Annotated in this window: 57 protein-coding genes and 1 pseudogene; 27 read left to right on the plus strand and 31 right to left on the minus strand. The window is 71.4% G+C overall.

From position 1 onward, the window contains the following. Positions 1–137: 137 nt before the first annotated feature. The gene (locus tag AB0I04_RS48235; RefSeq protein ID WP_360901212.1) at positions 138–749 is read right to left on the minus strand and encodes an XRE family transcriptional regulator; all 612 of its coding nucleotides are present in this window, start codon (positions 747–749) and stop codon (positions 138–140) included. A gap of 133 nt (positions 750–882) precedes the next feature. On the opposite strand from AB0I04_RS48235, the gene AB0I04_RS48240 reads away from it, so the two are divergent. The 4 genes from AB0I04_RS48240 to AB0I04_RS48255 are packed head-to-tail and all read left to right on the plus strand — an operon-like array spanning position 883 to position 2,875. Further along, on the plus strand, positions 883–1,407 hold the full coding sequence (locus tag AB0I04_RS48240) for a GNAT family N-acetyltransferase (RefSeq protein WP_360901215.1): 525 nt from the start codon (positions 883–885) through the stop codon (positions 1,405–1,407). Positions 1,408–1,444: 37 nt separating this feature from the next. Beyond that, positions 1,445–2,074, plus strand: coding sequence for an alpha-ketoglutarate-dependent dioxygenase AlkB (locus AB0I04_RS48245; RefSeq protein WP_360901218.1), 630 nt, complete (start codon positions 1,445–1,447; stop codon positions 2,072–2,074). A gap of 30 nt (positions 2,075–2,104) precedes the next feature. Further along, positions 2,105–2,392 carry a hypothetical protein gene (locus AB0I04_RS48250; protein ID WP_360901221.1) on the plus strand — a complete coding sequence of 96 codons (288 nt, stop codon included), beginning with the start codon at positions 2,105–2,107 and terminating at the stop codon, positions 2,390–2,392. 51 nt (positions 2,393–2,443) lie between these two features. After that, on the plus strand, positions 2,444–2,875 hold the full coding sequence (locus AB0I04_RS48255; RefSeq protein WP_360901224.1) for a DUF1232 domain-containing protein: 432 nt from the start codon (positions 2,444–2,446) through the stop codon (positions 2,873–2,875). A 112-nt stretch (positions 2,876–2,987) separates the two neighbouring features. Here the strand turns inward: AB0I04_RS48255 and AB0I04_RS48260 are convergent, their stop codons facing one another. Further along, positions 2,988–4,028, minus strand: coding sequence for an AraC family transcriptional regulator (locus AB0I04_RS48260; RefSeq protein ID WP_360901227.1), 1,041 nt, complete (start codon positions 4,026–4,028; stop codon positions 2,988–2,990). 155 nt (positions 4,029–4,183) lie between these two features. On the opposite strand from AB0I04_RS48260, the gene AB0I04_RS48265 reads away from it, so the two are divergent. Next, positions 4,184–5,224, plus strand: coding sequence for a saccharopine dehydrogenase NADP-binding domain-containing protein (locus tag AB0I04_RS48265; protein ID WP_360901230.1), 1,041 nt, complete (start codon positions 4,184–4,186; stop codon positions 5,222–5,224). Between the two features lie 3 nt (positions 5,225–5,227). On the opposite strand, the gene AB0I04_RS48270 is transcribed toward AB0I04_RS48265, so the two are convergent. From AB0I04_RS48270 to AB0I04_RS48285, 4 genes are all read right to left on the minus strand, one after another. After that, positions 5,228–5,992, minus strand: coding sequence for a metallophosphoesterase (locus AB0I04_RS48270; protein ID WP_360901233.1), 765 nt, complete (start codon positions 5,990–5,992; stop codon positions 5,228–5,230). 115 nt (positions 5,993–6,107) lie between these two features. Continuing rightward, a complete protein-coding gene (locus AB0I04_RS48275; protein ID WP_360901236.1) occupies positions 6,108–7,094 on the minus strand; it encodes a hypothetical protein in 987 nt (328 codons plus the stop codon). Between the two features lie 11 nt (positions 7,095–7,105). Next, a complete protein-coding gene (locus tag AB0I04_RS48280; protein WP_360901239.1) occupies positions 7,106–8,122 on the minus strand; it encodes a pectinesterase family protein in 1,017 nt (338 codons plus the stop codon). Between the two features lie 116 nt (positions 8,123–8,238). Next, on the minus strand, positions 8,239–8,766 hold the full coding sequence (locus AB0I04_RS48285; RefSeq protein WP_360901242.1) for a MarR family winged helix-turn-helix transcriptional regulator: 528 nt from the start codon (positions 8,764–8,766) through the stop codon (positions 8,239–8,241). 49 nt (positions 8,767–8,815) lie between these two features. Here AB0I04_RS48285 and AB0I04_RS48290 point away from each other — a divergent pair, with 49 nt between their 5' ends. Together AB0I04_RS48290 and AB0I04_RS48295 are read left to right on the plus strand one after the other, a co-directional pair. Continuing rightward, entirely contained in the window at positions 8,816–9,256 is a 441-nt protein-coding gene (locus AB0I04_RS48290; RefSeq protein WP_360901245.1) for a MarR family transcriptional regulator, read from the plus strand. Positions 9,257–9,340: 84 nt separating this feature from the next. Beyond that, positions 9,341–10,327, plus strand: coding sequence for an NAD-dependent epimerase/dehydratase family protein (locus AB0I04_RS48295; protein ID WP_360901248.1), 987 nt, complete (start codon positions 9,341–9,343; stop codon positions 10,325–10,327). Between the two features lie 187 nt (positions 10,328–10,514). Here AB0I04_RS48295 and AB0I04_RS48300 read toward each other — a convergent pair whose 3' ends face one another. Further along, positions 10,515–11,354 carry a hypothetical protein gene (locus AB0I04_RS48300; RefSeq protein WP_360901251.1) on the minus strand — a complete coding sequence of 280 codons (840 nt, stop codon included), beginning with the start codon at positions 11,352–11,354 and terminating at the stop codon, positions 10,515–10,517. A 168-nt stretch (positions 11,355–11,522) separates the two neighbouring features. Between AB0I04_RS48300 and AB0I04_RS48305 the strand changes: the two genes are divergently transcribed. Beyond that, positions 11,523–13,088 (plus strand): carboxylesterase family protein, encoded by a 1,566-nt coding sequence (locus AB0I04_RS48305; RefSeq protein ID WP_360901254.1) that lies wholly within the window; start codon positions 11,523–11,525, stop codon positions 13,086–13,088. 101 nt (positions 13,089–13,189) lie between these two features. Here the strand turns inward: AB0I04_RS48305 and AB0I04_RS48310 are convergent, their stop codons facing one another. Genes AB0I04_RS48310 through AB0I04_RS48320 form a run of 3 tightly spaced genes read right to left on the minus strand, consistent with a single transcriptional unit; the run spans position 13,190 to position 16,466 of the window. Then, positions 13,190–14,317: a HAMP domain-containing sensor histidine kinase gene (locus AB0I04_RS48310; protein WP_360901257.1), complete on the minus strand. Its 1,128-nt coding sequence runs from the start codon at positions 14,315–14,317 to the stop codon at positions 13,190–13,192. Next, on the minus strand, positions 14,314–15,012 hold the full coding sequence (locus AB0I04_RS48315; RefSeq protein WP_360901260.1) for a response regulator transcription factor: 699 nt from the start codon (positions 15,010–15,012) through the stop codon (positions 14,314–14,316). The genes AB0I04_RS48310 and AB0I04_RS48315 overlap by 4 nt, the downstream gene beginning before the upstream one ends. Beyond that, positions 15,006–16,466, minus strand: coding sequence for a hypothetical protein (locus tag AB0I04_RS48320; RefSeq protein WP_360901263.1), 1,461 nt, complete (start codon positions 16,464–16,466; stop codon positions 15,006–15,008). Before AB0I04_RS48320 ends, AB0I04_RS48315 begins: the two co-directional genes overlap by 7 nt. Before the next feature lie 196 nt (positions 16,467–16,662). On the opposite strand from AB0I04_RS48320, the gene AB0I04_RS48325 reads away from it, so the two are divergent. Genes AB0I04_RS48325 through AB0I04_RS48345 form a run of 5 tightly spaced genes read left to right on the plus strand, consistent with a single transcriptional unit; the run spans position 16,663 to position 20,450 of the window. Then, positions 16,663–17,397 (plus strand): glycosyltransferase family 2 protein, encoded by a 735-nt coding sequence (locus AB0I04_RS48325; protein WP_360901266.1) that lies wholly within the window; start codon positions 16,663–16,665, stop codon positions 17,395–17,397. Then, entirely contained in the window at positions 17,394–18,170 is a 777-nt protein-coding gene (locus AB0I04_RS48330) for a TIGR04282 family arsenosugar biosynthesis glycosyltransferase (RefSeq protein ID WP_360901269.1), read from the plus strand. The genes AB0I04_RS48325 and AB0I04_RS48330 overlap by 4 nt, the downstream gene beginning before the upstream one ends. Beyond that, positions 18,167–18,781 (plus strand): SAM-dependent methyltransferase, encoded by a 615-nt coding sequence (locus tag AB0I04_RS48335; RefSeq protein WP_360901272.1) that lies wholly within the window; start codon positions 18,167–18,169, stop codon positions 18,779–18,781. Before AB0I04_RS48330 ends, AB0I04_RS48335 begins: the two co-directional genes overlap by 4 nt. Continuing rightward, the gene (locus AB0I04_RS48340) at positions 18,751–20,037 is read left to right on the plus strand and encodes a molybdopterin-dependent oxidoreductase (protein WP_360901275.1); all 1,287 of its coding nucleotides are present in this window, start codon (positions 18,751–18,753) and stop codon (positions 20,035–20,037) included. Before AB0I04_RS48335 ends, AB0I04_RS48340 begins: the two co-directional genes overlap by 31 nt. Further along, the gene (locus AB0I04_RS48345) at positions 20,034–20,450 is read left to right on the plus strand and encodes a hypothetical protein (RefSeq protein WP_360901278.1); all 417 of its coding nucleotides are present in this window, start codon (positions 20,034–20,036) and stop codon (positions 20,448–20,450) included. The genes AB0I04_RS48340 and AB0I04_RS48345 overlap by 4 nt, the downstream gene beginning before the upstream one ends. Here the strand turns inward: AB0I04_RS48345 and AB0I04_RS48350 are convergent. Next, the gene (locus AB0I04_RS48350) at positions 20,419–21,138 is read right to left on the minus strand and encodes an SDR family oxidoreductase (RefSeq protein WP_360901281.1); all 720 of its coding nucleotides are present in this window, start codon (positions 21,136–21,138) and stop codon (positions 20,419–20,421) included. The two genes, AB0I04_RS48345 and AB0I04_RS48350, sit on opposite strands and share 32 nt — an antisense overlap. 124 nt (positions 21,139–21,262) lie before the next feature. Here AB0I04_RS48350 and AB0I04_RS48355 point away from each other — a divergent pair, with 124 nt between their 5' ends. Next, entirely contained in the window at positions 21,263–22,183 is a 921-nt protein-coding gene (locus tag AB0I04_RS48355) for a LysR substrate-binding domain-containing protein (RefSeq protein WP_360901284.1), read from the plus strand. 147 nt (positions 22,184–22,330) lie between these two features. Here the strand turns inward: AB0I04_RS48355 and AB0I04_RS48360 are convergent, their stop codons facing one another. The 3 genes from AB0I04_RS48360 to AB0I04_RS48370 form a co-directional block, all read right to left on the minus strand. Beyond that, on the minus strand, positions 22,331–22,570 hold the full coding sequence (locus AB0I04_RS48360) for a hypothetical protein (RefSeq protein WP_360901287.1): 240 nt from the start codon (positions 22,568–22,570) through the stop codon (positions 22,331–22,333). Between the two features lie 14 nt (positions 22,571–22,584). Further along, positions 22,585–23,727 (minus strand): inorganic phosphate transporter, encoded by a 1,143-nt coding sequence (locus tag AB0I04_RS48365; protein WP_360901290.1) that lies wholly within the window; start codon positions 23,725–23,727, stop codon positions 22,585–22,587. A gap of 157 nt (positions 23,728–23,884) precedes the next feature. Then, entirely contained in the window at positions 23,885–24,523 is a 639-nt protein-coding gene (locus AB0I04_RS48370; protein ID WP_360901293.1) for an MBL fold metallo-hydrolase, read from the minus strand. Positions 24,524–24,605: 82 nt separating this feature from the next. Between AB0I04_RS48370 and AB0I04_RS48375 the strand changes: the two genes are divergently transcribed. Then, positions 24,606–25,028, plus strand: a complete 423-nt coding sequence (locus AB0I04_RS48375) for a MarR family transcriptional regulator (protein WP_360901296.1) — start codon at positions 24,606–24,608, stop codon at positions 25,026–25,028. Positions 25,029–25,279: 251 nt separating this feature from the next. Here AB0I04_RS48375 and AB0I04_RS48380 read toward each other — a convergent pair whose 3' ends face one another. Further along, entirely contained in the window at positions 25,280–26,329 is a 1,050-nt protein-coding gene (locus AB0I04_RS48380; RefSeq protein WP_360901299.1) for a hypothetical protein, read from the minus strand. A 213-nt stretch (positions 26,330–26,542) separates the two neighbouring features. Further along, positions 26,543–28,693, minus strand: coding sequence for a hypothetical protein (locus tag AB0I04_RS48385; protein WP_360901302.1), 2,151 nt, complete (start codon positions 28,691–28,693; stop codon positions 26,543–26,545). A gap of 223 nt (positions 28,694–28,916) precedes the next feature. Here AB0I04_RS48385 and AB0I04_RS48390 point away from each other — a divergent pair, with 223 nt between their 5' ends. Next, complete coding sequence (locus AB0I04_RS48390) at positions 28,917–29,252, plus strand: STAS domain-containing protein (RefSeq protein WP_360901305.1); 336 nt, start codon at positions 28,917–28,919, stop codon at positions 29,250–29,252. Positions 29,253–29,630: 378 nt separating this feature from the next. Here the strand turns inward: AB0I04_RS48390 and AB0I04_RS48395 are convergent, their stop codons facing one another. The 3 genes from AB0I04_RS48395 to AB0I04_RS48405 form a co-directional block, all read right to left on the minus strand. Then, entirely contained in the window at positions 29,631–30,425 is a 795-nt protein-coding gene (locus AB0I04_RS48395) for a transglycosylase family protein (RefSeq protein WP_360901307.1), read from the minus strand. Positions 30,426–30,730: 305 nt separating this feature from the next. After that, positions 30,731–31,948, minus strand: a complete 1,218-nt coding sequence (locus tag AB0I04_RS48400) for an ATP-binding protein (protein ID WP_360901310.1) — start codon at positions 31,946–31,948, stop codon at positions 30,731–30,733. 209 nt (positions 31,949–32,157) lie between these two features. Then, complete coding sequence (locus AB0I04_RS48405) at positions 32,158–32,946, minus strand: CHAP domain-containing protein (RefSeq protein WP_360901312.1); 789 nt, start codon at positions 32,944–32,946, stop codon at positions 32,158–32,160. Between the two features lie 181 nt (positions 32,947–33,127). Here AB0I04_RS48405 and AB0I04_RS48410 point away from each other — a divergent pair, with 181 nt between their 5' ends. The 4 genes from AB0I04_RS48410 (at position 33,128) to AB0I04_RS48425 (ending at position 37,045) form a co-directional block, all read left to right on the plus strand. Continuing rightward, positions 33,128–33,778: a response regulator transcription factor gene (locus AB0I04_RS48410; RefSeq protein ID WP_360901314.1), complete on the plus strand. Its 651-nt coding sequence runs from the start codon at positions 33,128–33,130 to the stop codon at positions 33,776–33,778. A 186-nt stretch (positions 33,779–33,964) separates the two neighbouring features. Further along, positions 33,965–34,504, plus strand: a complete 540-nt coding sequence (locus AB0I04_RS48415; RefSeq protein ID WP_360901317.1) for a hypothetical protein — start codon at positions 33,965–33,967, stop codon at positions 34,502–34,504. Further along, positions 34,498–35,571 carry a GH25 family lysozyme gene (locus AB0I04_RS48420; RefSeq protein ID WP_360901320.1) on the plus strand — a complete coding sequence of 358 codons (1,074 nt, stop codon included), beginning with the start codon at positions 34,498–34,500 and terminating at the stop codon, positions 35,569–35,571. Before AB0I04_RS48415 ends, AB0I04_RS48420 begins: the two co-directional genes overlap by 7 nt. Positions 35,572–35,710: 139 nt before the next feature. Further along, complete coding sequence (locus AB0I04_RS48425; protein WP_360901323.1) at positions 35,711–37,045, plus strand: HD-GYP domain-containing protein; 1,335 nt, start codon at positions 35,711–35,713, stop codon at positions 37,043–37,045. 329 nt (positions 37,046–37,374) lie between these two features. Here the strand turns inward: AB0I04_RS48425 and AB0I04_RS48430 are convergent, their stop codons facing one another. The 3 genes from AB0I04_RS48430 to AB0I04_RS48440 all read right to left on the minus strand — a co-directional run bounded on the left by AB0I04_RS48430 (position 37,375) and on the right by AB0I04_RS48440 (position 39,515). After that, positions 37,375–37,803 carry an Ohr family peroxiredoxin gene (locus AB0I04_RS48430; protein WP_360901326.1) on the minus strand — a complete coding sequence of 143 codons (429 nt, stop codon included), beginning with the start codon at positions 37,801–37,803 and terminating at the stop codon, positions 37,375–37,377. Positions 37,804–37,952: 149 nt separating this feature from the next. Further along, positions 37,953–39,176, minus strand: coding sequence for a YbfB/YjiJ family MFS transporter (locus AB0I04_RS48435; protein ID WP_360901329.1), 1,224 nt, complete (start codon positions 39,174–39,176; stop codon positions 37,953–37,955). Between the two features lie 39 nt (positions 39,177–39,215). After that, a complete protein-coding gene (locus AB0I04_RS48440; protein WP_360901332.1) occupies positions 39,216–39,515 on the minus strand; it encodes a muconolactone Delta-isomerase family protein in 300 nt (99 codons plus the stop codon). Between the two features lie 155 nt (positions 39,516–39,670). Between AB0I04_RS48440 and AB0I04_RS48445 the strand changes: the two genes are divergently transcribed. Continuing rightward, positions 39,671–40,585, plus strand: coding sequence for a LysR family transcriptional regulator (locus AB0I04_RS48445; protein ID WP_360901335.1), 915 nt, complete (start codon positions 39,671–39,673; stop codon positions 40,583–40,585). A 98-nt stretch (positions 40,586–40,683) separates the two neighbouring features. Here the strand turns inward: AB0I04_RS48445 and AB0I04_RS48450 are convergent, their stop codons facing one another. Beyond that, positions 40,684–41,721 (minus strand): alpha/beta hydrolase, encoded by a 1,038-nt coding sequence (locus tag AB0I04_RS48450; protein ID WP_360901338.1) that lies wholly within the window; start codon positions 41,719–41,721, stop codon positions 40,684–40,686. Positions 41,722–41,891: 170 nt separating this feature from the next. On the opposite strand from AB0I04_RS48450, the gene AB0I04_RS48455 reads away from it, so the two are divergent. The 3 genes from AB0I04_RS48455 (at position 41,892) to AB0I04_RS48465 (ending at position 45,193) form a co-directional block, all read left to right on the plus strand. Further along, entirely contained in the window at positions 41,892–42,461 is a 570-nt protein-coding gene (locus tag AB0I04_RS48455; RefSeq protein WP_360901341.1) for a CGNR zinc finger domain-containing protein, read from the plus strand. Between the two features lie 290 nt (positions 42,462–42,751). After that, a complete protein-coding gene (locus tag AB0I04_RS48460; protein WP_360901344.1) occupies positions 42,752–44,176 on the plus strand; it encodes a protein kinase in 1,425 nt (474 codons plus the stop codon). Positions 44,177–44,275: 99 nt separating this feature from the next. After that, positions 44,276–45,193: a phosphorothioated DNA-binding restriction endonuclease gene (locus AB0I04_RS48465; RefSeq protein WP_360901347.1), complete on the plus strand. Its 918-nt coding sequence runs from the start codon at positions 44,276–44,278 to the stop codon at positions 45,191–45,193. A 163-nt stretch (positions 45,194–45,356) separates the two neighbouring features. Here the strand turns inward: AB0I04_RS48465 and AB0I04_RS48470 are convergent, their stop codons facing one another. Beyond that, complete coding sequence (locus AB0I04_RS48470; protein WP_360901350.1) at positions 45,357–45,941, minus strand: TIGR03086 family metal-binding protein; 585 nt, start codon at positions 45,939–45,941, stop codon at positions 45,357–45,359. An 84-nt stretch (positions 45,942–46,025) separates the two neighbouring features. Here AB0I04_RS48470 and AB0I04_RS48475 point away from each other — a divergent pair, with 84 nt between their 5' ends. Further along, positions 46,026–46,691, plus strand: a complete 666-nt coding sequence (locus AB0I04_RS48475; protein ID WP_360901353.1) for a helix-turn-helix domain-containing protein — start codon at positions 46,026–46,028, stop codon at positions 46,689–46,691. Positions 46,692–46,708: 17 nt separating this feature from the next. Here AB0I04_RS48475 and AB0I04_RS48480 read toward each other — a convergent pair. Continuing rightward, positions 46,709–47,972: pseudogene (locus AB0I04_RS48480) on the minus strand (DUF6596 domain-containing protein). Next, the gene (locus tag AB0I04_RS48485) at positions 47,969–48,388 is read right to left on the minus strand and encodes a YciI family protein (protein ID WP_360901356.1); all 420 of its coding nucleotides are present in this window, start codon (positions 48,386–48,388) and stop codon (positions 47,969–47,971) included. The pseudogene AB0I04_RS48480 and the gene AB0I04_RS48485 overlap by 4 nt, the downstream one beginning before the upstream one ends. Positions 48,389–48,604: 216 nt before the next feature. Between AB0I04_RS48485 and AB0I04_RS48490 the strand changes: the two genes are divergently transcribed. Next, positions 48,605–48,931, plus strand: coding sequence for a hypothetical protein (locus AB0I04_RS48490; protein ID WP_360901359.1), 327 nt, complete (start codon positions 48,605–48,607; stop codon positions 48,929–48,931). 60 nt (positions 48,932–48,991) lie between these two features. On the opposite strand, the gene AB0I04_RS48495 is transcribed toward AB0I04_RS48490, so the two are convergent. After that, positions 48,992–49,681, minus strand: coding sequence for a haloacid dehalogenase type II (locus tag AB0I04_RS48495; protein ID WP_360901362.1), 690 nt, complete (start codon positions 49,679–49,681; stop codon positions 48,992–48,994). Between the two features lie 118 nt (positions 49,682–49,799). Here AB0I04_RS48495 and AB0I04_RS48500 point away from each other — a divergent pair, with 118 nt between their 5' ends. Further along, complete coding sequence (locus tag AB0I04_RS48500) at positions 49,800–50,396, plus strand: CGNR zinc finger domain-containing protein (protein ID WP_360901364.1); 597 nt, start codon at positions 49,800–49,802, stop codon at positions 50,394–50,396. Between the two features lie 228 nt (positions 50,397–50,624). Here AB0I04_RS48500 and AB0I04_RS48505 read toward each other — a convergent pair whose 3' ends face one another. The 4 genes from AB0I04_RS48505 to AB0I04_RS48520 form a co-directional block, all read right to left on the minus strand. Continuing rightward, complete coding sequence (locus AB0I04_RS48505) at positions 50,625–51,269, minus strand: dihydrofolate reductase family protein (protein ID WP_360901367.1); 645 nt, start codon at positions 51,267–51,269, stop codon at positions 50,625–50,627. Positions 51,270–51,471: 202 nt separating this feature from the next. Further along, the gene (locus AB0I04_RS48510) at positions 51,472–52,752 is read right to left on the minus strand and encodes a cytochrome P450 (RefSeq protein ID WP_360901370.1); all 1,281 of its coding nucleotides are present in this window, start codon (positions 52,750–52,752) and stop codon (positions 51,472–51,474) included. 59 nt (positions 52,753–52,811) lie between these two features. Further along, positions 52,812–53,393 carry a hypothetical protein gene (locus AB0I04_RS48515; RefSeq protein WP_360901373.1) on the minus strand — a complete coding sequence of 194 codons (582 nt, stop codon included), beginning with the start codon at positions 53,391–53,393 and terminating at the stop codon, positions 52,812–52,814. A gap of 291 nt (positions 53,394–53,684) precedes the next feature. Beyond that, entirely contained in the window at positions 53,685–54,086 is a 402-nt protein-coding gene (locus AB0I04_RS48520; RefSeq protein WP_360901376.1) for a hypothetical protein, read from the minus strand. Between the last annotated feature and the right edge of the window lie 245 nt (positions 54,087–54,331).

Raw genomic sequence — 54,331 nt, forward strand, 5'->3', positions numbered from 1 at the left:
CCGTCATCACCATCGACAGACACGGCCACCACACCTTCGACCTCTACTTCACCCCACCCGGCCAGCACGAACGCCTCGTCGACCGCGTCATCTACGCCCGAAAGATCAAATGAGCACGGAGCCATCAGTCAGCGCGGTCAGAACAGCGAGGGCGTGAGCATCCACAGCAGCTCGGCGTCCTCGTCCGCCGACGGGTTGCGCCAGCTTCGCTCCTCCCTGCCGGTGAAGGTCAGAGAGTCCCCGGCCCTCAGGCGGAACACCTCGCCGTCGAGGGTGATCTCGAACTCCCCCTTCGTGACGTGGATGAACTGGGCGTCGGAGCGGGTGCGATAGGGCGGGTCCCCGTCCCCTTCGCTGTTCCCGCCCGGCGCCACCGTCGACCGGATGACCTGGATGGTCCGGTTCGCGCGGGGCGTGAGCAGGAAGTCCTGGACCCCGCTTCCGCCGAAGTGCAGCGCGGGCCGGCGATCGGCCGGCACCAGCCCGGACTCTCCGTCGTCGAACAGCTCCCCCACCCGGACACCGAGCACCTCACAGATCCGCAGGAGCGAGGCGACCGAAACGTTGGCCCGGTCCCGCTCGACCTGGGAGAGGAATCCCTTGGTCAGCCCGGTGGCCTGGGCGAGCTGTTCGATCGTCAGCTCCCGCTGCCGTCGCGCGCGCCGCAGCCGGTCTCCGATCCGCGGCCGGGAGCCGGCGCCCGGCCCGGACTCACGGTCGTCGCGCGGATCGGCTCCGTCGGTCATCATCGGCCCCAACCTCCGGAGATTCATGTTGGCAAACTTAGTTTTCTCATAGAATACTGGCCTGGTTCTGAGACGCCATGCTCTCGCAGCCGATGGCACCCCCACAGCGCAAGACCACTCGGAAAAGGACGAAGACGTGCTGAAATCGACCCCCGCCCCCGAGGTCCGGATCGAGCCGTGGGCCGAGGGCGACCTCGAGCTGCTCCGGCGGATCAACGCGCCGGAGATGACGGAGCACCTCGGCGGACCGGAGACCGAGGAGCAGGTCCTCCGCCGCCACCAGCGCTACCTGGAGCCGGGAGACGAGGGGTCCGGTGGAATGTTCCGCGTCGTCGTGCTCCCGGAGGGCACGGCCGTCGGCAGCATCGGGTACTGGGAGCGCGAGTGGCGGGACGAGACCGTCTACGAGACGGGCTGGGGCATCCTGCCGGAGTTCGGCGGCCAGGGGCTCGCGACCGCCGCGGGCCGTCTCGTCGTCGAGCGCGCCCGCGCCGAGCGGCGGCACCGGTTCCTGCACGCGTACCCGTCCGTCGACCATCCCGCGTCCAACGCGATCTGCCGGAAGCTCGGCTTCACCCTGCTCGGCCCCTGCGACTTCGAGTACCCGCCGGGGCACCCGATGCGCTGCAACGACTGGCGCCTGGACCTTCGAGCCGAATGATCGAACACGCGTTTGAACGGATGCGTAGACTCGTCCTATGACAGAGGCTTTCCAGGCGTCGCTGCTCGACTACGACGACGAGATCGGCTTCGGTCCGCTCGGCTCGTCGGTGCACCGCACCGTCCTCGACCGTGGGGCCTGGATCGACGTACGCCGGGGCTGGGTGACCGGGGCTGACACGCTCTTCGAGCGGCTCCGCGACACCGTCCCGTGGCACGCCGAACGGCGGCACATGTACGACCGCGTCGTCGACGTACCCCGCCTGCTGAAGTTCTACGAAGAAGGCGAGCCGCTGCCCGACCCGGCGCTCGACGAGGCGAAGCGCGCACTCGACGCGCGCTACACCGCCGAACTCGGCGAGCCGTTCCGCACCGCCGGACTGTGCTTCTACCGCGACGGCCGCGACAGCGTCGCCTGGCACGGCGACACGATCGGGCGCGGCAGCACGCACGACACCATGGTGGCGATCATCTCGGTCGGCGCGCCCCGCGCGCTGACGCTCCGCCCTCGTGGCGGCGGCACGACCCTGCGGTACGACCTCGGTCACGGTGACCTCATCGTCATGGGCGGCAGCTGCCAGCGCACGTGGGAGCACGCCGTCCCAAAAACCGCCCGGCCCTGCGGGCCCCGCATCAGCATCCAGTTCCGCCCGCGCGGCGTCCGCTGACGCCCGGCCCGCCACGGCACGGCACGTACGGTGCCCGGTGGCTGCGGCACGGCGCCGACGCCCGTACGGCGGCTGCGGCGCGGCATCGACGCCCGCCCCGGCGCCCGGCGACAGCGGGGCAGCGCCGACACCCGTCCGGCGGCTGCGGCGGCGCGGCATCGACGCCCGAACAGCGCCCGGCGACAGCGGCGTGGCGCCGACGCCCGCCCCGGCGTCCTGCTGACCGCCCCGTGGCACCGATACTCACCGTGCGGCGTCTCACTGACGGCATGCGGCGCCGACGCCCGTACGGTGGTCGTCGGCGTGCGCTGCGAATAGGTGGGCGAAAGCGGGAGATACTCGCGGTGTCCGCGACCCCTCGGAGGAGCAATGGCCTGGCTGGGCGCTCTCGCCCTCTTCGTCGGCGCGATCCTGACGTTCGCCGTCGGCGGTGACGTCGGGACTCTCGACGTTCGCACGGTCGGCATCGTCGGTATGGCCGTCGGCGGCGTCCTGCTCGTCGTCGGCATCGTGCGGCTGCGCCGTACCCCCCGGCCGACGGGAGCACGGTCTTCCTCCGGGGTGGTCCGGGACGGCATGCAGGCGCGGGTGCAGGAGCAGATGTACCGGACGAGCAAAGGCAAGATCATCGCGATGATCGCCGTCGTCATCTACATCCTCTCCCCCGTCGACCTGATCCCGGACGTGTTCCTGCCCGTCGGCATCATCGACGACGGCACGGCGTTCGCGTGGCTGCTGTTCGCGATCGGCCAGGAGGTCACCCGGAAGCGCCGCAGCGCCCTGGCGGCCCGTGAGCGATGACCGCGCGCCGGACGAGCCCACGGCACCCGAGACGCCGCAGCACGTCGCCGGCCCGTGAACGATCACAGGGCACCCGATGAACCCGCGGCACCCGAAATGCCATAGCGCCTCGTCAGCCCGTGAGCGATGACCGCGCGTCCGGTGAACCCGCGCGGTACCGGCCGGGGGCGGTCGTGAACTCCCGCTTGAACGCCCTGGCGAAGGCGAACTCCGAGGTGTAGCCGGTGCGTTCCGCCACGGAGCGCAGCGGCAGGTCGGTGTCGCGGAGGAGCCGCGCCGCGATCGTCATCCGCCACCACGTGAGGTAGGCCAGCGGCGGCGAGCCGACCATGGCCGTGAAGCGCCGAGCGAAGGCCGCCCGCGACAGCCCGGCCTCGGCGGCGAGCGACTCGACCGTCCACGGCCGGGCGGGGTCCTCGTGGACGGCGCGCAGCGCGCCCGCGACGGCCGGGTCGCGTAGCGCGGCGCCCCAGCCGGCCGTCACCTCATCGGGCTGGTCCTCGTAGTAGGCGCGAAGGATGTACAGCAGGAGCAGGTCCAGCAGCCCGGACAGCGCGGCGTCCCCGCCGGGACGGGGACGGGCGCCGATCTCATGGCCGAGCAGGTCGATCGCGGCGCGCAGCGCGGGATGCCGGCCGACGCGGGCGGGCAGGTGAACGACGTCGGGCAGTTCCGTCAGCAGCGGATGGGCCCGCGAGTGGTCGAGGCGGTACGCGCCGCACAGCATCTCGGTCCGGACGCCCGATCCACCGCTCGCGGTCCGGACGCCCGATCCGTCAACCGCGGTCCGGACGCCCGACCCGTCAACCGCGGTCCGCGCGCCGGAACCGTCGCCCGCGTCGACGCCCAGGGAGAGGCCGTCGCCGCCGAGCGGCAGGTCGTCGTACGTTAGGCGGACGTCGGCCAGGCGCCGTGACGGGGTGTCGGCGATCCCGTGGCCGAGCTCGCGCGGCAGGAAGACCACGTCGCCGACGTTCAGCGCGACGGGCTCGCCGCGGGCCGGGATCAGCCAGCAGGAGCCCTGCAGCATCACGTGGAACCCGGCGCCCTCCTGCGGCTGGAACCTGATCCCCCACGGGGCGCACAGCCGGGTTCGCGACGAGTGCGGCCGGCCCGTACGCATCACCGCGACCGCGTCGCTCAGCACGTCCATGCACCAACCGTACGGCCTACGACGGCCGAGCGAGACGATCGGACATGGAGCGCGGACGAACGGGCATGGGATCGGCCGCTCGCGATTCCTACGGTGATTACCGGGTGAGGTCGCGGACGTGCCGCGATCCGCCCGAGACCTTCAGGGAGAACGAGATGAGGATCGCCGTCTACGGGGCCAGCGGATTCACCGGTCGGCTCGCGGTCGCCGAGGTACACCGCCGGGGCATGACGCCCGTCCTGGTCGGCCGGAACGAGGAACGCCTGCGCAAAGCCGCCGTGGAGGCCGGAGGTGGGGACGTCCGCGTCGCGGGCCTGGATGACCCCGCGGCATTGGCCGACGCGTTCGGCGACTGCGACGCGGTGGTCAACTGCGCGGGGCCGTTCACGTCACGGGGCGAACCCGTGGTGCGCGCCGCCATCGCGGCGGGCCGGCACTATGTCGACACCACCGGCGAGCAGCGGTACATCGACCGGATCCTGTCGACGTACGACGCCGACGCCGAACGCGCCGGAGTCGCGGTCGTTCCCGCACTCGCCGACGACGGCGGCCCCGGCGACCTGATCGCGCACCTGACGGCCGAGCGGGTCTCGCCGGTCGAGGAACTGCTCATCGCGGACATGCGGCGTCCCGGTGGGGCCTCGCGCGGGACCGCGCGAACGATGGCGGAGGTGTTCGCCGAAGGGCCGGTCGACTACGTCGACGGCGCCTGGGTCCCGGCCGACGATGCCGCGCCCGCGTCGCTCGTCGTACCCGGCGCGGACGAGGAGGTGCCGGTCACGCCGTTCCCGCTGCCGGGGGTCGCCACCGTGCCGCGCCACGTGCGGGCGCGCCGCGTCCGGAGTGTCGTGGCGGCCGAGGTGGCCGCGATGTTCCTGGCGCTGACGCCGGACGTCGTGGAGAGCATCCCGGAGACACCGGACGAGGAGGCCCGCATTGCCGCCCGGTGGCTCATGGTCGCCCAGGCCGAGGACGGCCGGGGCGGCCGGGCGCGTGGCTGGGTCACCGGCCCCGACCCGTACGGGCTCACCGCGGTGATCGCCGTGGAAGGGGCGCGGCGGCTCGCCTCCGGCGAGGGCCGGGCCTCCGGCGAGAGGCGGTCGGGGGCGCTGACCCCGGCGCAGGCGTTCGACCCGGAGGACTTCCTCGGCTTCCTCGCCCCGTACGACGTCACCTGGCAGGTCACCGGCGCCTGATGGTCAGGCGACGACCACCCGGTAGTGGGTGGTCAGCCGCCCCTCGTCGTCCAGGACGTGGAAGGCGAGCGCGGGAGGGAGGTCGTGGTCAACGAGGCCGTCCGTGCCCGTACCCCACGTGCCGGTCTCCCAGGGCAGCCGGACGGTGGAGACGACCCCGGGCGCGACCAGCAGCGGCCGGCCCGCGAACGTCGTCGCCGCCGGGGTGTGGGCGTGGCCGCACAGGACGGCGACGACGTTCGGGTGACGGGCGATGAGCCCGGCGAGCCGGTCCTCGCCGAACTGCCGGATCGCGTCGACGTACGGGGCGTGCAGGACGACGGGCGGGTGATGGAAGACCACGAACACCGGCGTTCCGGGCGGCGTGTCGGCGAGCACCCCCTCCAGCCAGGTCAGGGTCTCCTCGTCGAGACGGCCGTCGTCCCGCCCCGGGATCGAGGAGTCGCACATCGCGAACACCGCCCCCGCAACGCGATGCGCCTGGTTGATGGGCCCGGGGCCGGCCGGCGCGTCGAGCAGCACCTGCCGGTACGGGGCGCGGACGTCATGGTTGCCCGGGCAGGTCAGCACCGGGTGCCGCGAAGCCAGGACCGTGCGCGCCTCCTCGTACTCGGTGGCCAGGCCGTGGTCGGCGATGTCCCCGGTGACCAGCACGGCGTCGAGGTCGTACGGCAGCCGGTCGAGGTAGGCCATGACGGCCTCCGTACGCGCGGCGGCGCGCGCCGAGCCGTCGAGGTGGGTGTCGCTGAGGTGCGCGAAGACGATCACAAGGCGACGGTACGGGGGCGCGCGGGAGGCGGGTAAGCGCCACTGCGTGCCGAGAAACGGAAGCCACTTCGCCGCCGCCGTTGCCCGCTGGCGACGACGGCGGCGAGGAGCGGGGTCAGCCGGTGCTAGTCGTGTAGGTCACCGGGGTGTACGCCGGGCCGCAGGAGTTCGGGCAGGACGACGGGAGGGAGAAGGAGTAGACGCGGCCTCCGCCGACCAGCGTGTCGGAGGCGTCCAGGACGCGGATCCGGAAGTCGCGGCCGGCCGTCGCGGTCCCGCCGATGACGTACGCCTGACCCATGTCACTGTCCATCGTCGCGTTCTTCCAGGTGCTCCCGTCGTAGTACTGCACGCCGTGGATCCCGTTCGGCAGGTGCGAGACGGCGATGACCGGCCACCAGACCTGCGCGCCCTGCAGGAACCCGATCTTGATGTCGCCGCTGTAGCCGGGCGCGGAGACGAACTGCCAGCTGATGTGCCGGTTGTTCCAGTGGTTCGGGTACATGTCGCCGACCGGTGCGCCGTTCTTGGCGAACCGGTTCAGCGACGCCTGCGCGAGGTCGAGGTGGTACGGATCGTCGCGGCACCAGGCGTTGCCGTCGGCGCAGCTGTCTCCGACCAGCATCGTCAGCGTCGCGCCGTTGTAGGCGTCGGCGACCCATGAGCCGTTCCGGCAGAACGCCTGGTTCGGCGCTCCGTCGTTGACGCCCGTGCAGTAGTCGCCGATCGTGACCTGGACGTACCGGCCGCAGTTCTGGCCGTTGGCGAAGATCCCCATGCGGGCCGCGTCCGACGCCGCGATCGGGCGGGGATAGCCGTTGTAGTCGTGCGGGGTGTTGAAGACGTTGAGCGCGACGAAGTCCTGGATGTCGAGGTTCGCCTGCGGCAGCCCGCACCCGCCGTACGGAGAGCCGAGCCCGGTGAACCAGGTCGCGTTGCCGGTCACCGGCGACGTCGGGGGCGGCACCGTCGCCGCCCGGACGGTCCCGCCGGGGGCGGCCGGACGGGCCGCGGCGGGCGATCCGGCCGCCACCGGGGACGCGCAGGCGAGCAGCAGCGCGCTCAGGGCGGGCAGCCACCTGCGCAGTCGGGGTCTCGGCATCTCAGCCTCCGTCAGTAGACCGGGTTCCAGCCATCGGAACCGGCCAGGTAGCGGGCGGGCGTGTAGGAGGGCGCCTGGGAGGCGCTCAGCTGCGGCCGGTTGGAGTTGACGGCCGCACCGGCGCCCGTGTTCGCGTACTCGGAGAAGCGCGCGTCCTTCCACGAGAACCCGGACATGTCCGTCCAGGGGTCGCTGCGGATGTGCGCGCCGAGCGTGCACTCGCGGAACAGGACCTGCCCCACCGCGTTGGCGTCGTTGGACGGGTGCCAGGGGCGGCCGAGGTAGACCGACTTGGCGGGGGCGTTGCTCGTCAGCGTCGACTTGTAGAACAGGAAGCCGTAGGGGTTGGCCTTGTTCGTGGCCGCCGCGGTGACGTACCCGTTGTTGCTCGACGAGCCGCGGCTCAGCGAGTGGATCTCCGACCGGTCGAACACCGCGGTCCCTCGGCCGAAGATGAAGTCGACGTCACCCTCGATGTAGGACGCGCGGATGTACGAGCGGCCGACCGTGCTCGTGCTCGCCGTCCACAGCAGCAGCGTGTCCTGGTTCGCGAGGACGCGCACGTTGTCCAGGACGGCCCGGTCGGCGTTGAGGTCCAGGGCCACCGCCTGCGAGCTGCCGTTCTTCGCCTCGTCGTAGTCGTTGGAGAACGTCAGGTTCGTGGCTTTGAAGTCGTTCGCGGACACGGACACCGTCGCGCTGCCCTGCGTCCCGTACTGGCTCGCCGCGTGGTTCTCGACGATGACGACCTGATCCCTGCTCGACCCGAGGCCCTTGAGGGTGACGTGGGTCTTGGCGGACGGGACCGAGACGGTGCCCCGGTACGTCCCCGGCTTGATGTCGATCTCATAGCCGGAGCCGTTGGACGGGGCGGCGTTCACGGCGGCCTGGACGGTGGTGTAGTTCCCGCTGCCGTCCTGGGCCACGGTGACGACCGTGGCCGCCGACGCCGGGCCGCCGAGCGCGACGAGCGTCATCGACGCCAGTGACACCGCGACGGCCGAACCGACTCGTCGTTCGCCGGACATCGCACCTCCTGAAGGGTCTCCCGATCAGGAGCAGGTTCCGCCGCAGCGGATCACGCGTCAAAGCCGTGGCACGCGCCGGGCCCGGCGGTCTCGATCGCGGTGCGCGCCCGCGCTGGTCACCGGTCCGCCGGCCGGCCGGGAGGCGGCCGATCCCCGCTGAAAGTTTCACCGGCGCCGGGTGCGGCGGTCAGCGCGGTGAAGGACTCGACGAACGAGGTCAGCAGCCGGGCGAACGTGGCGCGGTCGTCGTCCGGCCAGTCGGCCATCGCCCGCGCGAACGTCTCCTGCCGGAACCGATGCATCCGATCGAGCTGCTCCCGGGCGCGGTCGGTGAGCGCGACGGGCGTGCGGCGGCCATCGCGCTGGTCGGCCTGGCGGACGAGCAGGCCGGCGTCGACGGCGCGCGCCACCAGACGGCTCGCCCTCGGCTGGTCGACGTCGAGCGCCGCGGCCACCTCGGTGACCGTGCAGGGCCGTCCCATCCCCTCGATGGCGTCGAGGACGCCGAAGACGGTCGGGTCGAAGGTGACGCCTTCGAGATCCCGCCCGAGCCTGCTCATCGCGCGGCGCGTCTGGCTGCGGCGGATGGCGACCATGGCGCGCTCCACCGCTGTTAGGGCCTCTCGTTGCCGTATCGGATCCATGGATGCTAGCTTACAAATACATGCACTTTTACATGGAAGTGAGGCATCGATGCAGCAGCGTCCCGACGTACGACAGACCCGCCCGTTCGGCTACTGGGTGAAGCACATCGACCAGCGCGTCGAGGAGATGGGCCGCCGCGTGCTCGCCGAGGAAGGGCTGAACCGGCGGTTCTGGCAGGTGCTCAACACCATCGCCTCCGGCCCGATCGGCCCGGAGCGACTGGACCAGGCCATGGCGCCGTTCATCTCCGACGACGAGCCCACGATGCGGCCGTACGTGGACGAACTCGCCGACCGCGGCTGGGTCCGGACCGACGAGGGCGACCTCACGCTCACCGACACCGGCCGGGACGCGTACGCCCGCGTGGCGACGCGGATGCACGCCGCCCGCGCCCGCGTCGTCGACGGCCTGTCGAACGACGACTACGACACCCTGATGAGCCTCCTGGAGCGGATCGCCGGCAACCTCGACGCCGAAGTCGCCGCCTGATCGCATACGCGGTGATTCTTACGGAATGCGGACGGCTCGCCGCCGTCCCCGTTCCGGCCGCCCCGCCGTGGTTACCGTGCGGGCATGCGCGTGCTCGTGACCGGCTCTGCCGGGTTCATCGGATCCCACATCGTCGAGGCCCTCCAGGAGCACGGCCACGAGGTGCGTCCGCTCGACCTGCGGTCGGGTGAGGACGTACGGGACGCCGCGACCGTCGAGCGATGCCTCATCGGCGCCGACGCGGTCTGCCATCAGGCGGCCAAGGTCGGCCTGGGCGTCGACGTCTCCGACCTGCCCGCCTACGCCTCGACGAACGTGCTCGGCACGGCCGTCCTGCTCGCCGGCATGGCCGGGGCTGGCGTACGGCGGCTCGTGCTGGCGTCGTCGATGGTGGTCTACGGCGAGGGCGCGTACGACTGCGCCGGGCACGGGCGGGTGCGGCCCGGCCCCCGGGAGGAGGCCGACCTCTCCGCGGGCCGGTTCGAACCCCGCTGCCCGCTGTGCGGCGCGGCGCTGATGCCGGGCACCGTCGGCGAGGACGCATCCGTCGACCCCCGCAACGCGTACGCCGATTCCAAGCTCGCCCAGGAGCACCTCGCCGCGTCCTGGGCCCGCGCGACCGGCGGGAGCGTCGTGGCGCTGCGCTACCACAACGTGTACGGGCCGCGGATGCCGCGCGACACCCCGTACGCGGGCGTCGCCGCCATCTTCCGCTCCAGCCTCGAACACGGAGAGCCGCCCCGCGTCTTCGAGGACGGCGGGCAGCGCCGCGACTTCGTCCACGTACGGGACGTCGCCCGCGCCAACGTCCTGGCCCTGGAGTCGCCGGCGTCATCGCCCGGCGCACTGCGGGCGTACAACATCGCGAGCGGCGAGCCGCGCACGGTCGGCGAGATGGCGGTCGCCCTCGCCAAGGTGTACGGCGGGCCCGATCCCGTGGTGACCGGCCAGTACCGGCTGGGCGACGTCCGCCACATCGTCGCCTCCCCCGACCGCGCCCGTACGGAGCTCGGCTTCCGGGCCGCCGTCCCCTTCGATGAGGGCATGGCCGAGTTCGCCACACGGCCCTGAGCCTGAGCCCCGTCGACGCCGACGGGCCGACGCGGGCGAGCGCCTCCGACCGGCCGGCGCGGGCGGGCCGGAGACGGTCTCGCTGCGGACGCGCCGACGTCGACGGGCCCGCGCGAACGGCCGGGCACAACATCAGCCGGCCTGGTGACGGGTGGTTCGCCCCACCGGGTGCCGATCGCCAGGCAGGTCACACCGGCTCCTCCACCGCGCTCGCGCTGCCGACGGTCAGCGACGTGGCGGCCCGGCGGCGCAGCAGGACGATGCTCGTGCCGAGGAGCCAGAGCATGCCCGAGAACCGGCCGATCGGGATGAGCGGAGAGGGGGCCTTCCCCAGCAGAGACAGCATCGACAATGCCGAGATGACGGCCACCACGATGCCGATCCAGCACAGCCAGCCGGGCAGGAGGCGGGTCGTGCGGGCCGCGACCGCGACCGCGCCGAAGAGCAGACCGGTCGTGGCGACCTGGGGTCCCGCACCGGTGATGAAGGTCAGGTCCATGACGGCCCGATAGACGTGCAGGGCCGAGCCGGTGCCGGGCCGGTTCAGGACCCACTGCGCGCAGGCGGACAGCAGCAGGAGGGCCGCGGCGACGGTTCCCGCGGTGCGGGCCGCGCCCGCCTGCGGGCTCCGCGGATCGATCCTGCGGAGGTGATCGGGAACACAGGCGGCGAAGAGCAGAAGCGCCAGTGCGCTCATGGCCTGACAGAACGCGGCCACCGGTAGGACGCCCCGTGGGGCGGAGGACAGGAAGTGCGCCACTTCGGCGTCGGTGGAGTACGGCGTGATGATCCCGGCACCGCCCTGCTGCCCGAGGATTCCGGGCAGCGCCAGGGAGGCGAGGAAGAACAGCACGTGGCACAGTCCGCTGAGGGCACCGGTCCAGGGACGCGACGCATCATGACGGCTCGATGAATTCGGCATGCCCCACAAGGTCGCCGCGTTCTCCGGCGAAGTCGTCACCTGGCCGGAGACACCGCCCGTACGCCGCGGGACGTACGCCCCGCCCGGTGCGACGGTACCGGCCATGTCCTGCGCGGCCGGCACGTTCCCCGGCCCCGCCCTTCGCCTGCGCGGATCTCCGTGTGCCCGGCGCGCGACCGGGCCCGGCGGTCCCAGCACGCCCCCGCGAGAGGTAGGCCGGAATACGCCCCGCGTACGACGCCCCGGCGGGGCCCGACCGGTGAGCGTTGGCCCATGCAAAGATCCGTCTTCCGCATCCTGTGTGGTGCCGTTCTGGCCGCCGGAGCGCTCACGGCCATACCGATCGGCTCTTCGAACGCGGACGAGGCGACTGTCCGCGTTTCCGGTGGTCTGATCCGTGGCACCATCAGTTCCGATCACCGCAGCTATCAGGGGATTCCCTATGCCGCCCCACCGGTCGGTCCACTTCGCTGGCGAGCGCCCCGTCCCGCTCCCGCATGGACCGGCGTACGAGACGCGACCAGGCCCGGCTCGCCGTGCCCGTCGTCGTCCGGTCGGCCCGCGCGGGTCGTCGGCAGCGAGGACTGCCTCTTCCTGAACGTGGAGACGCCCCGCCGCCGGTCCGGAAGACTCCCGGTGATGGTCTTCATCCACGGCGGCGGGTTCACGAGCGGCTCCGGCGCGTTGTACGACCCGACCCGCCTCGTCACCCGGGGATCGGTCATCGCCGTGACGTTCAACTACCGGCTGGGGGCGCTCGGCTTCCTCGACCATCCCGCGTTGGACGATCCGTACGCCGGCAACTTCGGGCTCGCCGATCAGCAGGCCGCGCTTCGATGGGTCCGGCGGAACATCCCGGCGTTCGGCGGCGATTCGGGCAATGTGACGCTGTGGGGTCAGTCCGCCGGTGCGTTCAGCACCTGTGCGCAGCTCGCCGCACCGGGAGCGCGGGGCCTGTTCGCCAAGGCGATCGTGCAGAGCGGCCCCTGCGACAACATGCTGCTCACCTGGGCGGTGGCACGGCGGCGTGGCCTGCGGACGGCCGCGAACCTCGGCTGCCGGGATCCGCATACCGCCGCCGAGTGCCTCCGCGCCAAGCCGTTCCAGGACCTCACCGGCCTCGACGACGACCAGGTCTTCACGGTCCACCGCCGAATCGCGGAGCTGCCATGGCTCCCGGTCACCGGCGCCCCCGTGCTGCCGCTCCAGCCGACGACGGCGATACGCCTCGGCCGCGCCGCGCACATCCCGCTGGTGCTGGGCGGCACCCGGGACGAGATGCGGGCGTTCGTCGCTGCGAGGTACGACGCCGCCGGGCACCCGCTCACGGCGCAGGAGTACCCGGACGCCATCCGCGGGTTGTACGGACCGAGAAAGGCCCGCGCGATCCTCGCCGCCTACCCGCTCGACCATTACGCCACGCCGAGCCTGGCGCTCGCGACGCTCCTGACCGACGACGGCCGCATGCTCGGCGCCTGTTCGCAGGCTGCCACAGACGGCGCTGCGGCCCGACGGTCGCCGGTATTCGCCTATGAGTTCGCCGAACCCACCGACTTCGCGATCGGGGACTTCCCGTTCGGAGCATCCCACGGCTCCGATCTGCCGTACCTCCTTGACGGCGCCTACCAGGGCTCGAACCCCCCACCGCTCACGGGCGGCCGGCGGATCCTCGCGGACCGGCTGATCGGTTATTGGACGCGATTTGCCCGGACCGGCACCCCCGGTCCTCAGTGGCCGAGGTACGGACGGGGGACCGTACTGTCTTTCGGCGCGGACCGCATCGCCCCAGTGGACCTGTCGGCCGAGCATCGATGCGGGTTCTGGAGATCACACCGCTGAGCGGAAACCCTGGGCGGGCTCAGACGTCCGTCCTTCCCGTACGGATGACCCGCACGGGGAGGACAGCGGACAGGTCTCTCTCTTCAGGCCGCATCCGGGAATCAGGCACCCAGGGGGAGGCGGACGATGAAGCGGCAGCCGGGGCCTGCGTTCGAGACGCCGATCTGGCCGGCGTGGGCCTCGACGATGCCGCGGGCGATGGCCAGGCCGAGGCCGGCCCCGCCGCCCGGCGTGCGGGCGGCCTCGCCCCGGAAGGCGACGTCGAACAGGCGCGGCAGGTCCTCGTCCGGGATTCCGCCGCAGGCGTCGGAGACCGCGACGTACGCCATGCCCTCCTCCGCGCCCGCCACGATCTCCACTCCGCCGTCCTCCGGCGTGTGCCGGATCGCGTTCACCACGAGGTTGCGCAGCGCCCGGCCGAGTTCGGCGGCGTCCACCTCCACGGGCAGTGCGCCCTGCGCCTGTCCGCGCAGCCGGACGCCCTTGGCCCGGGCCAGCGGCTCCGTCCCGGCGACCGTCTCCGACACCAGATCCCCGAGCCCGACCCGCTGCCGCGAGAGACGCAGCGCCCCGGCGTGGATCCGGGACAGCTCGAACAGATCGTCCACCATCGCGGTGAGCCGGTCGGTCTCCGCCCGGATCTGTGCGTGGTACTGGCGCACCGTCGCTCGGTCGGCGACCACCTCGTCCTCGAGGGCCTCCGCCATGGCCCGCAGCCCGGCCAGCGGCGTGCGCAGGTCGTGGCTCACCCAGGCGACGAGCTCGCGGCGGCTGCTCTCCAGCGCGCGTTCGCGGGCACGGGCCGCGTCGAGGTTCTCGTAGGCGGTGGACAGTTCGGTACCGAGCTCGGCGAGTTCGGCGGGTAGCCGCCGCTCCGGCAGGCGGAACCGTCCGCTCTCCCCCGCCCGCCGCACGGACACGAGCAGCGAGCGCGTGCCGCCGATCAACCGGTGGCCGAGCAGCAGGGACACCCCGAGCCCGACCAGCCCGCCGATCACGGTGACCGTCAGCGCGACGGACCGGTCATGGTCGCTGATCAGCATCTTCAGCGTGATCGCCACGATGCCGGCGACGGTGGCCAGGACGGTGGCGGCCGAGACGACGGCCAGCAGGGTGGCGATGGAACGCCCGCGCAGGGCGTACAGCGCCGAGACGCCGGCGGCGCCGGCGAGCAGCGCGGCCCCGGCGGCGTACGCCACCACCTCGGCGAACGCGGTGAAAGGAATCATGTGAGTGGCTCGTATCGGTAGCCGACACCCCAGACGGTGAGGATCCGCCGGGGCGCGGTGGGGTCTTCTTCGATTTTTTCTCTCAGGCGGCGGACGTGGACGGTGACCGTCGACGAGTCGCCGAACTCCCAGCCCCAGACCTTCTGGAGCAGGTCCATGCGGGTGAACGCCTGCCGTGGATGACGCATCAGGAACGCCAGCAGGTCGAACTCGCGGGCGGTGAGGGAGATCTCCTCGCCGCCGAGCCGTACCTCGTGGGCGGCGGCGTCCACGGTCAGGTCGCCGTCGGTGATCGTCTCACCGGTCGGGGCGAGTGCGCCGCGCGCCCTGCGCAGGACGGACTTCACGCGCAGGGCCAGCTCACGCGGGCTGAACGGCTTGGTGACATAGTCGTCCGCACCCGTCTCCAGGCCGATGAGGCGGTCGGTCTCCTCGCCCAGCGCGGTCAGCATGACGATCGGCACCGGCCAGCGCTCGCGGAGCCGGCGGCACACCTCCAGACCGTCGATGCCGGGCAGCATGAGGTCGAGGACGACCAGGTCCGGAGGCTGCTCCTCGGCGGCGCGCAGCGCGGCGTGCCCGTCGGCGACACAGACGACCTCGTGCCCGTCGCGTACGAGGTAGCGGGAGACGACGTCGGCGACGGTCGGATCGTCGTCGACCACGAGGACGCGGCCGGTCTCGGATCTCACCATGGCGACCTCGCCAGGGCCTGGATCACGAGGGCGGTGGCCACCTGCGCGAGGAGCAGCGTACGGGTCGGCGGGCGGGCGACGGCGGGCGCGATCGTCGTCCAAGCGGCGTACGGGATCCAGATCCGCTCCACCTCGCCACGCGTGACCCCGGACAGGTCGAGGGCGATCATCCCGACGAGCGCGGCGGCGACCGGCCACCCCAGCCTCCCGGTCCACGCGGGAACGCCGGCTCTCTCGACGGCAACGGACCCACGACCCGCCCCACGCCACCGGCTCCTGGCGAGCGCGGCCGCGTGTCCGAGCACGGTCGGCAGCGCCATGGCGGTCGCGGGACCGATCAGCAGCGCCAGCACGGACAGGTCACCGACGAGGAAGTACGCGTACGGCCGGGCGCGCGCTCCGCCGCCCGCCGCCCAGGCCGTGTGCGTCCCGGCGACGCCCGCGAACCAGGAGAACCCGGCGAACGTGAACGCGGCGGGCACGACCACGCACCCCGCGGCCAGCGCGCCGAGAACCGCCCGGGGCGGCCGCGTCAGGACGAGGACGGCGAGCGGCAGCGCGAACATCGGCAGCAGCCCGTAGCTCAGGTACGGCAGGGAGCCGAACAGCAGCCCGCCCGCGAACGCGCACCCGACCGCTTCGAATCCGTCCGGAGCGGGCCGCGTGGCGGCGACCGTGACCAGGGCCACCGCCCAGGCCGCGACGCCGAGGAAGAAGGCGTCCATGCTGGTGGCGACCCAGAGCGCGGTGGGCGCGAGGACGACGAACGGCACCGCCCGGCGGGCCGCGTCGGCGCCGGCCAGCCTCCGTACGGTGACCGCGATCGCGGCCGAGGCGGAGCTTCCGGCGGTGATCACCAAGGCCGCGGCCCAGCCCGCGTCGCGCAGCCCCGCCCGCTGGAGCGCCCACAGGATCAGGGTCGGCAGGGGCGGATGGCCCTTCACGTGCGTCGGGTACGCCTGCATCGCCGCCGCGAACCCGCGGAGCCAGCGCAGCGGATGATCGCCGATCGCGGGCAGGCCCGCGAGGTACTCGGTCGGGGCGGTCAGCGGGCGGGCGAGGCCGTCCGGCAGTTGGAGGGCGACGGCCCACAGCGCCGATCCGAGCCACGCGGTCAGCAGCACCATCCCCCACGACAGCCGCCGGGCCGCGACCGGCAGGACCGCGACCGCGACCAACCCCACGGCCACCGCGGGCAGCAGTGGGCCGATCAGCAGCCGGGGCTCCGCGTGCAACGGCGGGAACCGGTCCACCGGGAGATGCCCAGTGCCCCGGAGAATCGCGCCGACCCCGAACCCGACCACGATGATCGCGCCCCACACCACGATCGCCGCACGGTGGTGCGCGAACGGGCGGCCGGGGAACCGTCCGGCCGCCCGGCCCGGCTCGTCCAAGAGGCCGGAGGAACGCTCTTCGCCGCCGGGCGACGTCACCGGCCCGCTGAAGCTGATCACATCTTCACAGTAGGGCTGACCAGTAGGGATGCGCCGTACACGTCATCACTCCGTAAGGGTTGGCCACGAATGTTCCGGCCCGGCGTCCGCCTGAACGCACCAGGACGCCGAGGTTGATCACGAGCGGATCCGCGACGGATCCCCGTCATCACTCCGTAAGGGTCGATCACCGAGGTCCGGGCGTAGCGTCGCCAACATGATCGACGTCGTACTGCCCTGCCTCGACGAGGCAGCCGCGCTGCCGTGGGTACTGGCGAGGATGCCCGAGGGTTATCGCCCGATCGTGGTCGACAACGGGTCCACCGACGGCTCGGCGGAGGTCGCCGCCGAGCACGGCGCGCTGGTCGTCCCCGAGCCGCGTCGTGGGTTCGGCGCCGCCTGCCACGCCGGGCTGCTCGCCGCGAGCGCCGAGATCGTCTGCTTCATGGACGCGGACGCTTCCCTCGACCCGGCCGACCTGCCCAAGGTCGTCGGTCTCCTCGCGGGTGACGACGGCGCGCCGCCGGACGGCACCGCCGTCCGCACGGACGCTCCCGGCAGCGGGTCGTGGGACAGGGCCACCATGAGCACGAACGCTCCCGACCGCGCATCCGGGGCCGCTCTCGCGCTCGGCCGGCGGCGTCCGGTGTCGCTCCGTGCCTGGCCGCCGCATGCCCGGCTCGGCAACGCCGTGATCGCGCGCCGCGCCGGTCTGCGCGACCTCGGACCGATGCGGGCGGCGCGGCGGGCGCGCCTGCTCGACCTGGGCCTGACCGACCGGCGGTCCGGATACCCGCTGGAGATGGTGCTGCGAGCCCGCGCCGCAGGGTGGCGCATCGCCGAGACGGACGTCGCCTACCACCCGCGGACCGGCCGTTCCAAGGTCACCGGCACCGTACGGGGAACGCTGCGGGCGATCCAGGACATGCGACGCGTGCTGGAGACGGTATGACGACCCTTGAGGTGGAAGACGACCTGACCGCAGGCGGGTCGGCGACGCTGCTGGTCATCGCCAAGGAACCGGTGCCCGGCCGGGTCAAGACGCGACTCACACCGCCGTACACGCCGGAACAGGCGGCCTCGCTGGCGGAGGCCGCGCTGGCCGACACTCTCGCCGCCGTCGCCGCGACCCCGGCGGCGCGGCGCGTGCTGGTCCTCGCCGGGCGTCCGGGGCCGTGGCTGCCGGAGGGGTTCGAGGTGATCCCGCAGCGCGGCGGTGGCCTCGACGAGAGGCTCGCGAACGCCTTCGCCGACGCCGATGGCGCCGCGGTCCTGGTCGGCATGGACACGCCCCAGGTCACTCCCGCCGCGCTCACCCGAGCGGCACGGTGTCTGGAGGACGGGGACGCCGTCTTCGGACCGGCCGCCGATGGCGGCTTCTGGCTGATCGGCCTGCGCGAGCCCGATCCCCGGCTGTTCCTCGGCGTGCCGATGTCCCGCCCGGACACGGGGGCGCACCAGCGCGCCCGGCTGCGCGGCATGCGCGTCACCACGCTCGACACGCTGACCGACGTGGACACCGCCGCCGACGCCGTACGAGTAGCGGCACAGGCCCCGGGAACACGCTTCGCGGCCACGCTTACCGCCCTGGCCGTACCGAGTCCGGGGCGCGGCCGGCCGTCCACATCTCCTTCCGGCCGGGACGACCGGAAGGATGGGCGGATCCCGGCTCCCGTGAGCTCCGCGGCACCGTCGCCTCGTCCGAGGGAGGAGGCCGCGCGATGATCGGCGGGTTGTACGAGGGCTCGCTCGCCGGGCTCGGGGCGGTGGAGATCGAGCACGCCGACGGGCGGCGGGAGCGACTGCCGGTGGACCAGTGGTGCGACGGGCGGCCGGGCGACGACGCGCTGCTGGACCGCTGCGCCGGGCCGACGCTCGACGTGGGGTCCGGTCCCGGGCGGCTCACCGTCGCGCTCGCCGAGCGTGGCCTGCCGGCACTGGGCATCGACGTCACTCCGTACGCCGTGGAGATGACGCGCGCGGCGGGCGGGCTGGCCCTGGTCCGCGACGTGTTCGATCACGTCCCGGGTGCCGGGCGCTGGGAGACGGTGCTGCTGGCCGACGGCAACATCGGCATCGGCGGCGACCCGGTGGTGCTGCTGCACCGTGTCGAGGCGCTGCTACATCGGGGCGGCCGGGCCGTCGTCGAGTTGCATTCGGTGACGCGCACCGAGTGGATACGGCTGCGCGACGGGCGGCGGGCGAGCGGCTGGTTCCGCTGGGCGCACGTCGGCCGGGACGCGATCGGCGGGTACGCGGAGCAGGCCGGGCTGCGTGTCGCCGAGGTCTGGACGGAGGCCGAGCGATGGTTCGCGGACCTCGCCCCGACCGGCTGATCGGCGCGTTCCGCCGGTTCGCCGCGTTCCGCCGGTTCGGCACGTTCCCGCGGTTGGGCACGTTCCCGCGGTTGGGCAAGTTCCCGCGGTTCGCCGCGTTCCGCGAGTTTGGCGCGATCCGGCGACTCGGCGCGTCCCCGCGGTTCGGCGCGTTCCGGCGGTTCGGCGGGCGGGCCGGCGATGAGCGTACCGCCGCGTGGCTCGGTATCGGGCTCGGTGTGAGCTTCACCGTGGCGTTCGTCACCGGCCTGATCAGTCACTTCATGCAGCACCCGCCGGGATGGGCGGTCTGGCCGTCCCGGCCGGTCGGCCTCTACCGGCTCACGCAGGGCCTGCACGTGATCGGCGGCCTGGCCACGATTCCGCTGCTGCTCGCCAAGCTTTGGACGGTCTATCCGAAGCTGTGGCAGTGGCCGCCGGTGCGCTCGGCCGGGCACGCGGTCGAACGGGCGCTGGTCCTCCCGTTGGTCGCCGGCGCGCTGTTCCAGCTGGTGACCGGGCTGTTCAACATCGCGTACTTCTACCCGTTCCCGTTCTTCTTCCCGGCGGCACACTACTGGACGGCCTACATCGTCTACGGTGCGCTCCTCATCCACGTCGCGAACCAGTGGGCCAAGGTGCGGGGCCTGTGGGGCACCAAGGCGCCGGCCGCCCGCCCGGTGGGGCCGTCCCGCCGGGGCTTTCTCGCCACCGTCGCGGGCGCGTGCGGCCTGGTCGGGCTGGTGACCGTCGGGGAGACGTTCACGCCGCTCGGCGGGCTGGCGCTGCTGGCCCCGCGCCGGCCGGGGGTGGGACCGCAACGCCTGCCGGTGAACAAGACCGCGGCGGCTGCCGGCGTCACCCGGGATCCGGCCTGGCGGCTCGCCGTCACCGGTGACGTGACGCGCGAACTGTCCCTCTCCCTCGCCGACCTGCGGGCCATGCCCCGCCACGTCGTACGGCTGCCGATCGCGTGTGTCGAGGGCTGGAGCGCGGAGGCGACCTGGGCGGGCGTCCGGCTCCGTGACGTCCTCCACGCGGCGGGCGTCGACGTGGACGCCCGTGTCCGGGTGGAGTCGCTGGAGGCGCGCGGGCGATACCGGACCTCGGAGGTGGACCCGCCGCACTGGCACGACGAGCTCACGCTCCTCGCGCTGGATCTGAACGGCGAGCCGCTGTCGCTCGATCACGGGTACCCGTGCCGCCTGATCGCGCCCGACCGTCCCGGTGTGATGCAGACCAAGTGGATCGCCCGGCTGGTGGTGAGCCGGTCATGAAGGGCCGTCTCGTCGTCTACGGCCTCGGCGCGGCGCTGATCGGCGTCGGCGGCGTCGGGCTGCTCGCCGACGCCGCCGACACGCACCCGGCGGGCTGGCTCGTCTGGTTCGCGGGGGCGGCCCTCGCCCATGACCTGCTGCTGGCCCCGCTGCTCCTCGCGGTGGCGGCGCTGACGGGACGGATCCCCGGGCCGTACCGTGGGCCCGTCCGGATATCGCTGGTCCTCGCGGGCTCGGTCTCGGCCGTGGCGCTGCCGATGGTCCTCGGGCTCGGCCGCCAGGCCGGTAATCCCTCGCGACTGCCCCAGGCGTACGGCGTCCACCTGGCCGTCGTCGTGGGCGTGATCGGCCTGGCGGGCGCCGTCGCCACGGTGGTCCGGCTCAGACGAGGACGCTCCCGCCGTCCACGGTGAGGACGGTTCCGGTGGCGAAGGGCTCCGTCATGAGGAACACGTACGCCCGGGCGATGTCCTCGACCTCGCCGACCCGCCCGGCCGGAATCGCGCCGCCGATCTCGGCGTACATCCGCTCGCGGTCCGCCTCGCCCATCGCGGACCACAGCGGGGACCGTACGACGCCGGGCGACACGACGTTCACCCTGATCGGTGCCAGCTCGACGGCCAGGGCCTTGGTCAGCGCCTCCATGGCACCGCAGATGCTCGCCGCGACCGCCCAGCCGGGGCCCGGCCGGTCCTTCGCGACGCCGGTGGTGAGAGTGATCGAACCGTCCTTGCGCAGGTGCGGCACCGCGGCGCGGACCGCCGTCAGGGCGCCGAAGTAGCGCAGCGTGAAGAAGTGCCGGGCCGCGTCCAGGTCGAGTGTGTCCAGTGGCATCAGCGTCATCGGCTCACCGGCGGTGTACACCAGGTGGTCGAACTCGCCGAGCTCGTCGAACAGCGCGGCCACCGCCCGCGTGTCGGCGAGGTCGACGACGCGGCCGTCGGAGCCGCCCGGCAGCCGGGTGAGCGCGCGATCGACGCTGCTCTGCCTGCTGGAGGCGACGGTGACCACGGCGCCCTGCCGGGCGGCCGCCTCCGCGGTGGCCAGTCCGATGCCCGAAGTGCCGCCGAGCACGACGACGCGTTGACCCTGCAGATCCATGATGCGGTCCTTCGCAGACGGGATTGCCGACCCCTCCACGATGTCGCCGGGCGACCCTCGGCGTCCAAGACCTCCTGCCACCCCTGTAATACCCTGGAGGTATCAGAGGGTCGAGGAGGCGCTGGTGGACGTCGATCTGCGGAAGCTGCGTTACTTCGTCGCCGTTGCCGAACGGCTGCACTTCGGGCGGGCGGCCGAGGCCCTGCACATCGCGCAGCCCGTGCTGTCCCGCCAGATCAGGGCGCTCGAGGAGGAGCTGAAGGCCCAGCTGTTCGTGCGCAGCAAGCGGGCCACCGAGCTCACCCCCGCGGGCGAGCAGCTGCTCGCGGACGCCCGCCCCCTGCTGGCCTCGGCGGAGGCGCTGCGCCGCCGTGTCGCGCGCGCCGCCCGCGGCACCGACGCCTTCGTCGTCGGATTCATGCCCGGGCTGATCGTCACTCCGGCGGTCCGGGCGCTGCGCGAGCGCCATCTCGGGCTGACCGTGGAGGTCGTGCGCACGACCTGGGACGACCAGATCGAGGTCATCCGCGACGGCCGGGTCGACATCGGGTACGTGCGCCTGCCGGTCGACCAACGTGGGCTGCGCATCCGGCCGCTGCTCACCGAGCCGCGCGTCGCCGTACTGCCCGCCGACCACCGCCTCGCGGGCAAGGACGTCATCGGCATCGCCGACCTCGCCGACGAGCACCTTCTCCAGGACCCCGACGCCGTTCCCGAGTGGCGTGACCTCGCCACCGAACTCCGGCGTCCGGGAGGGCGGCGCCCGGAGCCGACGTTCCACGCCGTAGAGGAGAAGCTCGAACACGTGGCCGCGGGCCACGGCGTCGTCGTCCTGCCGCTGTCGGTGGTGACCTTCTACACCCGGCCGGACGTCACGTACGTTCCGATCGCCGACATCCCGCCGAACCAGGTCTGCCTGGCCTGGGACAGCGCCCGCCGGAACCCGCTGATCGCCGAGTTCGCCGCCATCGCGGCGGACGCGCAGGGCGGTACCGACCCGTCGCCGGAGCCGTGGGGCGGCGCCGCCACGTCGCCAGGGCCGTGAGGCAGTGCCGACCCGTCGCCGGAGCCATGAGGCGGCGCCGGCCCGGACCGCCGGCCGCACGCGATCGTCCGCAGGCCGAGCGTGTACCGCCGGCCTGCGGGGCGGCATCGGCCCTGGCCGGGCCGTCGCCCCGCTGACGAGGCCGGGTCAGTGGAACTGCGGGACGATCAGATAGATGCCATAGCCGACGATCACCGCGCAGGCGAGGAAGCACAGGCCCGCCGCCGCTGTCGCCAACGTCGTGTTGTCTCCCCGGCCGTGGTGGGCACCCTCGGGCGAGCGTGCCGACCACGCGAGGATGCCGACCGCGAAGATCACTACGATCGCCACTCCGACGGCGAAGGAGACCGCGGCCACCTCGCCGAGGGCGTTCCACTTGATGTCCATCGACGTACTCCCTCTCAGGCGGCGGAGGCCTGCGGAGGCGGCAGGACCGTCGTCGTCCGCTGCTCGTTCACGTTGCCGGCGTGCACCGGGTTCCGCCGGGAGATCGCGTAGATCGCGACCGCCACGGCGACCGCGGCTATGAAGACCACCGAGATTCCCACGGTGCCCTGCTCGGCCACCGCCGCGGCGACCCCGCCGACCGCCGCCGCGGCGGGCAGCGTGAACACCCACGCCAGCACCATCCGGCCCGCGACGCTCCAGCGCACCTCCGCGAGCCGGCGGCCGACCCCCGCACCGAGGATCGCGCCGGAGCAGACCTGCGTCGTGGACAGCGCGAACCCGAGGTGGGACGAGGCCAGGATGACGGTGGTGGCCGAGGTCTCGGCCGCGAAGCCCTGCGGCGACTCGATGTCGGTGAGTCCCTTGCCCATGGTCCGGATGATCCGCCAGCCGCCGATGTACGTCCCGAGCGCGATCGCCAGGCCGGCCATCAAGACGACCCACCAGGGCGGTCCCGAGCCGTGCGACAGGATGCCCGCGGAGATCAGCGTGAGGGTGATGACGCCCATGGTCTTCTGCGCGTCGTTGGTCCCGTGCGCCAGTGACACGAGCGAGGCCGAGGCGATCTGTCCGCCCTTGAACCCTCGCCCGACCTTGTTCCGGTCCCCCCGGGAGGTGATCACGTACGCCAGGTAGGTGGCCGTCATCGCGACCACGCCCGCGATCAGAGGTGAGGCGAGCGCGGGGATGACGATCTTCTCCATCACCGTGCTGAAGTGCACGCCCTTGACCCCGGCACCCACCCACGTCGCGCCGATGAGGCCGCCGAACAGCGCGTGGGACGAGCTCGAAGGCAGGCCGAGCAGCCACGTCACGAGGTTCCACATGATGGCGCCGACCAGGCCCGCGAAGATCATCGACGGTTTGACGAGGGAGTCGTCGACGATCCCGCCGGAGATGGTCTTCGCGACCTCCGTGGACAGGAACGCGCCGACCAGGTTGAGCGCACCCGAGATCGCCACCGCGATTCGGGGAGGCAGTGCACCGGTCGCGATGGAGGTCGCCATCGCGTTCGCGGTGTCGTGGAAGCCGTTGGTGAAGTCGAACGCCAGGGCCGTGATCACGACGGCCACGACCAGAAACGACCAGTTGCCCATTGATCCCGCAATCTGTGCGGCAGCGGCGTTTATCCCCAAAATCCTATTTTGGTGCGCTTAACAAAGAGTGAACCGATCGCAACAGTCACGTTCGGCATCGGCAATGTTGCCCCAAGGTGACGGCGGGGACACCCCCGAGGCGTCCCCGCCGCCGGCATCAGAGCTCGACGACGTCGCCCGGCGAGAGCCGGTCGTACGCGGCGCCGGTGCCCGGACCGTTCTGGCCGAGGAGGCCGTTGACGAGCGTCTTGCCGACCTCGCTGAGGATCTCGTCGTGCACGGAGAAGGCGCGCGCCGGCTTGACGGCGCGGACGTAGTCGATGGCCTCGGCGGGCTTCTGCCAGGGGCCGCTGATCGGCACCATGAGGGTGTCGACCGCCCGCTCCGGCACGGTGAAGGCGTCACCCGGATGGAAGATCTTCCCGTCGACGAGGAACCCGACGTTGCCGATACGAGGGATGTCCGGGTGGATGACCGCGTGCCACTCCCCGTGCACCTCCACGCCGATGCCGTCGATGTCGAAGGCGTCACCGTGACCGACGGCCGTGACCCGGCCGCCCAGCCCCTCGAGCTTGGCGGCGGTGGCGCTGTTGGTCCAGACGCGGAGCCCCGGCGACGCGTCGAGCGCGGCGCGGAGCGCGCCCTCGTCGAAGTGGTCGAAGTGCTCGTGGGTGACGAGCACCGCGTCGGCGCCCTCCAGCGCTCCCGGCCCGGTCAGGCCGCCGGGGTCCACCACCAGCGTCGTGCCGTCCTTCTCCATCCTGATGCAGGCGTGTCCCAGCTTCGTCAGCCTCATGCCTGACGTCCCTTCACTCCGGATTTGTACAGTCTTGCTGTATATCTCCGCCGAATATACAGCAAGGCTGTAGATTCCCGGTGTGAGCGAAGTGGACGTCGACGAGATCGCCCGCGAACTACGTCTGGTCGTCGGACGGCTGGTGCGACGGGCCCGCGACCGGACGGACCTGCCCACCGCCCAGGCGGCCGTCCTGGGCAACCTCGACCGGGAAGGCCCCCTGAGCACCAGCGAGCTGGCCGACCGGCAGCACGTACGGCACCAGTCGATGGCGCGCACCGTCGGGCAGCTCATCGCCCTCGACCTGATCTCCTCCGGGCCGCACCCGCACGACCGCCGCAAGAATCTGCTCACCATCACCGACGCGGGACACGCCGCGCTGCAGAGCCAGCGGACCAGGAGGGCCGGCTGGCTGGCCGAGGCGATCAGCAGTGAACTCAGCCCCGAAGAACAGCGCGCTTTGGCCCGTGCGGTCCCCCTCCTGGGTCGGCTCGCGAACCACTGAACAGGCCTGGACGACGTACGGGCCCGGGACGTGGGTCCCAGGCCCGTACGGAGAATCGGCCGGCGCGGCCGCCGGATGACCGGCCGGCGCGATCGACCGGTGAACGATCGACCGAACCCGGCCGGTCAGTGAAACGATCAACCGGCGCGGCCGTTCGGTGAACGCGATCGGCCGACCTGGCCGGTCAGTGAACGATCGGCCGGCGCGACCGGTCAGGGGATGACCGTTTCGCGCGGCCGTTCAGCGGACGCTCAGCCGGCGCGGAGGTAGAGGCCGTAGCCGGTCGGGTCGTCCGGGTCGCCCTCCGGGTACGATCCGCCGCCCGACCAGACGGTGTTCGTGCCCGGACGGTTCTCCAGCGTGGTCAGGTTGACGTCGTAGTTGGTCGGGCGCGGCGCGGCCGCGGAGGCGAGCTTGTCGCCCGTGACGTGGACGAACGTCGGGTCCCACCCGCCCTGCAGGATCCACGCGCCGCCCGAACCGTCGGCGGCCACCTTGGTGTAGCCGACGCCCTTCGTGGCGACGAAGGTCTTGGCCTTCGTGCCGGTCAGCCGGAGCGCCAGCGGCTTGTAGCAGGTGTCATCGCCGTCCACGCCGCACTCCCACGACTGCGAGCCGACCGCCCAGACGCTCTTGCCCGACACGGTGACGTCCATGAAGGTCGTGGTCGCGTCGGCACTCGGCTTGGGCAGGGTGACGGTCTTGGTGACCTTCCACGACTTGCCGTTCCAGTGGATCACCGCGGCCTTGTTGGCGCCGATGGCCCCGGCCGCCCAGATGTTCTTGGCGGACACCGCGTGAATGGAGCCGACCTGGGCGGGCAGCTTCACGCTCGCCCACTTCTTGCCGTTCCAGTGCCGCGCCGCCGTGCCGCCGTTGACCGCCCACACGTCGGATGCGCTGATCGCCTCGGCGCCGGTCGCGTGGAAGCCGCCGGTGAACTTCGACAGCGTCCATTTCGTGCCGTTCCAGCGCACGATCGAGCCATCTTCGCCGAACGCCCAGACGTTCTTGCTCGACGACGCGTCGATGATCTTGAGCGACATCGACCAGCTCGCGGGTAGCTTCACGTCCTTCCAGGTCGTCCCGGACAGGTGCTGGACGAGCGGCCGGCTCTTCCCGTTCACGTCATGCTCGCCCACGGCCCAGCTGCTGCCGCTGGACGCGACGGTCAGGTCGTTGATGACCTGGTGCTTCGTGGCCTGGGCGATCCGCCAGGCCGGAGTGGCCGCATGCGCCGTACCGGCGCCGATTCCGAAGGCCAGCGCCGCCGCGCCGGCCCCCATGAGCATTCGTCGCATCTTCACCCTTTCGGTGAACCGCTCAGTGAGATTCGGTAAGGGACGCCCGGCGCTCACTCCAGCGCGCCGCCGACCCATCTCGGGCGAATGTCGTGTGATCACCAAGTGGGTCCGAGGCGGAGCGCTCGCGCTTACCGTAAACATCCCTTCATTAAGGAGACGCCGGACATGATCGTCTGGTTCACGCGATCGTCACTTTCCGGGATTTCGGCTCTATCGAGACGAATCGGTCCCCTCGTCGGGGAACTCCGCCAGTAGCCGTTCCGCCGCCTCACGGACGCCCGGGTCCGCGTCCTCCAGCAGGTCGGCTATCAGGGGGAGGCACTCCTCGATCGTCGAGCGGACCTGCTCGGCCCAGGTCGCGGAGGCCTCATCGGCCGGTACGGCGGCGGCCTGCGCGATCTCGGTCAGCAAGGCCAGCAGAGGACGCCGGACGTGGTTGTCCGGATCTGCCGCGAGCATCACGAGGTACGGGCCGGCCGCGACGGTCACCGGGAAGACCACCCCTTCCTCGCACAGGGTGGCGCGCAGGTCGGGCAGTGCCGCCTCGGCGGACGCCGCGTCTGCGGACGCCGCGGCGAGGATCCAGCCCGGGAACTCGGTGGCCGGCCCCCGCGCGCCCTCCAGCCGCTCCCAGGCGAACCGGTCCAGCAGCTCCATCAGCTCCCGCTGCGGCCACAGGAGATCGGCGTCGAGGCGGACGATGGCGTTCTCCGTCGAACCACCGACGGTGAGGGTCCCTCCCGGATCCAGCCTCAGCGTCTCGATGCCGGACCCGAGGCTCAAGGTCGCGTCGAGGCCGGAGCCCATGTCCCACAGGCGTACCATCCCGGTGCGCCACGCCACCGCGATGGCGGGTCCGGTGGGCAGGCGCTCGGCACTCACCGCGATCACCGGCCCGCCCTGACGGCTGAGCCCGGTCGGCCCCCAGCCACCGGGCTCGGGCAGCCACACCTTCACGAGCCCGGCCTCGTCCCCGCTCACCACCGTGATGCCAAAGCCCTCGAACCGCCGACAGGCGATCGCCGTCACCCCCGCGTCGTGCGCCATACGGACGAGCGGAGCCGCCGGGGCCGCCCCCGCTGGCGCGCCTTCCACACCGGCGTCCGGCGCAGGGTCGCCCGGCACCCGTTCGCCCGAAGCCGCGTCGCCTGGAGCCGGGTCGTCCGCGCCAGAGGTGTCCGGACGGGTGGTCGGCCAGAGGTGCAGGCCGCCGGACTGGTCCCCCGCCGCTACGCCGGCGTCCGGGTCCGCGGTCCAGGCGGTGAGGCCCGCCGGTCGGTCGGCGCCGCGCAGCGGTGCCGGAGGCTCGGGCTCGGCGGGCGGCAGCGGCCGGTCGGAGACGGCCTCCACGGTCCACCGCCCGTCGGGGTCGGACTGTCCCGGCCGGAGCGACAGCGGTTCGGGAGCCGGCGGTCCCGCGCTGTCCTGAGGATCCGGTGCGTCGGCAGGAGGGGACTCGATGTCGTCGCTCCAGTCGACGCCGAGCGTACGGGCGAGGTCCTCGAGGGCCGTACGGGTCCGGGCGTGCACCATGAAGGTGAAGTCGGCGTATCCCCCTCCGTCGAGGTAGACGATCGCGTCGGGTGCGCCGTAGGCGACGGTCCGGCCGCCGAGTTCGCGCCAGGGCAGCAGACCCAGCTCCGGGAAGGTCCGCCGGATCCGGTCCTCGAGCTCGGGCTCCGCCTCGTACAGGCGCACGCTCCAGCCGAAGTGCGCGGGCAGCCGCATCACGGCCAGCTGCAGGAAGAACTCCGAGATCGACCGCGACTGCACCACCCAGCCGTCCTCGTCGCTGACCAGCACCTTCGGGTCGGCGAGCGCTGAGTCGGCGGCTGGGTATCCCCATTCGTTGCAGTACTGGTACTCCGCCTTGAACACACAGACCCGGTGGTCGTCGTCCGGCCCGACGAACGGGTTGCCCGGCGGCAGCCCGTCCGAGACGCCGTAGCCGGTGGGGTCGGGCCGTACCGTCGGCGGCCACTCCGGGTTCGTCCAGTACAGGCGCGGCTGGTAGGTGAAGGAGTTGAACGGCAGGTCCCACCACTCGTCCAGCGCCGCGGGGATCGGCAGTGCCAGGTCGACGCGGGCGAACTCGTCGTCCTCCTCGCCGGTCCACTCAGCCTTGAGACGGCGGACGTACGCCTCGTGCTCGGACTCTGACCAGCGCGGCCAGCGAGGTTCGCCGCCGGGCGGTTCGTACCCCCATTCCTCCTGGAACGCCCGCAGCAGTTCCCAGCGCGGGCCGGTGTCCGCCAGGTGCGCGGCGAACTCGCCGGGGGTCATGCGCCCGCGGTCGTCCCACCGCGGCATCACCCGCCGCAGCCGCTCACCGAACCGTCCGTAATCGATGATCTCCGACACGGCGGGCAGCGTAGGGCATGATCTGCGTGTTTGCCGTCTATGGGACTTTCGGCCCTAGCGCCGCCCGTTGCCGTCCGGCGACCATTCTCTTACCAGGCGGAGATCGAGCCGATACGGCCGCTCAGCGCCGCGCCGGGGGGGCGGGGCGCGCTCCGTCGCTTCTGATCCGGGGACATTCATGGCAGGAAAGCCGCTGGCCTATCCGCCTATTACAGGTTGGACGATGGCCATACCGGAAGGCTGGCAGCGCCTCGCACCGGCGCTCAGAACGATCGTGTGCGTACGTCCGGGGGCGGCTCCCGTGGTCTCGGTCCACGGCGAACTGGACATCGCCTGCGCAGGTGCCTTCGAAGACCTCGTGCTCGAGGTGATCATCCGGCACGGGCCCGATGTCGTCATCGATGCGTCCGGGCTGTCCTTCTGCGACGCGCGCGGACTCGGCGCCCTCGTGCGATGCGCCAACGAGGCCGTCCGATCGGGCGGGCGGCTCACGCTGACCGATCCGGACCACCGGCTCCGCCGACTACTCCGGATCGTCCACCTCGACCACCTTATGTGACCGACATCACATCTACTGGAGGTTTACCCGGAAGCACGCAATCACGCCGAAACACCGGTGTGGCTCAGACCTCGCGGCCCGCTGTTCGACATTGTCGACAGCGGGCCGTTGACGTGCCTGAACCCGTCTCTTAGCGTCACGTAGACGCCTGCTGGAGAACGGGTCCCCGGATCCCGGAACCTCCGAGAACAGAAGATCGTCGGCCGGCCGAGCGTCCCCCCGGCGGCCGAACCCCTGATCGCCCCTTCCCCCCGGTTTCCGGGCGGGGTGCGTCCCCGGCACCCCGCCCGCGAGCCTTCCCCGCGATCGCCACAGACCTGCCCCTTCCCCCTTGCTTACGGGCGGGGTGCTCCCCCCGCACCCCGCCCGTGACGCATCTCAGCTGAACAGGAAGTGACCGCAGTTCGGCCACTGACCCTGCCAGCGGCCGTTCACCCGGTTGTAGAGGAGCTGCGCCCGGTAGGTCTGCTCGGCCGCGGACGCCTCGCTGGGCAGTCCCGAGCCGCCGACCGTCGCCCAGCTCTGCCGGTTGAACTGGTAGAGCCCGTAGTAGCCGGCCGGGTTCACCGCCCTGGGGTTGCCGCCCGACTCGCACTTGGCCAGCCCCGCCCAGTTGAGCCGGGCCGCCGAGCCGGTGCCGGCCCCCTGGGGGCCGAGCGAGACGATCTGCGACACGGGCTTGCGCTTGATCTTCTGGTCGATGACGGCCTCGACCTTCTTGCCGTGCCGCCGCACGTACGCGGTCGTCACGAGCTTGAGGCCGGAGCGGCCCTCCCGGGTCACCTTGCGGCTGAAGGGAGGAAGCTTGCCGTCCTTCTTCTCGACCGTCGACGCCGGGATCGCGACCTTCTTGGTCTTCGGCGCGGACAGGAGCCGCAGCACCTTGATCGTGTCGGTGGGGGCTTCCCCCGCGGCGGGCGTGACCAGGTCGTACTTGCCGAGCTGGATTTTCAGCTGGGCGAGCACCTCCCGGACCGTGCCCGCTGTCGTCATGGTCTCGGCCTGCTTCTTGCGATCGACGAAGACGACCACCTTGTGCGGGGTGACCATCGGGCTCACCGCCGCGTCCCGCGGCGCGACCGCCGCGGCGTCCTTCTTGTTGGAACCGCTGCCGCAGGCCGAAGCGGTGATCGCGAGCAGCGTCAAGCCGGTGACCACAAGGTAACGGCGCACATTTCCTCCGTATCTGCAGCCCCCCGTATCAGGCAGACCATAGCGGAGCCAAATGGCCTCATTCGCATCAACGGCAGAATTTCGCACCATCCCGGCGCATCCTGCCCAACGTGGCACGCCGCGCCGGGGTCGCGGCCACCACCGCCCGCACGTACTTCGCCTCGGCAAACCAGCTGATCACGGCGGCTGAGAGCGCTTTCACCGGTACGGGCCAAGCTGGGGAGCCCCCGCGCCGTGCTCCGACGCCGCCGCACGGCTCTACAGCGCAGCGGAGCGGCGGTGCAGCCGACCGTTGTACGGCCTGCTCAAGACCTCTGTTGGGCCCCCGGCTCGACGCTGTCCCGGGCCGGATCAACGCGGTCCTGGGCCGGGCCGGCCGTGGGAAGCGGCAGCGTGATCTCGATGTAGGTCCCGGCTCCCGGAGTCGAGTCGATCAGCGCCGTGCCACCGACCTCGGCGATCCGGCCCCGGATCGACTGGTCCAGGCCGATCCCCTGGTGCGCGGCCGACGGATCGAAGCCGCACCCCTGGTCGACCACGCTGAGCGTGAGGACGTCCGGCTCCGCGCCGACGCGCAGCACGGCGGCCGGAACGCCGGCGTGCTTGGCCACATTGGTCAGTGCCTCCTCGGCGGCCCCGGCCAGCGCCGCACAGACCGAGGCATCGAGGGAGCGCCACCCGGGCGACTCGGTGAGCATGGTCCCGTTGAACTCGACGCGCAGGCCGTCCCGGGCCTTGCGCGCGACGACGCCCTGCAGCAGGCCGATGAGGTCTCCGTCCGTGTCGGGGCCGCCTTCGACGAGTGCCCGGAGCCACGCGGTCTCCTCCGCGACCCGCATCCGGAACTCCCGGTCGGCGATCCAGGGGCCGCGGGCGAGCGCCTCCATGGTCTGCAGGATCCGGTCGTGCAGGATGCGGGCGTGCCGGGCGCGCTCGCGGTCCCGTGCCAGTTCGGCCTCCCGGATCCGGCTCTCGTCGAGTTCCCGGGCGGTCGTCCGCATCCGCCGGGAGACGAGGAAGGCCACCAGCGTGTTCGGGGCGTAGGTGAGGGCGTTCAGCGTCACGCTGATCGCCGGATCGCCGTGCCAGTACGCCGAGGCGAACGCGTCGGCGACGGCGAGCAGAGCGGTGGCGCCGATGACCATGCGCAGGCGGCGCAGGGCCACGCCGAACGCCACGGAGCTGATGATCGAGTAGGGGTAGGCGAAGTACAGTCGCGCGTGCGGCTGTGCGGTGATGACCGCGCCGATCAGGAGCACGGCGACGATGAACCACATATCGGCCAGGGCCCACGCGGGCCGGATCCGCCGGGCCCGCAGGCACGCCGCGCACAGCACCGTACCTTCGACGAAGACGGCGACCGCGAGGGCGACGGCCGCCCAGAGCCGGTCTCCGTAATGCGGACTGTCGAATCCCACGACGAGTGCGATCTCGGCGAGGCCGCCGCACCGGAACAGCACCGCCGCGCGGGCGAGTGTCGCCTCATTCTGAGCGACGGCGCCGGCCGACGGGCGGGCATCCATTGGTCACCGTCCGGGTCACAGCCGTCCCCGGCGGGGATCAGCGCCCAGAAGTTACCACGGAATATCCCGGTGATCGCCCCATCGGCCGCATCCGTATTCGGCCGCCCGTACGGCGGGAATTCGCCTGATCGAAAGGTGATCCACGGCTCACGCCGTCGTTTGGCAAGCACAGATCATCGGCTTCTGCCGGGACGACGGCGATGGCCGGGTCAGAAACGAAGGTAACGGCTCGGGGCGGAGGTGGAGATGGTGCGGATGTTCAGCCGGTGAAAGTTGCCCCAGTTGTATTCCTCGACCTTGATGGTGCCATTGTTGTAGACGGCCGCGACATAGGCGACGTGGCCTTTGTCGCCCGCCTGGTTGTGGTTGTCGTCCCACTGGGCGACGTCACCGACGTGCGGGCTCGCGTCGACCGAGGCGCCGTGCCACATGTCGGCGTTGCCGAGCCAGTCGGGCGACTTGGTGTGGTGCAGCCCGTCGGAGCGGACCGCCCAGGCCGCGAAGGACGTGCACTCGCCCTCGTAGTAGCCGTGCCCGTCGGCGACCCAGGCGTCCTGGGCGGGCCAGGGGTAGGCATTCGGGTTCAGCGGCGAGCTCGGCGGAGCATCGCAGTGGCGGACGCCGGGCGACCAGCCGTTCTTGTCCTGGGCCGGCGTGGTCACGAAGTGGTCGTAGACCCAGCCGCCCGCCGTCGTGTAGTCCCACGTACGGCTCAGGAGGTTGTCGTACGGGTCGGTGCCTCCGTCGTTGATCTGGCAGATCACGCCGACGGTGGCGCCCTCCTTGAGGGTGGTCTTGACGTTGCCGATCTTCGGGGTCGCCTGGACGGCGAGCGTGCCGTCGGTTCCGCTGATCTTGTAGTTGACCGGGGTCACGCACGCGCCGCTGTACGGGTCGGCGGCCGCGCACGCGCTCGCCGGCGTCGCGGCGCCGACGACGCCGAGCACCGGCGCGGACAACAGCGCGGCCACGGCCAGGCGTGCCAGGTTTCGCACCATGGCTCTCCTCCATCTGAAGGCGGGGTGGGATCGATGACGAGTCTCGGGCGGGCACTGCCGCGCGTCATGTCAGGCGTTGGGGAGCACCTCGCCGTCGTGCGAATGCACCTCATCCCCGGCGGTTGACGGCACCCGCGCATCCCCACGAGGGTGGTGAGGAACGAAGGGCGGTAGATAGGACGTGGCGGCGACGCACGGCATCCGGGTCGGGGCCATCGACGACCATCCGGTGACGCTGCGCGGGATCGAGCTCCTGCTCGCCGAGTTCCCCGAGATCCACGTCGTGACCACCGCGGACACCCCGGCCGCCCTCCTCGCGTCCCCGGAGGTCGGGCGCGACCTCGACGGACTCGACGTCGTCCTGGTGGACCTCTACCTCGCCACCGACGTGCCCTCCCTCGAAGTGGTCCAGGAGCTCGCGCCCCGCGTGCCGGTCCTGGTCATGTCCGCGTCGCGGCACCGGCACGACGTCGTCGCCGCCATCCGCGCCGGCGCTTCGGGATACCTCACCAAGGACAGCGCGGCCGACCAGTTCGCGGCGGCCATCACCACCGTCGCGAGCGGTGGCTTCTTCCTCTCTTCGCAGCTCGCCGACATGGTCGGCGCGGTCCTGGCCGGCCGGACCACCGAACCGGAACTGTCACCGCGCGAGGAAGAGGCGCTCGGCTGGATCGCCCGCGGTTTCACCCACGCGCAGACCGCCCGGCGGATGGGCGTGACGAAGGCGACGGTCGACACGTACGTCGAGCGGATCCGCCGCAAGCTGCAGGTCGGGAACAAGGCGGAACTCACCCGCGCGGCCCTGCGGCGGCGCGGCCGCGCCGGCGCCTGACCCTTCCCTCTCCACGAATCACGTGCATTGCCGGCTCTTCGCGTGTGGTGCGTTCGCACCACGGGGCGGCGTCATTCTTCTACCGGACGGCGGAGACGTGCATTCACCTGGCATGACCGGGGCCGCCGACGCTGGCGAGAATCGGCGCGTCCGGTCAACGACGCCCCGCGAGAAAGGCGGCACTGAATGCCCTCCAAAAGACTCCTCCCGACGGCCTTGGCCGCCGCGGCATTCGCCGTGGCGGCCCTGATCCCCGGAATGTCATCCGCGTCCGCCGCGGTCGACCACGACCCGTGCGTGGCGAGCCCGAACCATTACTGCGTCGGACCACGGGTCACCACGGGAAATCAGTGCCCGGGCGACCAGTCTTTCGCGGCGACCGACGGGTACGGCGTGCCGATGCATTGGACGTACTCGGGTGGCAACACGTCCTGCGTCCGGGTCGACTACTCGTACGACGTCTCCGTCAAGACGACCAAGCGTTGCCAGTTCTGGTTCTACGTGCCCGCCGGCCACGCGACCGCCCCGGTGTACATCGGGTACTGGATCCGCCCCTGGAGCACCAAATTCTCCGTCAAGCTCGACGAGAACGCCCACGAGGGCTGGACCCACGTCTTCGACGCCGCCCAGGTCTACGACATCCAGTTCCAGGACAACAACGGCACGACGGCGCACGCCATCGGCTGGGGCGACGGGTCCCGTTACGGCTGGAGCGTCTGGTGCTGAGCGGGGGCGCGGTGGCGCGCAAGGTCGTCGTGGGCGCCGCCGCTGTGACGGCGGCGCTCGGCCTGGGGAGCGGCGCGGCGTCCGCCGCGACACCGACGCCCGGTCCGCTGCGCGCGCCCATCGCCAGGGCGGCGGCGGACGGCGCGACCGTCCCCGGCCTCGACGTCTCGAACGGTCAGCCGAACATCAACTGGTCGCAGGTGTACGGCTCGGGGCGGCGGTTCGCCTACGTCAGCGCGGCGGACGGCACCGCCAAGAACGCGTCGTACACCGCGCAGACGAACGGGGCGAAGGCCGCCGGGCTCCTGGCCGGCGCGTACTTCTTCGCCGAGCCGGTGTTCGAGACGGGGACCACCCACGCGGACTGGTTCCTGGATCAGATCCACTACACGCCGGATGGACGGACTCTGCCTCCGGCCCTGGACGTCGAGCACAACACGAGCCAGCCTCGCTGTGACGGGGTAAGCGCGGGCACCTGGCAGGCCTACGTCCGCGACTTCACCGCCGAGGTCAAGCGCCGTACGGGGGCCGACGCGGTGATCTACGTCTCGCCCGCCTTCTGGCAGGACTGCGTCGGCGGGACGACGGCGTTCGCCCACACCAATCCGCTGTGGGTGGCGCACTGGGGAGTGAGCCGACCGGCCATGCCGGGCGGCTGGCCGTACTACACCTTCTGGCAGACCGGCGTGGGCCCGGCGCCCGGGGTGTCCGGCGACGTCGATCTGGATCTCTTCGGTGGTTCGATGGACCAGTTGCGCAGGTTCGCCCCCGGCAAGGCGGACGGCCTGCCGTACCAGGTGACCGGCGTCGACGCCCACGGGCTCGCGGTGCAGAGCCTGCCCCACGTCGGCCACGTGGTCCGCTACGTGCCGGAGGGCACCACGCTCTCGGTGTCCTGCCAGACCGTCCACGGCGACCAGGTCGACGGCCGGGTCAAGAACGGCCGGCCCTTCACCACCTGGGACCGGCTCACCGACGGGACGTTCGTCTACGACTGGTACATGAACACGCCGGTGGTGGGCGCCGACGGCTACTCGCCGGGCATCCCCCACTGCGCGGGCGGCTGACCCGCCGCCGAGAAGGAGCCGCGCCCGGCCGGGGAGACCGGCCGGGCGCAGCGCGTTACAGGAGGATGCCCGCGCGGCCTATCGCGGACGATCACGATCTGTGACAGAGTGACTACGGTCACCCCCTACGGAGGTCGCGATGCGCGGACTGCCGTTTGCCGCACGGGCCTATGCCGGCGGCGTCATCGCCTTGGCGTTCGGCGTCATCGCCACGTCCTCGTTAACGGGCCTGTGCTGGCCCCGGCTCGCCATCCTCGCCGCGCTGTTCCTGGTCACCGAATCGTCGGCGGCGACGCTGACGATCAAACGCGCCCGCGTGTCGATGAGCTTCTCGACGGGCCTGGCCGCCGTGGTGCTGGCCGGCCCGGTCGGCGCGACGCTGATCGGCGTCACGGCGATGCTCACCGGCCGGCGCGACATCGGCCTGATCAAACGGCTCTTCAACGCCGCCCAGTACGCCCTGAGCGGGTACGCCGCGGGTGCGGTCTTCCTATGCCTCGGCGGCCACACCTACCGCTGGGGCGAGGCCGACTGGACCCGGCACGTCCTCGGCCCGTTCGTCGGCGCCCTCATCACGTTCGTCACCGTGAACCTCGCGCTGATGGCCGCCGTCCTGCTCATCAGCCGGCAGGCGACCTGGCGAGAGGTGCTGGCGACCGGGCGCCTGGTCGCCCCCTGGTGCCTCGCGTTCGGCATGATCGGGCTGCTGATCGCGGGCATCTGGCCGACCGCCGGCGGCCTGTCCGCCATCCTGGTGCTGATGCCGCTGTTCACGGCCCGGTGGGCGTTCACGCAGATCGCCGCCCAGCAGCGGGCGCAGGCGGCCACCGTCGCCGCGCTGTGCCAGGCGGTCGAGACCAAGGACTACTACACCCGCGGCCACAGCGAGCGCGTCGCCTACGGGTCCGTGATGATCGCCCGGCACATCGGCATGCGGACGGACCGGATCGACCGGCTCCGCTACGCGGGCATGCTGCACGACGTGGGCAAGCTGGGCGTGCCGACCGAGGTGCTCCAGAAGCCCGGCAAGCTCACCGAGGAGGAGTTCGCCACCGTCCAGCTGCACCCCATGCGCGGCGAGGAGATCGTGCGGGGCATCGACTTCCTCGACGAGGCGCTGGGCGGCATCATGCACCACCACGAGCGACTCGACGGCACCGGATATCCCATGGGCCTGGCCGGTGAGGAGATCCCCGAGTTCGCGCGCATCATCGCGGTCGCCGACACCTTCGACGCGATGACCTCATCCCGCTCGTACCGTCCGGGCCTGCCGATCGAGACCGCGATCGACGAGCTCCGGCGCGGCGCCGGCGCGCAGTTCGACCCGGTGCTCGTCGACGCCTTCCTCACCGCTCTGGACCGCCAGGGCTGGGTGAAGGCAGAGCTCGTGCCGCCACCCGAAGACGACGATGTGGAGACCACCCAGCGGGATCACGACGACCCGTCCACCCCCATCGAGCTGACCGGGGCATAGCCGGGATCCGGCGTTGACACGTGATTGTTCAGCTGGCCGCGCCCACGAGGCCCTGTCCGACAGCTTCCTGAAGGGCAGCCGGCTCGCCATCGAGATCGTCGACATCCGCTGCCGTCTTCTCCTGAACCGCGGGATCAGCGCCCTTTTCCAGCGGCCGCACCGCCGGGGCGCGCGTTCAGAAGATGTCGGCGAAGCAGCCGAGAGTGACGGCCACCATGGTCAGGGCCACCGACAACGTCATGAGCGCTCTGGAAATCCACATTGTGATCCTCCTTCACGGACGAGCCGCCCGCCGGGCGTCGCACTCGTCTTCTCTTTGAGGGTCGAGGTCAGGCGACGACGGTCGCCTCGATGGCCACCGGGATGTTGTCGCGGGTGGCCTTGGAGAAGGGACAGAGCCGGTGGGCGTCCGCGCCGAGCGCGTCCGCGGTCCGCTGGTCGACACCGCTGAGCTCGATACGGAGGACGGCACCGAGGTCGAACTCGTCCGTGTCGCTGTGGTGCAGGGTGACCTCGGCCGTGACACCCAGCACCTTCGCGTGGACGTGCCGCTGCGCCGCCGCGCGCTTGAGCGCGCCCACGAAGCACGCCGACCACGCCGCCGCGAACAGCTGCTCGGGGTTGGTGCCCCCACCGGCGCCACCGAGCTCCTTGGGAACGTCGAGCGTGACGTCGAGGAGGCCGTCGGAGGCCGCCGCGCGGCCTCCGATACGGCCCTCTCGGGTCGCGGTGACGACGGCGGTGTAGCTGGAAGCCATGGCGATGCCCTTCGCGAAGGAACGTGCCCGAGAGCACTCGAGCGCGTCATCGGTTTAACTGATGACGAGATTCGCACCGGCGAGCGTCATCTGTCAAGCCGATGACGCGACGCGCCTCGCCTCCGCGCCGACGGCGGCCATGGCAACGATCAGGGGTGCGCGGCAGGATGGCTCGGAGCGGGCATGCGGTGCGGGAATCCGACCCGAAGGACGGCGGCGGCGGTCGCGGCGGCCAGGACCACGACGGCCGCCAGAATCAGGGCCTGGCGGTAGCCGTGGTGGAGCAACGGGGTGACGACCAGCGGTCCGAGGATCTGGCCGATGGAGTACCCGGCGGTCAGCAGCGCGACCGAGCGGGGGAATCGCAGGTGGGCGCCTGTGGCGAGCGCGATGGTGCTGACTCCGAGGAACGTGGCGCCGAAGAGGAACGCCGAGATCAGCGCCGCGGCCACCCCGCCGATCAGGGCGGGCAGGGCGATGCCGATGGCCTGCACGACCAATGCGGCCAGCAGGAGACCAGGCCGGGACCAGCGCCGGCCCGACCACGCCCACAGCGCGGAGGAGGGGACGGCCGCCGCTCCGACCAGCACCCAGGCACCGCCGCCGATCCACCCCGGGGAACCCTGCTCGATCGCGGCGACCAGGAACGTTCCGGCGATGATGTAGCCGATGCCCTCGAGCGTGTACGACGCGAACAGGGCGGTGAACCAGCGATGGGTGCGCGGTGCCGCGGCCCGCCCTCGTACCGGGGACGCCGTGGTCACGGGCCGGGGTGCCGGTTCCGGCCGGAGGTTCCACGAGGCCGTGGCGAACACCGTGGCCAGCACGGCGGACGCCCACCAGGCGGCACGCCAGTCGGCGACCGAGCGCAGGAGCAGGACCAGCAGCCCGGACAGGGCGATGCCGGCACCGACGCCGCCGAAGGCCCAGCCGGGCATATGAGCGGGGTGGTCGCGCAACCGGCCGAGCAGTGAGCCGACGGCGATGACGAAGATCAACGCGCTGGTCCCGCCGGCGCACAGCCGAAGCGCCAGCCACAGCGCCGTGGTGTACGTCAACGGCATCGCGGCGAGGGTCACCGTCAGTACCAGCAGGGAGCCGCGCAGGACGGCCGAAGAGCGCGTCAGCCGCGGCAGGAAGATGCCGGCGAGGGCTCCGGCCAGGTATCCGACGTAGTTCGCGGTGGCGAGATCCGCGCCGCTCCCGGCCGACAGGCCGGCCTGGGCGTGCATCAAAGGAAGGATCGGGGTGTAGACGAAGCGGCCGACGCCCATTCCGGCCGCCAGAGCGGCGGCGGCCTGGATGACGTGGACCCAAGCCGATCGGGGCACGGCGCCGTGCGTGGTGCGGTCCTGCAGGGACGATGGGATCACGATGTTCCTCGAGAAGGCGAGGGCGAAGAGTGGTGGCGGTCAGGCTGCGTCGTGCGTGCCCGGGTCGTTGGGATGGGGCTCCACGGGGGTGACCGTGAGCGTCATCCACGGGCGCAGTGGCAGGGTTCCGAGGACCTTCTCGTGCAGGTCGGCCTCGTTGTCCGCGCGCCACAGGCCGATGCTGCGAAGCTCTCCGACCGGGCGCCACAGCCGGGCCAGGTGGCCGGTGGCGGCCAGTTCCTTGGCCCGTACGGCTTCGGCGGCGCGGCGGCGCTCGACCTCAGCCGGATCGGTACCCTCGGGGACGATCGTGGTGATCTCTACCAGAAACTCCTTCATCGCGATTCCTCGATGCTCGTCGGCGGACATCCGGGGCACCGGATGCGCTCCGGCGCTCCCCTGATTCCAAGCGTGTGGCTGTCACCCGGGCCGACGCCACGACTGGTTTTCTCCCTGCTGATAGGCGCAACCTCCCAGGCGCCTAACATGCAGGAGTGGAGCTGCGTCAGTTGCGGTACTTCCTCACGGTCGCCGAGGAGCTGAACTTCGGGCGGGCCGCTGAGCGGCTGCTGATCGCCGGGCCTTCTCTGTCGCAGCAGATCAAAGCGCTCGAACGCGACCTCGGGGTACGGCTGTTCGATCGCGACCGCCGCTCGGTCACCCTCACACCGGCCGGCGCGGCCCTCCTGCCGCATACCCGCGCCCTGCTGGAACGCGCCGACGACCTCCAGCGGCGTGCGGCCCGGATCGCCGGTTCCGAGCCGGTACGGCTCGGTTACGTCAACTGGGTGCCCGCGGACCTGACCGCCCGAACGTCCGCGGTCGCCCGGCTCGACGTCGACGCCTGGATCGCTCCTTCTCACGCCCAGGCCGCCCGGGTCGCCGACGGTGGCCTCGACCTCGCGGTGTGCTGGGTACGGACGACGGACCTCGCTCGACACGGCCTGCAGGCCCGGCTGCTCGGCGCCGACCGGCTCTACGCCGTCTCCACCGGTGAGGACACCGGCGACGTCGAGGCCCGCGACACCACCGTCCTCCTCGACGACGACACCACGTCCTGGGAGTCCTGGAACGTCTTCGCCGAGCAGCTCGCCCGCGACACCGGCGCCCAGGCGACACGCATCTCCGACGGCGGAGTCACGGGTCCCGCCTTCTTCGACCACGTCCGCCGCAGCCGGCGCCCGATCGTCAACTGCCCCAAAGGGCAGACCACCCCGCTGCCGCCTGACCTCGTCCAGCGCCCGGTGATCGCCCCGAAGGTCTACTGGACCTGGTCGCTCGTCTGGCGCCGCACCGAGGTCCGCTCTGCCGTGCTCGCCGCCGCGGACGCTCTCACCGACGGCATCGGCGACCTCGGCATCCATGAGCCGGGCGCCTGGCTGCCCGACGGTGACCCCTACAAGCGGTAGGCGTCGAACGCGGATCGCAGGGCCTCATTCGGGAAGTCGCGTTCCGGCTGTCCGCTCGGCGGCAACCCGGCACCGGATCCGCACCCGGCATCCACCGGTTAGAGACGATCGGCTTCGACGACGGCGTCGGCGAAGGCCCGGGGTGCCTCCTGCGGCACGTTGTGACCGACGCCCTTCAGTGTCCGGTGCGCGTACTTGCCGGAGAACTTGCCGCGATACGACGCGCCGTCGCCGGGAGGCGTGAAGGGATCAAGCTCACCGTCCAGGGTGACCGTCGGCACCGCGATGACGGGACCTGCCGCGAGTCGCTTCTCGAGGCGGTCGTATCGCGGGTCGCCCTCGGCCAGGCCCAGACGCCATCGGTAGTTGTGAATCACGATGCTGACGTAATCGGGGTTGGTGAAGGCCGCCGCGGTCCGGTCGAACGTGGCGTCGTCGAAGTCCCATGCCGGGGACACGTTCTTCCAGATGAGCCTGGCGAAGTCGTGCCGGTTTTGCTCGAGTCCGAGCCGGCCTCGTTCCGTGGCGAAGTAGTACTGGTACCACCAGGCCCATTCGGCCGCGGGCGGCAGCGGAAGCCTGTTCTTCTCCCGGTTGGTGATCAGATAGCCGGTCACGGAGACCAGCGCTTTACAGCGTTCCGGCCAGAGTGCGGCGATGATGTCGGCCGTCCGCGACCCCCAGTCGAAACCGGCGAGGAGCGCTTTTTCGATCTTGAGGGCGTCCATCAGGGCGATGATGTCGAGAGCGATCACCGACTGTTGGGCGTTCCGGAACGTCCTGCTCGAGAGGAAACGCGTCGTGCCGTGGCCGCGCAGATACGGGACGATCACTCGATAGCCCTCCGCCGCCAGCAGTGGCGCGACGTCGACATAACTGTGGATGTCGTACGGCCAGCCGTGCAGAAGCACGACCACGGGACCGCCGGTAGGTCCGGACTCGGCGTATCCGATGTTCAGGACGCCGGCATCGACCTGCTTCAGCGAGTCGAAGGACGTGTGCGCCCCCGAACCGCCCGTGAGCAGGGCGCGCTTCTTCTGGTCGAGCGTCGCCGCCGAGACCGCCCTCTCCGTGAGGGGCAGTGAAGCCGCCACCGCCGCCCCGGTGAGCATCTTCGAAAACGTCCGCCTGTCCATGGTGACCGCCTTTCGGGCACGTTCTCAGCCGGTGACGCGACTGAGCGAGCGGATGGGCGCCCGAACGCCGGTCAGGAGCGTTCGATGCCGACCGAGGCGACCCGACCGCGTCATCGGTTCAACTGATGACGATCGTTGCACGCCACATCGTCATCGGTCAAACTGATGACATGGAACACGCCTTCCCTTGCGGCAACTCGGCGCTCGACTTCGTCGGAACGCTGCGCGCCCGGCGCAACGCCGCACCACGGGAGATGCTCACGTCGCCGGGAAGCCTGGACGCGTGGTTCCGGGAGTCGGGGATCGTCGACGGCGACACGAACTCCCGTCCGTCCGACGTCTCGAAGGCGGTGGCGCTCCGGGAGGCGATCTACTCGCTCATCGCCGCGAAGCTGACGAACGCGCGCTTCGACGAGAGCGCGGTCTCGCTCGTGAACGCCACGGCACGCACCCCCTGCACGATCCCGCAGCTCGGCCCCGCCGGGCGGCGGATCGAGGCCACCCCGGACCAGGCCCTGTCGTCCATCGCGCGGACCGCCATCGACATCCTCGCCGGGCCGGACGCGGCGCTGCTCAGCGAGTGCGGCAGGCCCGAGTGCACGCAGGTCTACATCGATCGTTCACGTGGGTCACGCCGAGAGTGGTGTTCCACCAAGTGCCGCCACATGGTGAACGCCGCCGCCTACCGCGCCCGGAAGAGAGAGGACCGGTCCCGCCCGGCCGCCACACGACCACACTGACCGCGAACAGCAGGCACGCGCGCTCGCGAGAACTGCACGGGCAAGTTCAAAATGGTCAAAGTGCCCTACACCCGCCTCTCCGACCTGATGAACCCGCAGATCCTGGCGCTGGTCGGGGCGTCCGCGGCGAATTCTCCGTCGCCTTCTGATCAGCCGTCCCCGAGTAACAGTTGAGCCGGACCGGTTCGTGTGACGGTCGCATGCGGCTCGCGAGCGATGTGTCCGGCGGGGCGCCGCGAGTGCGGCGATCTCCGCATTTCTCTCGCGCTTGACGAGTTAATGTCCGTCTTGTGGAAGACGGCGCTAACAAGTTGATCGGTGGGCGTTACCGACTTTCTGCTCAGGTCGGCAAAGGCGGGATGGGCACCGTCTGGCGGGCGTGGGATACCGTGCTCGACCGCGAGGTCGCGGTGAAGGAACTGATCCTCCCCTCTGACCTTCCCGGAGACGAGCGGACGGTCCGCATGCAGCGGGCGATACGGGAGGCCCGCTCGGCCGCCGGGCTCGACCATCCGGGCATCGTCACGGTCTTCGACATGATCGAGCACGAACGCACACCCGTGATCGTCATGGAGTTCGTCCGCGGCCGATCCCTCCATCAGATCGTCGCCGCCGAGGGGCCGTTGCCGCCCTCCCAGGTCGCCTCGATCGGCGCCCAGATGCTCGACGCCTTGCGCACGGCGCACGCCGCGGGCATCGTCCATCGCGATCTGAAGCCCGCCAACGTCCTGGTCACCGACCGCCGCGTGATCATCACCGACTTCGGGATCGCCAGCATGACCGGCGACTCGTCGCTGACCGCAGTCGGCGAACGCCTCGGCACTCCCGCGTTCATGGCACCGGAGCAGGCGAACGGCATGGATGCCACGCCGGCGTCCGACCTGTGGTCGCTCGGCGCGACCCTGTACACCTGCGTCGAGGGCAGGCGGCCGTTCGAGGGCTCCGACGCCTGGGCCGTCCTGGCGGCGGTGCTCACCGGCGATCCACCGGCTCCGTTGCGCGCCGGACCGCTGACCCCGCTGCTGCGCGCACTGCTGACGAAGGATCCCAACGCGCGGGCCACCGCGGCCGACGCGGCGGCGTCCTTGGACGCCGTGATCTCCGGGCACCACGCCACGGACCCTCTGTCCGGGAACGGCCGGTCCGCCACCACGAAGCTGCTGAACGAGCCACCGGTTCCGCCGGTTGCGCCGGTTCCACCGTTCTCACCGGTTCCCCGGCGCCGTACGAGCACGGCCGCGCTCGCCCTGCTCGGCGCGCTCTGCCTTCTGGCGGTCGTGACCGTGGGCGCCGTGGCGCTGTGGGCGGACCGCCTTCACTCCGGCCACGTCGACGGGGCGGGCGGATCGACGACCGGCCCACTGGTCCCCTCGACCACGGCGACAGGACCGGATGCCACCTCGCCCGCCTCCACCAACGGTCCGAGCGCCGGAAGAGCGACCCTGGGCGTGTTGCTCGACACGACCTATCCCGGCCCCGGTGCACGCATCGCCACCGCCGGCACGAACGGCAGGGCCGCCGTCTTCCCGGGAGGTCCGGCCGCCTTGGCCGGCCTGCGGCCGGGTGACATCATCACGATCTTCGGCGGCTCCCCCGTCAACAACACCACGATCCTGGTGGCGCTGCTCCAGCGCTACGCGCCCGGCGATCGCGTCTTCCTCACCTACCAGCGCTACGGCCAGCCGGTGACCACTCAGGTCGTCCTGGGCCGATGACCGGCGCACCGCCGATCGGAAAGCCCAGCCCGCCGAGAACTCCCCACTATCACCCGACATAGGACTAATTCGTCCGGGCGGCGTGGCACAGTGGCGTGGGTGCGGAGGGAAGATCTGTTGGAGCGGCTGGCCGGCCTGCGCCGGGCGAACGTGGGCGGTGTCCGCGCCCCGCACAAGCCGTTGCTGCTGCTGTGGCTGTTCGGGCGGTTGACGGCCACGGGGAGCAGCGCCGTCACCTATGAAGAGGCCGAGGAGCCGGTCAGCCTCCTCATTAACGAGTTCGGCCCGCCCGTCGCGAGTCCGTCGGCGGCTCGGCAGCGCGCCGCGATGCCGTTCGTCCACCTCGAGCGGGAGCTCTGGGAGCTGCGAGACGGTACCGGCGCCGAGATCGGCCCGGATGCGCCGGAACGTCGCGGATGGCTCCTCGACCGCGCGACGACCGGACGGCTCCGGCCTCCGGTGGAACGGCTGATGGGCACGCCGTCCACCATGGCGGCGGCCGTACGGGTGCTCCTCGACCGTCACTTCACGCCCGCCCTGGCCGAGCTGATCTGCACGGCGGTCGGCCTGGACCTCGCCGCCCTCGACCCGACGGTTGCCGCCCCGACGTCTGGGGGACGCGGCCGCAAGGCGGGATTCGCCGAGCAGGTGCTGCGCGCGTACGCCTACGCGTGCGCGATGTGCGGCTTCGACGGAGCGCTCGGCCGCAACCCCGTCGGCCTCCAGGCCGCGCACGTCCGATGGCACAGCCAGGAGGGGCCGGACGAGATCGACAATGCGCTCGCCCTGTGCGCCCTGCATCACGCCCTGTTCGACCTGGGAGTCCTCGGGCTGACGAGCGAGCTTCGCATTCGCGTTTCAGAGCTGTACGTCGCGCGCAGCGACGCCGGCCAGGCCGTCCACGCACTCTCCGGGCGCCGTCTCACCGCTCCACAGCCGGGCCGGCCCGCCCTCGCCGCCGACCACGTCGCGTGGCACACCCGGCAGGTGTTCAAGGGCCATCCGGCGGCGGCCTAGGAGGGTCTCCGTCCGGCCGAGCGGCATCCGGAGCAAGGTCCACCGGATACCCCCGAGCCAGGTCCTCCAGCGGCACGGCACCGATCGGCTCCGGCACCGTGCCGCCGGGCGGCGGAGGTCACTCCGGCCCTCGGCGATCGTCCCGTGGCAGCCCCCGTATGGATCAGCGGGCCCATTCCGGGTCGCGGCCGAGGTAGCGCAGCAGCGCGGCGGTGGCGTCGTCGGCCGGGTGCGGGTCGAGGGCGGGCGCGTACGCGAAGCCGCGGAGCGGCTCGGCGAGGGCCTCGGCCACCGGCAGGAGTCGCTCGGAAAGGTCGGCGCTCAGCGGCGACGGGCGACCGGTGGCGACCGCGATGTCCCAGGCGTGCACGGCGGCGTCCAGCGCGGCGGCGCCGACGGCGACCTCGGCCGGCAGAGGCCCCTGCGGCAGCGGCGTCGGGACGGCCTGCGCGTCCGGCGTCACGGTGGCGAAGGCCCGCGCCGAGGCGTCTAGGGCGGTCTCAAGGAGGTCTTTCGGGTCGCCGGGAGCGTCCGTCGCGGGGTCGAACGGGTTCTCCTCCGGCCCGCCGGCGCCGGTGATCGCGGCGGCGTAGGCACGCTGGTCGCCGGCGGCGTGCCGCAGCACCTGGGCGACGTTCCACTGGTCGCACGGCGTCTTCGCGGTCCAGCCGGCGCCGGCGACCTCGGCGACGGATGCGCGCAGCGCGTTGTGGGACTGCTCGAGCAGCGACCAGGACGTGGCGGTCATGCGAACCTCCGGATTAATCGGAACGGATCATTCTGTTCAAACAGTATCGGAACAGAACCTTCCGTTCAAGCTAGAATCGGAACCATGGAGACCAAGACCCCTGGCCTGCGAGGCCGCCAGGCCGAAGCCGCCCGCAACGACCAGGTGATCCTCGACGCCGCCCGAGCCGTGTTCATCCGCGACCCTGGGGCGCCGATCTCGGCGGTGGCGGAGGAGGCGGACGTGGGCGTCGGCGCCCTGTACCGGCGCTACGCCGGCAAGGAAGAGCTGCTGCGGACACTCTGCGAGGACGGCCTGCGCCGGTTCATGGCGATCGCGGAGTCGGCGCCGGTCCGGCACAGCGATCCCTGGGACGCCTTCGCGGCCTTCGTGGGCGAGGTCATCGACTCGGACGTGCACTCTCTGACCGTGCACCTGGCCGGCACGTTCACCCCGACCCCGGAGATGCACCGCCTGGCCGCGGACGCGTCCTCGCTCGCCGCGCGGATCCTCGAGCGCGCGAAGACCGCCGGCGCGCTGCGGCCGGACGTGAACGCCCGCGACATCCCAATGATCTTCGACCAGATCACCGCGATCCGTCTCGGCGACGCCGATCGCACCGCCGAGCTGCGCCGCCGCTACCTGACGCTCGTACTGGACGCGTTGCGCGCCGACACGTCGGCCACGCCACTGCCCGCTTCCCCACCGAGCGACGAGGAACTCGGACAGCGGTGGCGGCACACGGAGTCAGCACGCCGCCCCCGCCGATGACGCGCGCCTCGCCGGTCTCAGTCCAGGTCGGCGAGCCTGCGCTGGAGCAGGCGGCGCTCACGTTCGTTCCCGCAGAGCCGTACGGCGAGCTCGATCTCATGGCGCGCGTCGTCGAACTTCCCGAGGCGTCTGAACAGCTCGCCGCGTACGCTCGGCAGCAGGTGAGAGCCGGAGAGGCCGCCCGCCTCGACCAGGTCGTCGACGATGGGCAGCGCGGCCGCCGGGCCCTGGGCGATCGAGACCGCGACTGCTCGGTTGAGCTCGACGACGGGCGACGGCGCCAGCCGGCCGAGCGCCTCGTAGAGCAGCACGATCCGTTCCCAATCCGTCCGCTCGACGGACGTCGCGACCGCATGACACTCGGCGATCGCCGCCTGCACGCCATAGGCGCCGAGCCCACGCCCGACCCGCCCGGCCTGGGCCAAGGCCGCCCGCCCGCGCCGGATCGCCGCCCGGTCCCAGCGCCGACGGTCCTGCTCCTCCAACAGGACCGGTTCGCCGTCGGCGTCCAGGCGCGCCGGGAACCGTGCGGCGGTGAGCTCGAGGAGCGCGAGCAGGCCGTGCACCTCCGACGCGTCCGGGACCAGCCGCGCCAGGATCCGGGTCATCCGGATCGCCTCGCGAGCCAGGTCGGGGCGGATCCACTCACTTCCGGAGGTGGCGGTCGAGCCCTCCGTGAAGATCAGGTAGAGCACACTGAGCACCGAGCCGAGTCGCTTGCGACACTCGTCGGGCGGCGGCACCTCGAACGCCACCTGCGCGGCCGCGAGCGTCTTCTTGGCCCGCGTGATCCGAGCCTGCACCGTGGCGGTCGGTACGAGGAAGGCGCGGGCGATCTCGTCGCTCGTGAGACCGCCGAGGACGCGGAGCGTGAGCGCGATCTGCGCCTCCCGCGATGAACATCAGCGCCAGCACATCGTCGTCGATGCGGTCCGGATCCCACAGCAGGTCACCGTCCGGTGCGGGCGTCGCCGGGTCACCAGAGGCGACACCGCCCTCGTCCAGATGCCGGGCGAGGGCGGCGTACCTCTCGTCGAGAGCCGAACGGCGACGGAAGGAGTCGATGGCACGACGCCGCCCCACGGTGAGCAGCCACCCCGCGGGATTACGCGGCACGCCATCGCGCGGCCAGGCGACGAGCGCCTCGGCCAGCGACTCCTGGGCCAGGTCCTCGGCCAGCGCGAAATCGCCGGTGAACCGGGCGAGCGTACTGACGATGCGCGCGGACTCGATCCGCCACACCGCCACGACGGCCTGCCGGCCGCCGTCCGGCGGGGTCATAGCTGGCCGGTCGCCACCCGCCACGCCCGCTCCTTCTGAATCCACTCGTTGTCCTGCGGGAGCTCGTCGATGCTGGTGACGCGACGGATCTCGGCCTTCATCCCCGGACCGCTCATCGGCGCCCGCTTGGCCCACGCGACGGCCTCTTCCTTCGAAGCGACATCGAGGATCCAGAAGCCGCCGAACAGTTCCTTGGTCTCACCGTACGGCCCGTCGGTGACGACCGGAGGGTCGGAGGAGTAGTCCACGACGACGCCCTGCGACGCGTCGTCGAGCCCCTCCGCGGCGACCAGCACGCCCGCCGAGATCATCTCGTTGTTGAACCGGCCCATGGCCTCGATGATCTCGTTGAAGTCGACGTCCATGAAGGAGGCGTACGCTTCGTCGGTCGCGCGCATGATCAGCATGTACTTCACGGTCTTCTCCTGCAGAGTCCCGGGCCCCGTTCGGACCCTCTCACCTCTAGGTCGAATGGCGGAACCGCCGAATCGACATCGCGGGCAAAAATCTGCCACCGCTGATCAGGACGCCTGGAGTGCGGCGAGCCGGGCCAGCACCGCGGCGGCCGGCCCGCTGGGTTCGGGCCGGTAGGCGATGATCACCTGGCCGTCGGCGCCGTCGATGCGCAGCACGTGCCGGCACATCGGAAACCGGCCGACGAGCGGGTGGTCGACTGGAACGGCAGCTCCGCCGTGTGGGCCGAGCCCCTGCCGCCGTACGAACAGTTTCGCAGCGCGCGCCGTACGGCGACGACAGGACTGAAGCCGATCGACCCACGCGCCACCGCCACGGCGATCCTGGCCCTCGCCGACGCGGCCGAACCGTCGCTGCGACTGTTCCTCGGCACCTACCCGTACCCGTTGGCGGAGAAGGCGTACACGCAGCGGCTGCACACCTGGCGGCAATGGCACCAGCTGGCGGCCTCCGCAGACGGCTCACCGTCCGAGACGGCCCGGTAGACCGACCCGCAGTTGTCGCTCGTGCATGAGTGGCGCCTGTTCACGCCGGAGGCAGCGTGATCAGGCCTTGCCGAGCCGGTCCGCCAGGTCGGCCAGGTCGTCGGCGTGCAGGTCGAACCGGTCCGAGGAGGTGGGCGGGTCGCCGACGGGGCGGGCGACGTAGGCGGTGCGCAGGCCGAGGCCCCGCGCGCCGCGCAGGTCCCAGGCGTGGGCGGCGACCATCAGCAGCCGCTCCGGTGGTCGTCCGGAGACGGCGACGGCCAACTGGTAGACCGCTGGGTCCGGCTTGTACGTCCGGGCGTCTTCGGCGGACAAGGCCTGGTGCCAGCGCAGTCCGGCATGCGCGTTGAGTCCCAGCAGCGCCGTCCGGCTCGCGTTCGAGAGTCCGATCAGCGGGAACCGTTCGGCGAGCCGGGCGAGCCCTGCCACGGTGTCGGGCCACGGCGGGAGCCGGCGAGCCGACAGAGCCAGCTCCGCCACGGCGGCCGGGTCGTCGACCCCGGCGGCGTCGGCGACGAGCCGGGCGGCCTCCCGATCGAGGGCGTCGCCGGCGAGATAGGGCCGGTCGCCGTCGAGGATGCGACGCTGCTCGCGGTCGATGTGTTGCTGCCACAGCGACAAGAGCTGATCGATCCTGGGATCGTCGAGCGAGGGGGCGAGTTCACGGATGCCGGCGCGGATACCGGCGGGTTCGTCGACGAGCGTGCCGAGCACGTCGAACACGACGGCATCGATCTGCAGCTCTGACATGGGCGCGGTCTCCTGAACGAAGCAGGGGCGTGGGGCGGCGGTCACCACGCCGCGAATCAGCTTCAGACGTAAGGGGTAAAGTCGCTTTTAATCGACGGTAGCGGGAGGTTCGTAAGGGATGCAAGTTGCTTTTGACGATTACGTCTGGGCGGCGGGTGTCGCGACCGAGCTCGTCAACACCACCGCCGAGGTCTGGCGCGGCGACGACCACCTGCCCGACGTGGCCGCCCTCGTCGCGTTCACCGACCTACACGGAGACGGGACCGGCGCGCTGTCCGAACTTGCCCGCCGCGCCCGCACAGCCGACCTCCATGCGGTCCACGCACTTCGTACGACCGTGCGCGACCTGATCGATCAGCCCGACCGCGACCACCTCATCGCCGGCGCCACCACGCTCACCTCGCCCGCCCAGGGCACCACCCTGATCCCCGATCCCGCACACGTGAACCGCACCCGCTGGGCCGCCCCACTCCGCGACGGAGCAACCATCGCCGACGCCCTCTCGTTGACCTGCGGCATCGGCATCCTCGGGGTCGTACACACCCTCGGCGAGCAGCGATTCCGCCCATGCGGCGCGCCCACCTGCCGGGGAGCGTTCATCGACACCACCCGGCCCGGTCGCCGCCGCTACTGCATGCCCGGCCTGTGCGGCAACCGCATCAACGTCGCCAACCACCGCGCCCGCCAAGCCACAACACGTACCAACTCCGAGTAGGTCCGATGAGCGAGCGATGATCCTGCCTTCCACCTCATCGCCAAATGACCGGGCCAAAGCGCCCACGCCGCCCACGGCGGCCACGGCGGCCACGGCGGCCACGGCGGCCACGGCGGCCACGGCGGCATCATCGACCGGCCTCGCTCAGACAGGTCTTCCTTCCGTTTTCCCGTGCCGACCTGGCGGATTCACCGCCGACGACACGGACCCACCTGGCGCGAGGCGGCTTCAGCCGTCGCGCCCGGCACCACGATCGGGTGCGCTCATGTCCCCCGTCCCGGGCGTGCCATCGGCGAGCCCGTAGCGCAGGTACACGGTGCCCTTCGGACCGGCTACCGGCGGTTCGAGGAGTGTGACGTTCGTGGGCGCCGCGCCACCGTCGAACACCTTCTTCCCGACGCCGAGCACGATCGGGTGCACCCAGAGGTCGAGACGGTCGAAGAGCCTCTCGCGCAGGAGGGTCTGCACCAGGTTCAGGCTCCCGACGACCTTCACGTGCTCGTGCCGGTCACGGATCTCGCGCACCGCGCCGGCCAGATCCGGGCCGAGCTGTGTGGACCCGGCCCACGAGAGGTCGGGCCTGCCGCGGGAGGCCACGTACTTCGGGACGCTGTTGAAGAGCGTGGCGATCTCGTTGTCCTCGCCGCCCTCCTGGTACGGCCAGTAGGCGGCGAAGATGTCATACGTCCGCCGGCCGAGCAGGAGGGCGTCCGTGCCCTCGTACGCGGCGCCGATCTGCGCCCCGGCGACCTCGTCCAGCAGGGGCGCCTGCCAGCCGCCGAACGGGAACCCCACCGGGTCCTCGTCGGGGCCGCCGGGCGCCTGCCCGACGAGGTCGAGGGTTGCGAACAGCTCGATGTGGATGAGGCCCATGCCCTACTCCCGATGAGTTGGTCGTCTCGGTCGGGAGGTAGACCTGTGGGCGCCGGCAGACTCATCGCCGCGACGGCACCCGGCTTCGTACCCGTCTACCGCCTAGCCCGGTGCATCGGTCACCACCCAGGTCCCGCGGTCAGCGTCCTTGCGGCGCCCGGCAGCAGGGCTCGGCGTCCGCAGTGAGCTGTACGGGAACGATCTATCGAGAAGCGCCGACGGGGGGCGTCGGGGAGAACTCCACCGGCAGCGCGGTGAGGCCACGGATCTGGAAGGACGACCGCCATTGGAGTTCGTTCGGCGGGAGCGCCAACCTCACGTCCGGAAGGCGGTCCAGCAGCACCTCGACCGCGGTCTCGGCGATGACCTCGGCGATCTCCGGAGCCGGGTAGGGACACCCGTGGTCGCCGTGGGAGAAGGACAGGTGGGCGTGGTTGCCCCCTGCGCCGACGTCGAGTCCGGACCGCACCTGCGGATCGGCGTTTCCTCCGGCCAGCCCGACGACGAGCAGGTCACCGGCCTTGATGTACCGTCCGCCCAGTTGGGTGTCACGGGTGGCCCAGCGACCCACGGTGCCCTGCGCGGGCGATTCATCCCACAGCACCTCGTTCATCGCCTGGCCCACACTCTGGCGGCCGCCCGCCAGGGTCAGGGAGAACCGGTCGTCGATCAGCATCAGGCGGAGGGTGTTGCCGATCCAGTTGGACGTGGTCTCCTGTCCCGCTGTGATCATGATGATCAGGTCCTGAGCGAGTTCCTCATCGGTGAGGTCCGCCCGGTGGGTCACCATGCGAGAGACGACGTCGGGGCCGGGCTCGAGGCGTTTGGTCTGCACGAGCTCGGACATCGCGGCAGCGACCCGCCCGAAGGCCTCGAGGGAGTCCTCCCCGCCGTCCAGGGCCGTGACGACGTCCCGGGCGACGGCCTGGATCTGGCCCGGGGGTATGCCCATGATCCCCGCGACGGCCAGCACCGGCATCGCGTACGCGTACTGCGTCAGTAGTTCCGCCTTGCCGCTACCGGCGAAATCGTCGATCAGCCCGTCGGCGAACTGCTCACACCGGGCGCGCAACTCGAACTGGTCGACCTCCGCCAGGGCATCGCTGATCGCCCCACTGCGCCGCCGATGCTCGGCCCCCGCGGTGAACAGGATGGAGGGCTGGTAACCGACGAACGCCATCAGCGGCCAGTCGGGCGGGACCCGCTCCCACTGGTTCCAGTGGCGGGAGTCACGGGCGAACAGGTTCGGGTCGCCGACGACGTGGTGGAGCTCGCGGTACCCGATCACCAGCCAGGCGGGGATGTCACCCACGAGCAGCACGGGCACGACCGCCCCGTGGTCCTTCCTCAGCTCCCCGTACATCCGGGCGGGGTCTTCCCTCTCGTAACTCGATCCGTACAGGGGAACGGCGTCCGGGTGAGCCGGGGATGGAGGGCCCAGGGGCCGGATCGTCGCGTCGGCGGTCGGGTCCAGTGGAGACATGGCCTGCTTTCCAGGAGACTGCGATCAGGCTCACCCGGCGCTCGATGCCGGGGAGGATTTCATGGGCGGCGCGGTCCGGCTGCGGGTCTGGAAGCGCCGTCGAGCTCACCCTGTGGGATCTCGGCAGGGTCGGGGGTCGGCTCAAGTTCGGTCATGAGGTGCTTTCCACAGTGTCGATCAGGAACCGCCGACGGGGTGCGTCGGAGAGAATCACGGGCAGGGACAAGGCCGCGGACCTGGAAGGACGTCCGCCAGGTGAGCTCTTCGGGCCGTACGGCGAGCATCATGTCCGGGAGCCGGTCCACCATCTGAGTGATCACCTCGGCGATCTCACGTGCGGGGCGCGGGCATCCATGGCTGCCGTGACTTCCATGGGCGAACGACAGGTGCGCGTAATTCGCGGTGCTGCCGGTGGAACCGGTGGACCGCACGTACGAACCGGCGTTCGCCCCGGCCAGGCACATGATCAGCCCGTCGCCGACCTTGATGTGCCGCCCTCCGAGCCGAGTGTCGCGGGTGGCCCAGCGCCGGAGGTTGTTCTGCACCGGCACGTCCTCCCACAGCACCTCGTTGAGCGCCTGGCCGACGCTCCAGTGGCCTCCGGAGAGGGTAAAGGAGAACCGGTCGTCGATGAGCGTCAAACCGCAAAGTGGTGCCGATCCGGTTGGCCGTCGGCTCCTGGCCCGCCAGCCCCAGGACGCATGTCAGCGACGAGTTCCTCGTCGATGAGGGCGGACGTGTGCGTCACCGAGCGCGAGGCGACGTCCACGCCGGGATCCGTACGCTTCTCCTGTACGAGGTGGGTGCATCGCAGCGACGACCCGCCCCGTAGGCCTCGGCGGACTCCTTCACGCTACCGACGACCCCCGTGACCAGACCCCGGGCGACGGCCTCGATCTCCCCCAGGCGAAGGCCGAGGATCCCCGCGACGGTCAGCACTCCTGACTGGCCGTCGGAGGCTCCAGGGCGCGCTCCAGGTCACAGCGGCTCAGGGCCGGGCACCCAATGATCTCGGTCAACAGGGTCCGCTGTCTGCCGGTCAGTTCGTTGAAGAACACGACGGCGCCTGCGCCGGTCGTGGCGCGAGCCGCTGCGATCTCTTTTACCTTGCCCATGCTCATGAGCGTCCGTGGCGAGTAGGGGCGGTCCATGTTCGATTTCCCGCCCGGCGCACTGCCCTTCTTGCCGCCCGAGATACCCCGACGCTGTACGAATCGCCCGACAACCCGGCCGCCGCGTGCGGTCACCTCGGCGGCCAGAGCATCCATGAGTTGAGCGTGGTCCTTGCGCTTAGCGGAAAACAGGCCCGCGATCAACACATCGGTCTCGGCCACCAGCCCCTGGGCACGCGATGCCGGCTCGGTTCGGCGTCGCCGGTTGCCAGCGCGCTCCCGATGCCGCCCTTGCCTCATGTGCCCAACCGTAAGGGTATGCCAAGAACGTGCGCCAACGCGTGTCGACCATACCCAAGGCACATCGCTCTGAGAGCCTGTTAGCAGACGGTTTGGGTGGGGTCGCGTGTCGGCTCTGGAGACGGAAGAGGGCTTCTGGTAGTCGAGGGAGTGTCTAGATCACCCGC

Source organism: Actinoallomurus sp. NPDC050550 (assembly GCF_040655075.1).
Taxonomy (GTDB): domain Bacteria; phylum Actinomycetota; class Actinomycetes; order Streptosporangiales; family Streptosporangiaceae; genus Actinoallomurus.

Bases quoted from the DNA above. Each gene is read 5' to 3' on its own strand.
- AB0I04_RS48235 (WP_360901212.1), bottom strand. From the start codon at position 749: ATGATGACCGACGGAGCCGATCCGCGCGACGACCGTGAGTCCGGGCCG.
- AB0I04_RS48245 (WP_360901218.1), top strand. From the start codon at position 1,445: ATGACAGAGGCTTTCCAGGCGTCGCTGCTCGACTACGACGACGAGATC.
- AB0I04_RS48255 (WP_360901224.1), top strand. From the start codon at position 2,444: ATGGCCTGGCTGGGCGCTCTCGCCCTCTTCGTCGGCGCGATCCTGACG.
- AB0I04_RS48260 (WP_360901227.1), bottom strand. From the start codon at position 4,028: ATGGACGTGCTGAGCGACGCGGTCGCGGTGATGCGTACGGGCCGGCCG.
- AB0I04_RS48265 (WP_360901230.1), top strand. From the start codon at position 4,184: ATGAGGATCGCCGTCTACGGGGCCAGCGGATTCACCGGTCGGCTCGCG.
- AB0I04_RS48275 (WP_360901236.1), bottom strand. From the start codon at position 7,094: ATGCCGAGACCCCGACTGCGCAGGTGGCTGCCCGCCCTGAGCGCGCTG.
- AB0I04_RS48280 (WP_360901239.1), bottom strand. From the start codon at position 8,122: ATGTCCGGCGAACGACGAGTCGGTTCGGCCGTCGCGGTGTCACTGGCG.
- AB0I04_RS48285 (WP_360901242.1), bottom strand. From the start codon at position 8,766: ATGGATCCGATACGGCAACGAGAGGCCCTAACAGCGGTGGAGCGCGCC.
- AB0I04_RS48290 (WP_360901245.1), top strand. From the start codon at position 8,816: ATGCAGCAGCGTCCCGACGTACGACAGACCCGCCCGTTCGGCTACTGG.
- AB0I04_RS48295 (WP_360901248.1), top strand. From the start codon at position 9,341: ATGCGCGTGCTCGTGACCGGCTCTGCCGGGTTCATCGGATCCCACATC.
- AB0I04_RS48300 (WP_360901251.1), bottom strand. From the start codon at position 11,354: ATGGCCGGTACCGTCGCACCGGGCGGGGCGTACGTCCCGCGGCGTACG.
- AB0I04_RS48305 (WP_360901254.1), top strand. From the start codon at position 11,523: ATGCAAAGATCCGTCTTCCGCATCCTGTGTGGTGCCGTTCTGGCCGCC.
- AB0I04_RS48310 (WP_360901257.1), bottom strand. From the start codon at position 14,317: ATGATTCCTTTCACCGCGTTCGCCGAGGTGGTGGCGTACGCCGCCGGG.
- AB0I04_RS48315 (WP_360901260.1), bottom strand. From the start codon at position 15,012: ATGGTGAGATCCGAGACCGGCCGCGTCCTCGTGGTCGACGACGATCCG.
- AB0I04_RS48325 (WP_360901266.1), top strand. From the start codon at position 16,663: ATGATCGACGTCGTACTGCCCTGCCTCGACGAGGCAGCCGCGCTGCCG.
- AB0I04_RS48330 (WP_360901269.1), top strand. From the start codon at position 17,394: ATGACGACCCTTGAGGTGGAAGACGACCTGACCGCAGGCGGGTCGGCG.
- AB0I04_RS48335 (WP_360901272.1), top strand. From the start codon at position 18,167: ATGATCGGCGGGTTGTACGAGGGCTCGCTCGCCGGGCTCGGGGCGGTG.
- AB0I04_RS48340 (WP_360901275.1), top strand. From the start codon at position 18,751: ATGGTTCGCGGACCTCGCCCCGACCGGCTGATCGGCGCGTTCCGCCGG.
- AB0I04_RS48345 (WP_360901278.1), top strand. From the start codon at position 20,034: ATGAAGGGCCGTCTCGTCGTCTACGGCCTCGGCGCGGCGCTGATCGGC.
- AB0I04_RS48350 (WP_360901281.1), bottom strand. From the start codon at position 21,138: ATGGATCTGCAGGGTCAACGCGTCGTCGTGCTCGGCGGCACTTCGGGC.
- AB0I04_RS48360 (WP_360901287.1), bottom strand. From the start codon at position 22,570: ATGGACATCAAGTGGAACGCCCTCGGCGAGGTGGCCGCGGTCTCCTTC.
- AB0I04_RS48365 (WP_360901290.1), bottom strand. From the start codon at position 23,727: ATGGGCAACTGGTCGTTTCTGGTCGTGGCCGTCGTGATCACGGCCCTG.
- AB0I04_RS48370 (WP_360901293.1), bottom strand. From the start codon at position 24,523: ATGAGGCTGACGAAGCTGGGACACGCCTGCATCAGGATGGAGAAGGAC.
- AB0I04_RS48380 (WP_360901299.1), bottom strand. From the start codon at position 26,329: ATGCGACGAATGCTCATGGGGGCCGGCGCGGCGGCGCTGGCCTTCGGA.
- AB0I04_RS48390 (WP_360901305.1), top strand. From the start codon at position 28,917: ATGGCCATACCGGAAGGCTGGCAGCGCCTCGCACCGGCGCTCAGAACG.
- AB0I04_RS48400 (WP_360901310.1), bottom strand. From the start codon at position 31,948: ATGGATGCCCGCCCGTCGGCCGGCGCCGTCGCTCAGAATGAGGCGACA.
- AB0I04_RS48405 (WP_360901312.1), bottom strand. From the start codon at position 32,946: ATGGTGCGAAACCTGGCACGCCTGGCCGTGGCCGCGCTGTTGTCCGCG.
- AB0I04_RS48415 (WP_360901317.1), top strand. From the start codon at position 33,965: ATGCCCTCCAAAAGACTCCTCCCGACGGCCTTGGCCGCCGCGGCATTC.
- AB0I04_RS48425 (WP_360901323.1), top strand. From the start codon at position 35,711: ATGCGCGGACTGCCGTTTGCCGCACGGGCCTATGCCGGCGGCGTCATC.
- AB0I04_RS48430 (WP_360901326.1), bottom strand. From the start codon at position 37,803: ATGGCTTCCAGCTACACCGCCGTCGTCACCGCGACCCGAGAGGGCCGT.
- AB0I04_RS48440 (WP_360901332.1), bottom strand. From the start codon at position 39,515: ATGAAGGAGTTTCTGGTAGAGATCACCACGATCGTCCCCGAGGGTACC.
- AB0I04_RS48450 (WP_360901338.1), bottom strand. From the start codon at position 41,721: ATGGACAGGCGGACGTTTTCGAAGATGCTCACCGGGGCGGCGGTGGCG.
- AB0I04_RS48455 (WP_360901341.1), top strand. From the start codon at position 41,892: ATGGAACACGCCTTCCCTTGCGGCAACTCGGCGCTCGACTTCGTCGGA.
- AB0I04_RS48470 (WP_360901350.1), bottom strand. From the start codon at position 45,941: ATGACCGCCACGTCCTGGTCGCTGCTCGAGCAGTCCCACAACGCGCTG.
- AB0I04_RS48475 (WP_360901353.1), top strand. From the start codon at position 46,026: ATGGAGACCAAGACCCCTGGCCTGCGAGGCCGCCAGGCCGAAGCCGCC.
- AB0I04_RS48495 (WP_360901362.1), bottom strand. From the start codon at position 49,681: ATGTCAGAGCTGCAGATCGATGCCGTCGTGTTCGACGTGCTCGGCACG.
- AB0I04_RS48500 (WP_360901364.1), top strand. From the start codon at position 49,800: ATGCAAGTTGCTTTTGACGATTACGTCTGGGCGGCGGGTGTCGCGACC.
- AB0I04_RS48505 (WP_360901367.1), bottom strand. From the start codon at position 51,269: ATGGGCCTCATCCACATCGAGCTGTTCGCAACCCTCGACCTCGTCGGG.
- AB0I04_RS48510 (WP_360901370.1), bottom strand. From the start codon at position 52,752: ATGTCTCCACTGGACCCGACCGCCGACGCGACGATCCGGCCCCTGGGC.